We start from the raw sequence: 47642 nt of genomic DNA on the forward strand, positions 1-47642 counted from the left end.
AGCGGTCGCCGTCGGCGTCGGCCGAGCCCGGAGGACCACCCGGGATCTTGGGGCCGTGATCATAGAAGATCTCGGTGCAGGGTCCGCAGGGGCCGGTGTCGCCCATCTGCCAGAAGTTATCCTTGGTGGCGATGCGGATGAGGCGATCGTCGGGGAGGTTCGCGAGCTTCTTCCAGATGGCGTGCGCTTCGTCGTCCTCGTGATAGACGGTGACGGTCAGGCGCTTCTTGTCGAGGCCGAAGTCCTTGGTGATGAGGTTCCACGCCAGCTCGATGGCGCGCTCCTTGAAGTAGTCGCCGAACGAGAAGTTGCCGAGCATCTCGAAGAAGGTGTGATGGCGCGCGGTGTAGCCGACGTTGTCGAGATCGTTGTGCTTGCCGCCGGCGCGGACGCACTTCTGCGAGGACGCGGCGCGGACGTAGGGCCGGGTCTCCTGGCCGGTGAAGACGTTCTTGAACTGCACCATGCCGGCGTTGGTGAACATCAGCGACGGGTCGTTGCGCGGCACAAGCGGCGAAGACGCCACCACCTCGTGGCCCTCGGCCTTGAAGTACTCAAGAAACGCCCGTCTGATCTCGTTGACGCCAGTCATTCTCTGTTCCTGAAAGCCGTGCGAGCGAAAGCAAGCGCTCACGCGGGGCGCCGCACCTGTCCGTCTACGTGACGTGGATCCCGGCCTCCGCCGGGATGACGGAGTGAGGGTGCGGCAAGCAGACTTCCGCAGCGGCGGATTAAGCCATTTCGCCGCTTTTAGCGGTCTCGCCCGGGCGTTGTCCAGGAACGCGAGCGGCGCAGGCCGGGGCCATCCCCAGACTGCGCCGGATTTGCTCCGTGGCATGCGGACTTGCTCGAGCCCGTCCCTGGCGTCGACGGCTCACGCCGATCCCGCCGGGCCGACCGTCCGCACCGCGTTCCTCAGCGCTTGGCGCCGCGGCCCGCACCCTTCTTGGCGGCGACCTCCGACACGTCCGGCAGCACGCCGTCCTCGTCCGGCTGCTCGCCATCGTCGCCCGTGCCGCTCTCCGGCTCGGCCAGCATCTTGTCGACGATCAGGCCGGCACTGGCGCGGATGGCCTTCTCGATCTGGTTGGCGATCTTCGGGTTCTCCTTCAAGAACTGCTTGGTGTTCTCGCGGCCCTGGCCGATGCGCTGACCGTCGTAGGAGAACCAGGCACCGGACTTTTCGACGATATTGGCCTTGACGCCAAGATCGACCAGCTCGCCGGTCTTGGAGATGCCCTCACCGTACATGATGTCGAACTCGACCTGCTTGAAGGGCGGGGCGACCTTGTTCTTCACGACCTTGACGCGGGTCTGGTTGCCGACCGTCTCCTCGCGCTCCTTGATCTGGCCGATACGGCGGATATCGAGGCGAACGGAGGAGTAGAACTTGAGGGCGTTGCCGCCGGTCGTCGTCTCGGGGTTGCCGAACATGACGCCGATCTTCATGCGGATCTGGTTGATGAAGATCACCATGCACTTGGTCTTGGAGATCGACGCCGTCAGCTTGCGCAGTGCCTGGCTCATGAGGCGCGCCTGGGCGCCCATCGTGACCTCGCCCATCTCGCCCTCGAGCTCGGCCTTGGGCGTCAGCGCGGCGACGCTGTCAACCACGACGACATCGACCGCACCGGAGTTCACAAGCGTATTCGTAATCTCGAGCGCCTGCTCGCCTGCGTCCGGCTGGGAAACCAGCAAGTCTTCGATGCGAACGCCGAGCTTCTTGGCGTAGGTGGGGTCAAGGGCGTGCTCGGCGTCGACGAAGGCGCAGATGCCGCCCATCTTCTGAGCTTCCGCAATCACCTGCAGCGTCAGCGTCGTCTTGCCGGAGGATTCCGGACCGTAGATTTCAACCACGCGTCCCTTGGGGAGACCACCGATGCCGAGCGCAATGTCGAGGCCGAGCGAGCCGGTCGAGATCGCCTCGATGTCCATCGAGCGCTCGTTGGCGCCGAGCCGCATGATCGACCCCTTGCCGAAGTTCTTGTCGATCAGTGCCAGGGCGTGCGCCAACGCCTGGGCCTTATGCTCCTTGTCCATTCTTCCCCCTTCGACGACGTGCAGGTCCGGCTTGGTCATGTGGCACCTTATGGCATAAGTTAACCGTTGATGGGCGACTCGACGCGTGGATAAGTTGTACACGTTTTGTTCTCGTTTGTCCAGCGAGGCGCCGGTGGCGTGTGGATGCTCTTAACGGGCTCTTAGGTGGCGGTCGGCGATGGTGGAGGCTTCGCGCCTTACCGATCGGCTCGCCCGCCAATGCTGCAAGTCTTCGCCATCGCGTCCAACGCCCTCGCCGTGCAGAGCCAAAAGCTCAACGAGATCGCGGCCGCGGTCGCATCCGCCGGCGCAACGCCGGCGCCGGCGACCGAGCGTCCGACGCCGGTGCGCATCGGTGCGCTGCCCATCGGGGACTCGACCGAAGCGATGGTGTCGCTCAAAGATGTCGAACTCGCGTACAAGATGAATGCTGCGGTGATCGAGACGGCAGCGGAGATGTTCGACAGCCTGCTCGACGCCATCGATCCCGACGACCGGCGATAGGTTCGACCGAACTTGGACCTCCCTCTCCAATCGCCGCCGTCGCGCCAACGAACGGAGACGCGCCATGGAGAACGAAAGCTTCAATCTGTCCTTGCGCCGTTTCCTGAAAGAGGTCGGCATCTCCTCGCAACAGGAAATCGAGCGGATCGTCCGCGAGCGCGGGCTTGCGGGTCACGGAAAACTCAAGGTCAAGATGGTGCTGACGGCCGAGGGCACGGACCTTCGCCACGAGGTGGCGGGCAACATCGACCTCGGGTGATCACGCGGGCGTACGGGCCGCGGCTCGCAATGCGACGTCCGGCTCGCGCCCGGAACGCGGACGCGTCGCTCGCGTTTTCACAATGATGTACGCATTCGTCGTCATGGTTGTGCTCAACGGTGCGCCGCAATTCTTCATCCTGGAGCGCGGACTCACGGCGTCCGCGTGCGAGGAAATGTCGGCTCGTCCCGACAACGGACTGCGCATCGACGGAGCGCCCGTCGCTGGAGAAAGCCGTTGCATTCCCGAGGGCGACCTGCCCGAGGACGACTTGCCCTCCTAGAGCGCGATATCGCGGATGGAACGTTGTCTTGACGACGGCGTTGCTTGCCGGGGGTCACTTTCAAGGAGAAAAATTATGACAAAGCACCTTATCGGAGCCTCTGCGATTGCGATCATGGCCTTGGCATCAACCGCTTATGCCGCGGGCGGCCAAAAGCTGAGCAAGGCGGAGTGCGATTCCCTCTGGATGCAGGCCAATCCCAGCGGGGCTGCAACCATCGATGAAACGCAGGCCAAGGGCTATGTGACCGACTTCAAGGCCGCGAATCCCGATAACGACGGAACGATCGACAAGGTCGAGTTCGCGAAGGCGTGCAAGAGCGGCCTCGTGAGCGGGACCGCAAGCTCGGGCGCAGGAACCGGAGCCTCGGGCGCCGGCAGCTCGTCGCAGCAGTAAGCTTACGCACGTTCTCCCGTCGAAGGCTCCGGAGGCTCAGGTCTCCGGGGCTTTTTCACACGACGATCTCGCGCTTGAGCAGGCGCTCCAGCCAATCGGCAAAGACGCGCAGGCGGCGCGAAAGATGCTGGCGGTGCGTGTAGAGCAGCGTCACCGGCATCGGCTCCGCACGATGGCGAGGCATCACGTCCACAAGCTCGCCGGCGCGCAGGTGCCGCTCGACGTCATAGGCCGGAATTTGAATCAAGCCGAGGCCGGACAGGCAGCAGGCGATATAGGCTTCGGCACTGTTGACGGTCACACGTGCGCGTAGAGGGATGCGGCGCACCTCGCCCTCGTCGACCCACTCCCACTCCTCGACGCGACCCGTCGAGGGCGATGCGTAGTTGACTGCCCAGTGCGCTCCGAGATCACGCGGCGTTTGCGGAACGCCATGGCGCTCAAGGTAGCCGGGGCTCGCCACGTTCAACAGGCGCAACGCGCCGATGGAGCGTGCGATCAAGCCGGAATCGCCGAGCGGCCCCACCCTCAAGACCAGGTCTACGCCGTCCTCGACAAGATTTACCGCGCGGTCGGTGACGCCGAGGTCGATGTCGATCTCCGGATATTGCTCCAGGAACTCCGGCAGGGCGGGAGCGATGACCAGGCGTCCGATGCGGCCCGGAACGTCGAGCCGCAACTTGCCTGAAGGCCGTGACGCCGCCTGGCGAAACAGCGCCTCGGCTTCCTCGACGTCGGCGATCAGGCGCGTGCAGCGCTCGTAGAAAGCGAGACCATCCTGGGTCGGCGACACCTTGCGCGTGGTTCGATGGAGCAGCCGGGCGCTGAGCCGGGCTTCCAGCTCCTGCACTGCGGCCGAGACGGACGAGCGCGGCAGGCCGAGTGTGTCGGCCGCGCGCGTGAAGCTCGCGGAGTCGACGACGCGGACGAAGATGCGGAACAGGTCGATGCGATCCACGGCGATTGTTCGGCTGAACTGACAAGTCAATCCAGAATGATCGTATTTATCGTTCAATTGCAATCGATACCGTGCAGGGCATCGGCGGCTTCTCCGCGCCGCTACGTCACCCCGCGATCAAAGGACCCATGTCATGACCGATCACAGCATCCGAGGCAAAACCGCAATCGTCGCCGGCGGCGGCAAGAATCTCGGCGGGCTCATTGCGCGCGATCTGGCGGCGCAAGGTGCCAAGGCGGTGGCGGTTCACTACAACAGCGCGGCTGCGAAAGCCGAAGCGGATGCGACGGTCGCTGCCATCAAGGCGCTCGGCGCCCATGCCGTCGCCCTGCAGGCGGATCTGACAACGGCTGGCGCGGTGGAGAAGCTCTTCTCCGAGGCCACGGGCGCAGTTGGCAAGCCGGACATCGCCATCAACACCGTCGGCAAGGTGCTCAAGAAGCCGATGGCCGAGATCGGCGAAGCCGAATACGACGACATGAGCGCGGTCAACGCGAAGTCCGCCTTCTTCTTCATCAAGGAAGCGGGTAAGCATCTCAACGACAACGGCAAGATCTGCACGCTCGTGACGTCGTTGCTCGGGGCCTTCACGCCGTTCTATGCCGCGTATGCGGGAACCAAGGCGCCGGTCGAGCACTTCACGCGCGCAGCGTCGAAAGAGTTCGGTGCGCGCGGCATCTCAGTGACGGCGATCGGTCCCGGCCCGATGGATACGCCGTTCTTCTATCCAGCCGAAGGTGCGGATGCCGTCGCCTATCACAAGACAGCAGCGGCGCTCTCGCCCTTCACCCCGACCGGCCTGACCCATATCGAGGATATCGTGCCCTGGATCCGCTTCCTGGTCTCGGATGGCTGGTGGATGACGGGACAGACGATCCTCGTCAACGGCGGCTACACGACCAAGTAGCTCGCCGAGCCCTCAACACGCGCCGCGCGTCCATCGCGGCGCGACCTCTACGGCACACCGCCGCTAGGACAGCGCGCCGTCGCGCGTCCTCTCCGGTGACGACCTAGCGGGCGAGCTGCTCTTTCACCTTGGCGGCGAGCTGGGGCAGCGAGAACGGCTTCGGCAGAAAGGCGAACTGCTCGTTCTTGTCGAGGCTGGTCTCAAAGGCCTCGTGCGGATAGCCCGAGACGAAGATGATCTTGAGATCCGGGTTCTTCTTGCGCAGCTCCTTCAGGAGCGTCGGCCCGTCCATCTCCGGCATGACGACGTCGGAGACCACGATGTCGATCCTGTCCTCGAGCTCGGCCATCACCTCCAGCGCCTCGACGCCGGTCGATGCCTCGAACACCTCGTATCCCTGGCGCTTCAGAGCACGCACGGCGAACGATCGCACGACGTCCTCATCCTCGACCAGGAGCACGCGGCCGGAGCCCGTGAGGTCCTGCGGGCGCTCCTTCTTGGCGGTCTTCTGCGCGACAAGCTCGTCCTCGTTGTCGGGCATGTAGCGCGGCAGGTAGACACGGAAGGTGGTGCCACGGCCGAGCGTGCTCTCGGGATAGATGAAGCCACCCGTCTGCTTGACGATACCGTAGACGGTGGAGAGACCGAGACCGGTGCCCTTGCCCACGCCCTTGGTGGTGAAGAACGGCTCGAAGATCTTCGCCATCACCTCCGGCGGCATGCCGGACCCGGTGTCGGACACCTCGATCAGAACGTACTCGCCGACGGCCATGCCGTGCTGGCCGAGCTTCTGGCTTTCGCGCTCGGTGACATTGCGGGTGGTGATGGCGAGCGTGCCTCCCTCCGGCATGGCATCGCGGGCGTTGACGGCAAGGTTGATGACAACTTGCTCGAACTGGGTGCGGTCGGTCTTGACGTACCAGAGATCGCGGCCCGACGGCATCTTGAGGTCGATCGTCTCGCCGATGGAGCGCTTGAGGAGCGGCGCGAGATCGCCCAGCACCTCGCCGAGCTGCAGGGGCTCAGTCTGCAGCGTCTGGCGACGGGAGAACGCCAACAGCTTGGCAACGAGACCCGCGGCGCGCGTGGCGCTCGAGCGGATGTTCATGATGTCCTTGTGCGCGGGATCGGTCGGCCGGTGCGTCTGCAGAAGCAGATCCGAGAAGCCGATGATGGCCGTCAGCACGTTGTTGAAGTCGTGGGCGATGCCGCCGGCCAGCTTGCCGACCGCCTCCATCTTCGACGACTGGGCGAATTTCGCCTCGAGTGCCTTCTGCTCGGTGGCGTCGATCAGATAGAGGATGGCAGCCTCGCGGGCGTCCTTGGCCTGAGTCAGCGGCGCTGCGTAGAGGCGGCGCGAGAATTCGTTGTTGGGTCCGACCGTGATCTCGATCGGAGCCGGGCTCACGGTGCCGGTCATCACCTGGCGCAGCGCCGTCTCGACCGCGGCGCGCATCTCGGCGTCGGCAAAGCGGCAGAGAACATCGGCAGCGGCGGAGCCGATCGCGGACGACCCTTCGGGGATCATGCGCGCGAAGGCGGCGTTGGTGCTCATCAGGCGGCCGTCGGCGCCGATGGTGGCAATGCCGAACGGCGAAGACTGGAAAAAGCGGGCGAAGCGGATCTCTGCGGCGGCCGGACCATCATCGGCTGCGCTTCCCTCACGCCGGAAGGCGGCGATCAGGAGGCCGCCCTGGTTGTCCCGGCGGGCGAAGAAGCGGAGCGGCACCTGTGCGCTCTTGTCGATCGCGACGTCGAGATCGACGCCCTGGCCGGTGGTGTAGAAGGCGGCTGCGGCATTGGCGATCAGCTCAGCGCCTTCGGGGGCGACGATATCGGTGAGCTTCAGCGTGCGTTCGGACAACGTCTGCGGCTCGAGGCCAAGCCAACGCAGAAGCGTGGCGTTGAGCCGGCGCACGGCGCCGTGGCTATCGACCTCCATGAGGCCCGCCGGCACGCTGTCCATGCGCTCGAGCGTGGTCTCGAGGGTTGCGACTGCACTGACCTGGCGGGCGCGCTCGGCAGTGACGTCGGTAATGGTCCAGAGCGCCATGGGCCCGAGCTCGCGATCGTGGCCCGGAACCGAGCATGGACGCTGGGCAACGCGGAACAGTTGCGAGCGGCGTCCCTCGACGCGGATCTCGATCTCCTCACGCCATGGCTCGCGGCGCGAAGCTGCGCGCTCAAGGCGGAAGTAGGCTGCCGCCGCGCGCGGATCGCCGGCAAACAGGGTTTCGAGGGCGTTGATCTCGCCCGCTGCGGTGACGCCCACCATCTCGGCGAGCGAGCGGTTGGCATAGAGCGGGCGGCCGTCGCGGCGGGTGACGAGGAGACCGTCGTCGAGGCTGTTGGCAAAGGCGCGGACGAGGTCGTCGTCGCGAACGCGTTCTCCGATGCGCAGGTGACCGGCGGCGTAGCCGAACACGGCGAACAGGCCCAGCATGGCGAGCACCGACAGCAGCGTGAGCAGGAGCGGCTCGCCGGCCGGAGACGCGACGAGCGCAAGCACCAATGCGCCGGCGGCGACGGACGCGGCAACGATCGGAATGACGCCGGGCTCGGAGGCGCCACCGGGAAGGGCGCTCGCATTTGCCAAGCTTGGCCGGGGTTGGCGGAGGTCGCTCTCGCTCATGAAGGCGAAAGCTATCTGATTCTCTGGGGGAGCCGCCTTGGAGGCCTGCATGGGAACTCTGATACTCATACGCTTACGCTACGCCCGTGTCTTATTCCTGGTCGGGTCGGAAACCGGCCGTGTCCCGGCGGCATCCGTGCCCGCGCCTCGCCGTCCACAGTTCGATCAATAGGGTTAAATTGGCGTGAATTCCGCGCTATACGGGCAATGACACCGGATCCAGGGGACGCGCGGGGCAGCCCGCGTGCACGATTTTATGTGGGATATGCTCTACTACCTCGCGATCGTTCTGTTTCTCGCGGTCGCCATGATCGGGGGGGCGTACGCGGTGCGCCAATACCTGGGCGGGACGGCCGGGACGCTCCCATCCGTCAGTTCGCTGTTCGGGGGGCCCAAGCCCCTGCGGCGGCTCTCCATCAGCGAACAGTTCAATATCGACAACCGGCGCCGCCTCATTCTCGTGCGGCGCGACAACGTCGAGCACCTGATCATGACCGGCGGGCCGGTCGACATGCTGATCGAAACTGGAATTGGGACCCCCGTGGGCTCCGTGCAAACGGACGCGACCGCGCCGGTCGCAAATTCCCCGCAACGGGTCGATCCAACCCTCACGTGATGAGCGGCGCGGCAATCCAGTGCGCCCAATCGCGTTGAGCCCTCGGAAAGGGACGCTGGGCCGTCTGGTTTTCCACACATTTGCCGCCTGACCGGGCGGTCTCGCCCACGAGGACGATGATGGCTTCGGCAGGGATTCTGGCTTGCTTCCAAAACGCAGTTCGCCCTGCGCGCCTCGCGCTTGCCGTGCTCGCCGTAACGTCGGTTGCCGCGTGGGCCCAGACGCAACCGGCGCCGAACGCTCAGAGTGCGCCTCCGGCTCAACAGACGCAGGGCGGCGCGGCGCCGGGCGCAGAGGCTCCCGCTTCGGCGGGTCCGGCGGCGGAACCGGCGCCGCCGCCTGCGCCCGTCCTCACTGCGGCCGAGCAACAGGAAATCGCTGACATCCAGCGCCCTGTCGCCGAGCTCAAGGACACTATCGATCGCCTGTCCAAAGCCGCCGAGCGCAGCCTCGACAACGAGGAGGAGCTGCAGCGTCTCAGGGGAGATCTGATCGGCGTGTTTCAGACGGCGCGCGTGGTCCGAGACGACCTCAAGCCCAAGCTCGATGCGCTGCAGCAACAGATCGACAAGCTCGGCCCTCCGCCGGCCAAGGATGCGGCTCCGGAATCGGCCGAGGTGACGGCGGAGCGCGCACGCCTCAACGCGCTCGCGTCCGAGGTCGATGGTGCGCTGAAGAGTACCGACCTGATTTTCGTGCGCGCACGCCAGCTGCGCGACACCGTGCAGACAGCGCGGCAGAACCTTTTCGCGTCGCAGATCCTGAAACGCAGTCCATCGCCGCTCGCCCCCACGACGTGGCTCCGGATTGCCGACGACGCGCCCGGCGCGCTGCGGCAAGTGAGCGAGACGCTGTCGGGATGGCTGACGCTCGCGTCACGCAAGAGCACCCAACTCGCGGGGCTTGTCGCGGGCGTGCTGGCGCTCTTTTTCGCCCTGACCGCGCTGGTGCGCCGGTTCCTGGCCAAGCGTCTTGACCCGCGACGCGAGGCGCCGCCCAGCTTCTTCGTGCAGGCGGCCACCATCGGTTGGGTGGCGCCTCTGCTCGCGGTGCCGGCCGTGGCCGCACTCTCCGTGCTCGGGGTGGGGCTCGACTGGCTCAACCTGCTCACGCTCGAAGTCGGACAAATTGCCGATACGGCCTTTCCCGCGCTTTTCGTTTTCGTCGGAGTTGCCGCTCTGACGCGCGCCATGCTGCAGCCGCGCCGTCCGGCCTGGCGGCTCGTCGACCTTTCCACGCCGGCGGCGCGAACGGTGACGAAGATCATCACGCGCATCGCCGCCGTGTTCTCGGCGGATCTCATCCTGCAGGAGGCGGTCCGCCGCCTGTTCCTGCCGCTCTCGATCGGCGTCATGGAGATGGCGCTCGCCAGCATCGCCATCGGGCTCCTGATGCTCGCGCTCGTGCGCACGCCGTTCGAACCGAAATCGGTCACGACGGGCGTCGTGCACCACGGTGACGCCGATGCCGCAATCGCGGGCCGGCGTGGACCGATGTCACGGCTGCGCCCCTATCTGATCAAGATCCCGATTCTGATCGCCGCCGTGGCGATCCTCACCCTTTCGCTCGCGGGCTACATCGGGCTCGGCCGGTTCATCACCACGCAGGTGCTCGTCACCGGCAGCGCCATCGCCATCATCCTGGTGTTCCACCTCGCCATCAGCGCCCTGCTCGGCGCACCGGGCACGGGCATGAAACCCTTCGCTACGGTGCTTTTCGAAAAGGTGGGGCTCGATCCCAGGCAGGGCGTGCTCCTGACGCGGGTACTCTCGATCCTACTCAATGCCGCGCTGGCACTGGCTGCAATTCCGCTCATCCTGGTCACGTGGGGGTTCAGTGCCCAGGAAGCGCTTTCGGCGATGCGGTCGCTGGTGTTCGGATTCGAGATCGGAGAATTCCGCATCTCGCTCGCCCGCATTCTCATCGCCGCGGCGCTGTTCCTCGCGCTGGCTTTTGCGACGCGCCTCATCCAGCGCTGGATCGACAAGGGCGTTGCGAAGTCCCAGCGTATCGACCAGGGTATCGCCAATTCGATCCACACGGCGATCGGATACACGGGTTTCATCGTCGCGGCGCTGGCGGCGATCGCCTATGGCGGCATCGACATCACGAACTTCGCCATCGTCGCGGGCGCGCTCTCGGTCGGCATCGGCTTCGGCCTGCAGTCGATCATCAACAACTTCGTCTCGGGACTCATCCTGCTCGTGGAGCGACCAATCAAGGTCGGTGACCGCGTGTCGGTCAAGGATCAGCAAGGATTCGTGCGGCGCATCTCGGTGCGCTCGACCGAGATCGAGACCTTCGACAAGGCGAGCGTCATCGTCCCCAACTCGGACCTCATCCAGTCGGCCGTCACCAACTGGACGCACCGCAACTCGCTCGGCACGGTCACGGTGAACGTGCGCGTCGGCTACAAGTCCGATCCGGAGAACGTGCGGGATATCCTGCAGAAGGTCGGGTCCGAATGTCCGCTGCTGATGCAGCACCCGGCACCGAGCGTGGCGTTCACGGATTTCGGCGCGGACGGCCTCGAATTCTCACTCGGAGGCGTGGTGCCGGACGTCGCCAAGGGCGACGCGGCGAAAAGCGATTTGCGCTTCCGGATCTTCAAAGCGTTTCGGGACGCCGGGATCGAAATGCCCTACGCGCAACACGACGTGCACCTGCGCGATCTGGACATGGTGCGGGTGCTGCTGTCGCGGCTAGCCGAGGAGCGGGCGCAGCGTGCGGCGCACCCCGTAAGCGGCAAGCCCGTCACGGAGAAATAAGCCCCGAAGGGCTCTTTGCTAGTCTTCGCGGTAGACGCGCTCCCGGCGCTCATGGCGCTCCTGGGCCTCGAGCGAGAGGGTAGCGATGGGGCGTGCGTCGAGACGCTTGAGCCCAATCGGCTCCCCCGTCTCCTCGCAGTAGCCGTAGGTGCCGTCCTCGATGCGGGCCAACGCGGCGTCGATCTTGGCGATCAGCTTGCGCTGACGGTCGCGGGCCCGGAGCTCCAGCGCGCGGTCGGTCTCGGATGTGGCGCGATCGGCGAGGTCGGCGTGCTGTGTCGAGTCCTCGTGCAGCCCGGCCAGTGTCTCCTTGGTCTGGCGGATGATCTCCTCCTTCCAGGCCGTAAGCTTCTGGCGGAAGTACATCCGGTGCCGCTCGTTCATGAACGGCTCGTCCTCGGAGGGGCGATAGTCGGGCGAAAGAACGATGGTGGACGTGCCGGCCTTCGCGGTCAGCTTCTTGTCCTTAGCCTTGTCGATGGCCTGGGTCCTCGGTTTTGCCTGACTGGCGCTGGATTTCTGCGCGACGGCCTTCGGCGATGTCTTTGTTGCGGTCGTGGCCTTGGCCGGCTTCGCGGCGGGGCGCGCGGGCTTCGACTTTGCAGCAGCGCTTTTGGCGGCCGGCTTTGGCGCAGCCTTAGCCTTAACGGCGGCCTTCGATTTGACCGGCTTCGACGTGGCTCGCTTGCTCATATGGAGCCTCCAATAACGGGCCTGCCCAAGCGACTTTTACCGACGCATCTCACGGGGATGCGCGCGGCCCCAAGCGTTTGGCGTGGCTCTCTTGGCGGGAGCGGCTGCTTATGTCAAGAAATTCCGGCGTTTAACTCTTAAAAGCTGTGAGGGAATCGGGTCCGCAAGTGACGGATATCGCGAACGATTTGGCGGCGCCCCACGCCAAGCGGCCAAGTCAGGATTTTTTGCACCTTTGGGTTGTGCATCCCTCCGGACATCCCGGAGGCTGCGGCTACAGGCCCGTTTACCCTTCTTGCGGGCGCGAAAGCGGCCGCCTATGACGGATCAGCACGGCAAAAGCGCGAAATTCGAGAAGGAAATCCGGCTCATGACGGCATCCGGCACCGACAAGGGCATGAGCAACGGCAGCGGGCGGTTCGAGGGCACGTCCAGCTACGTTGCCACGCGCGACCTAACGGTCGCCGTCAACGCCGCCGTCGCGCTTCAGCGCCCCCTTCTCATCAAGGGAGAGCCGGGGACCGGCAAGACGGTTTTGGCGCTGGAGGTGGCCCGCGCGCTCGGGGCGCCGCTCATCGAGTGGCACATCAAATCGACGACCAAGGCCCAGCAGGGGCTTTACGAGTACGACGCGGTCTCGCGGCTGCGCGACGGGCAGCTCGGCGACGAGCGCGTGAAGGACATCCGCAACTACATCAAACGCGGCAAGCTCTGGGATGCTTTCGTCTCAGAGGTGCGGCCGGTGCTCCTCATCGACGAGATCGACAAGGCCGACATCGAGTTCCCGAACGATCTCCTACAGGAGCTCGATCGCATGGAGTTCTTCGTCTACGAGACCGGCGAGACTGTGAGCGCGCACGTCCGGCCGGTGGTCATCATCACGTCCAACAACGAGAAAGAGCTTCCGGACGCCTTCCTGCGCCGCTGCTTCTTCCATTACATCAAGTTCCCCGATCCCGAGACCATGACGCAAATCGTGGACGTGCACTTCCCCAACCTCAAGGGGCGGATGGTGTCGGAAGCGCTGCGCGTGTTCTACGATCTGCGCGAGCTGCCCGGCCTCAAGAAGAAGCCGTCGACGTCGGAGCTACTCGATTGGCTGAAGCTGCTCCTCAACGAGGACATCGACCCGGCGGTGCTGCGGGAGACGGACAGCCGCAAGATCATCCCGCCGCTGGCCGGTGCGCTGATCAAGAACGAGCAGGACATGCACCTGTTCGAACGCCTCGCCTTCATGAGCCGGCGCAAGGGCGATTAACGCATCCTCAACCCTAGTTGCAGCGAATTCGGCTCCCGGCGTGATCCTTAAGACAAGGGATAGAGGACTTGTGCCAGTGTGGCTTCCTCTCCTTCTTGTCAGCAAGGACGCGCTCATGACCTCGACGACCGCCCAGCGCCTTATGGTTTTCGCGCTCGCGCCCCTCGTGCTGATGGGCGCGCTGCGTCCGGCCGCTCAGGCCGAACCCGGCTTCTCCTCCGGCGACGTGCGGCTCGAGCTGGCGTCTCTCAAGGCGGAAGCCCGCAGCCTCGCGGTGCATATCGACGGGCCGTGAGCTGAGGCAGTAGGCAGCAGGCAGCAGGCAGCAGGCAGCAGGCAGCTAAGAAAACAGTTTTGGCCGGAGCGCGCAAAATCGTGCTCCGGCCTTTTCGTTGTCCGACGCATGGCGCAAATCCGCTCGCAGTGGAGACACCGCTCTCGTCCTAACCGGCGTTGCAAACGCCTAGGGCAATGAAACCCGCGATCAGGCGGCGGCGACTCCGGCGAGGAAGCTTTCAATGCGGGCGCTCAGCGCCTTGGTGCGGGCACTCACCTTGGCGCTCGTCTCGAGGACCTCGCGCGCGGAGTTGAAGGTCGTGGTCGCGGCCTCCGTCACGCCGGAGATGGTCTCGCTCACATGGCGCGTGTCGCCGGCGGCGTGATGCACGGAGACATTGATCTCGGAGGTGGCGGCCCCCTGCTCGGTCACCGCGGCTGCGATCGTGGTCGTGATGCTGTTCACCTGCCCCATGCGCTCGGCTATCTCGGCGATGGAGCTCACGGCCTGGTCGGTGGCGGATTGGATCTGCTCCACCTGCTTGGAGATGCTCTCGGTGGCCTGGGCCGTGCGCATGGCGAGGGTCTTGACCTCGGTGGCGACGACGGCGAAGCCACGCCCCGCCTCGCCTGCCCGCGCAGCCTCGATGGTAGCGTTGAGCGCCAAGAGATTGGTCTGGCCGGCGATCTCGCGAATGAGGGTCACCACCTCGCCGATCTGTTGCGCGGAGGACATCAGCTCGCTCATGCGGTCGTTGCTGGACATGGCCATGGCGCTCGTCGAGCTGACGTTGTTCAGGGCCTCGCTGATCTGATTGCTGATCTCGGTGATGGAGGCTGACAACTCCTCGGAGGCGGCGGCGACGGTCCCGACGTTGGCCGAGGCCTGATCGGACGCGGTCGCCACGAGCTGCGCCTTGTCGTTGGTGCCGGACGCAATGCCCTGCAAGGCTCCCGCCGTGCGTTCGAGGTCTGCCGCCATTACGGTCACGGCAGCGATCGTCTGCTCCGCATCGGCTTTGAAGCTCTCGATCAGGGTTTCGAGAGCCTTCTGGCGGGCCTCGCGCCGCTCGGCCTCACGGGCGCGCTCGGCTTCGAGCTTGGTTCTTTCGAGGGTGTTGTCGCGGAAAACGGAGACGGCGCGCGCCATCTCGCCGATCTCGTTGGTATAGGAGGTGTAGGGGATGTCGCTGTCCGAGTCGTTGCGCGCTAAGCGCGCCATGACGCCGGCGAGCGTCGGGATGGGGCGCGTCAGCATGCGCGACAAGGCGAGGCCCACCATCGTCATGACAACGAGCAGCACGCCCGAGACGAGTAGGATCTTCTTCTCGAGGGCGGCGGCAAGCTCGTAGGCGACCGATTGCCGGGCGCCGGCAAAGAGCAGGCCGATCACCTTGGAGGATTGGTCGACGATCGGGAAATAGATGGTGAAGTACGGCGTACCCAGGATGTCGGCCGCGCCGTTGTAGACTTGGCCGCTCTTCACGACCTTGTAGGCTGCGCTCTCCTTGCCGAGCCACGTGCCGATCGCACGCTTGCCGTCGGCCGTCTTGACCGTGGTGGAGGCGCGGATGAAGTCGTCCGTCTTCTCGTCATAGGCAAAGAGGGTGACCGGCTCGCCCGTCATGCGGGTCATGGAGTCGACCAGCCGGTGCTCCGTGTCGTCCGGCAGGGTCGTCACGACGATTTTCTCGACGGCGCCGGCGGGCGACCATTCCACGCGGGTTCCGGGATGCACGTTGGTCAGGAGCTCGGCGCCGATGCGGAGCGAGAGCTGCTGGTGCTCGATCGCCTTGCGCTCAGCGTCCGCATTCAATTGCAGATGCACGACCAGCATCAAGCAGGCCGTGGCAACGACGACGGCCATGATCGTAAGCAGAGAAATGAGCGTTTCCAGGCGAACGCGCTCGAACGCCATGTTTATCAGTTTCATCTGCTACCTTAATTGGATTACACAACCGCCTGACTTTGACGCATATTATTTGTCTTCGATGAATGATTTGTTTCGTTCGAAAAACAGATCTCTTCTTAATCAGCCGGTCATCTTTGCTGCGCTCCGCCGGGTTTGAGATCTCCTTCCAGAAAACGCCGTTTTGTTTTTCTCATTCCCATCGGCGCCGCACTCCAACGCGCAGATTTTCTTTCCGAGGCGCCGCGCTTGCTCCCGCGTAGCCGCAATGATGCCCAGGTGCTGTCGTCGGGTGGCGCCGATTTCAGAGAACGCCACTCAGGGGCTGCAGGTCGCAGGGTCATCATGTCAGGCATCCACACTCCGCCGCCGGCCAGCGGCTCGGATACGACTATTGCGGACGTCGGCGGACGCGGAGGGCTCATCGCGTCGGTGCTCTCGGCGGTCGCGCTCGGGTTCTCCGGGCTGTCGTTCTACGAAAGCGTGCTCAAGACGGCTTCCCTCGAGGTGTATGTGCCGCCCGTCATTCACTACGCGCGCGCCCAAGGAGGGGATGTCGAGTTGTTCGCCGTTCCGATCACCATCGTCAACTCGGGCGCCCGGACAGGAACCGCGCTCACCATGGAGCTCACGGTCGAAAACCTTCGGGCCGATGCTCCGGTCAAAACGAAGCGCTACTACAGCGCCTATATCGGCGAGCATTCACCCAAGGACGACGAGCCGAACAGGACGTTCGCGCCGTTGAGCCTCGCCGGTCGCGAAACGTTCTCGGATACGGTCCAATTCTATCCCGAGGGCAACCCTTTGCCGGCGCTGATCGACGATGCCGGCGATTTCCGCTTCACGCTCAAGCTTACGACCGCGCTGCCGGCGCACCCGGGATGGCTCGACGGGGTCCTGAGGAAGGATATCCCGGCCATCTCCTTCGATCGGACGCTGCCGTGGTTCTCGGAGCAGCAGCTGGGCATGCGGCGGATCACCATCCCCATGCACGAGAAGAACTGGAAGCCCACCACGGCGCCGGCCCCGCAGTAGCTGGCGACCGCGGGACATGAACGCTCGCTGACACCCCCTTTCAGGGGAGGTTCATTGGCCGAACAGTAATGATTTTCCCGTACCCTGCGGAGCATGCTGCCCGGCCGGGTCCGGAGTGAACCATGATCGAATTTCTGAAAAGCGCGGCGATCGTCCTCATGGGACTGACTGTCATCGGCGCCGGCGTGTTTGTCGCCTTCTACGGCTAGTCCGTCTTCGCAGACACGCCGCGCGTCTTGCGGCGAACGCGCGCGCCGCCTACGTAGGGAAGCCAATAGCGAGGTTTCCCTTTGGACGCGCGAGACCTTCCCCAATCCCTCACCGATACGTGGTCGAGCGCCAAGCACCGCCTCGCGGATTACCTGACGCCCTCGCTGCGCCTCGGCGTGACGGGCCTGGCGCGTGCCGGCAAGACCGTCTTCATCACCGCGCTGATCCGCAACCTGACGCAAGGCGGGCGCCTGCCGTTCTTTGCACCCTATGCCGAAGGACGCCTCATCTCGGCCGACCTCGAGCCTCAGCCCGACGACAACATTCCGCGGTTCGATTACGAGGCTCATGTCGCGGCGCTGGCGGCGGATCCGCCCGAATGGCCGGAGAGCACGCGACGCGTTTCGGAGTTGCGGGTCGCGTTGTCGTTCGTGCCGGAGCACCCGGTGCGGCGTGCGCTCGGCATCCGCAGGCTCAATCTCGACATCGTCGACTACCCAGGCGAGTGGCTGCTCGATCTCGCCATGCTCGGCCAGAGCTTTGCCGCCTGGTCGCGCGATGCGCTGGCTCGTGCCCGAAGCGCCGCCAACGGCACGGCTGCCGCCGACTGGCTCGCGTTCGCCGGCACCTTGGACGCGGCTCAACCCGAAGACGAGCAGACGGCGCTCGAGGGCGCGCGTCTCTTCACGGCCTATCTTCGTGCGGCGCGTGACGCCTCGAAGGTGGCGACGCTCGGACCGGGACGCTTTCTCATGCCCGGCGATCTCGAAGGCTCGCCGCTCCTCACCTTCTTTCCGCTCGATCTTGCCGACGATGCGCCGCCCCAGCGCGGCAGCCTCGCGGCCATGATGGCGCGGCGCTACGAGAGCTATCTCGCGCACGTCGTGCGGCCGTTCTTCCGCGAACACTTCAGCCGCCTCGACCGGCAGATCGTGCTCGTCGACGTGCTGGGCGCACTCAACGGCGGCGCGGATTCCGTGCTCGAGCTCGAACGGGCGCTGGCCGCGGTGCTCAGCGCATTCCGGCCCGGACCGTCGAGCTGGCTTCAGAGCCTGTTCGGGCAACGGCGCATCGACCGGCTTCTGTTCGCCGCGACCAAGGCCGACCACATCCACCACACCAGCCACGACCGGCTGGAGGCAATCCTGGCGCTGGTGACGGAACGGGCGGCATTGCGCGCGGGAGACGCCGGTGCGGAGGCGCGCGTCATGGCGCTGGCGGCGCTGCGCGCGACACGCGAAGCGCAAGCCCGCGACGGCAAGGCGATGCTGCCGTGCATCGTCGGCGTTCCGCTCCCCGGCGAGACCATCGGCGGGGAGCGCTTCGACGGCCGGAGGGAGGCCGCGATCTTTCCGGGCGACCTGCCAGAGGACGCGGCGGCCGCGCTCTCCGGGACGGTGCCCTTCACAGCTACTTTTCCCCGCTTCCGGCCGCCGCGGCTGCTTCCGGTGCAGCCTTCCGGCGAGATCCCGACCCCGCCGCACATTCGCCTCGACCGCGCGCTCGACTTCCTAATCGGAGATTGGCTGGCATGACGGACGCTCCTTCATCCGCCCCGCGGGGCCCGCGCGTGTTCGCGTCCGACGATCCGAAGATCGTCGACGACATGTCGCAAGGCGGCGACGACGATTTCACGCCCGGCGCATCGGACGGGCCGCTTGTGAATCCAAGCGCGAAGGGGGCAAGCATCGGCGGGGTCTTCATTTCCGCCGTGACCGGTCTCGTGGGACTGGCGCTGGCGGCAAGCTTTGCCGGCTTCGTGTCGACGGCGCTCGCGCGCGAGGACTGGATTGGCTGGACGGCGACCAGCCTCGCCATCGTCGCCGCTGTTACAGGCGCCGTCATCTTGCTCCGGGAGATCGTGGGGCTTTTCCGGCTCGCGCGGCTTGCGCGTCTCAAGCGGGATGCCGAGACGGCGCTTAGAACCAAGGACAAGTCTCTCGAACGCAAGACGGTGGCAGCTCTCGCCGAGACGCTCCGCGGCCGGCGCGACCTGGCGTGGAGCCTGGCGCGGTTGCGCGATCATGCGGGCGACGTGCGTGACCCCGGCGAACTTCTGCGCCTCGCCGACCGCGAGGTACTGGCGCCCCTCGACGCCGTCGCGCGGCGGCTGGTGCTGAAATCGGCCAAACGCGTATCGGTGGTGACGGCGATGAGCCCCATGGTGTGGGTGGCGATGCTCTACGTCGCGGCCGAGAACCTCCGGCTCCTGCGCGGACTGGCGACGCTCTACGGAGGCCGGCCCGGCGGTCTCGGCGCCTTCCGGATCGCACGCATGGTCGTGACGCACATCGTCGCCACCGGCGGCGTCGCCATGACGGACGACCTGGTGGGGCAATTTCTCGGGCAGGATCTGCTGCGCCGGCTCTCGCGCCGGCTCGGCGAAGGCGTGTTCAACGGCGCGCTCACCGCCCGCGTCGGCACGGCCGCTATCGAAGTGACGCGGCCGATCCCGTTCCTCGATGCAGAGCCGATCCGCGTCCGCGATCTGCTTCCGGAGCTCCTGCGGCGCGCGGGTCGCTAGGCGGCGACGCGCTCGGGGCGACGGCCCGCCTCGGCCGCATCGCCGGCAGCGGGTGCCGAGAGGCGCTCGCGCCAGATCTCGGTGTGGCGCAAGGCGCGCAGAACGATGGACGCAGGCGACCTGTCGATCGGTGTCGAGAGGACTGCCGACACGGCGGGGCCGGCCTCTTGCGCCGTGACCCAATTGATGAGACCCGAGAGCACAAGACCCAGCACCACCGGCGCCATCCAGACCAAGAGGCCCGGAGAGGTCTCCCAGCAGACGATGGTGACGACGACGCCCACGAGCATGTGGCTCCAGTGGAAGCGGATGGCGTCGGACAGCTCCAAGGTCGCGCCGTCGCGCCGCTGAGCCTTCCAGCCCGCGTCGCGGCCGAACAGGATCTGCAGGACCGAAGACGTCTGCGTCATCATCATGATCGGCGCGAGCAGCATCGAGAACACCGTCTCGGTGGCAACGCCCGCCACGGCACGCGGCAGGCCAAACACCTCTCTCGCACGGCGCGCCCGCTTCATTTCGAGCGCAAGACCCAGCGCCTTGGGCAGCAGGACGACCGCCATGGTGGCGAGGAACAACCGCATGGCGGCGCCGGGGTCGATGACGGGCCACACCGGGAACAGCGTCTTCGAGTCGGTGAAATAGCTCGGCAGGAGCTGCTGGCCCTGTAGGGCGAGGACGAGGCCGACAGCAAGGGAGCCCGCCCAGATGGCGGAGACGATATAGGACAAGGCGCCCATGAAGAGATGCAGGCGGCCCATGCCGGGAACGCCGGGCCGCGCCAGCAACGCGAGGTGCTGCAGATTACCCTGAGACCAGCGGCGATCACGCACGATGAGATCCGTCAGCGCCGGCGGCATGCTCTCGAACGAGCCCTCGATGGAGGGCGCCATGTGCACGCCCCAGCCGGCGCGCTGCAGCAGCATCGCCTCGACGAAATCGTGGCTCAAGATGTGACCACCGAAGGGCGGCGGTCCGGGAAGATTCGGCAGCCCCGCAGAACCCGCGAAAGCGGCCGTGCGGATGATGGCGTTGTGACCCCAGTAGTTGCCCTGGTCCTGGCCCCAGAACGCGATGCCGGCGGCGGCCGACGGGCCGTAGATGTTGGCCGCAAACTGCATCAGCTTCTGAAGGAGCGTCTTGCCGCCGATCAGCTTCGGCACGGTTTGGATCAAACCCGCCGATGGATTGGCCTCCATGGCGCGCGCCAAGCGGACCAGCGCCACACCCGACATGATGCTGTCGCCGTCGAAAATGACGAAGGTCTCGTAGGCGGCGCCGAAGCGCTCCACCCAGTCCTTGATATTGCCGGCCTTGCGGCCCGTGTTCTCGATGCGGCGGCGGTAGTAGATCCGGCTCTCTCCGGTCAGCTTGCGCGCCAGTGCGGCGTAAGCGGCCTCCTCGGCCGCGCCGGCGTCGGCGCCGCGCGTATCGGACAGCACGAAGATGTCGAAAGACCCCACCTTGCCGAGGGAGCCCAGTTCCTCGACGATGGCGGCGATGGTGCCGGAGATGGTCGCGGGATCCTCGTGATAGACGGGAAACAGGAGTGCGGTTCGCTGCGTCAGCGGGCCGTCGGCGGGCGGTACGTCAATGTTGTCGGCGTTCTCGCCGGCAAACAGCGGCAGGAAACCCAGCGCTGCCGAGAGCGTCCCCACCGAGATCCAGGCGAAGGTCATCGTCGACAGCACGAGAAACAGAAGCTGGATCGGCGTCATCTGCACGAAGGAGAGCACGCCGTAGAGCTCGTGCGCGAACGCCACGGTCATCAGGGCGGCGCCGAGGAAAACAGCGGTCCGTGGAATGCCCGGGCCGCGGCGGCGCGGCCAGATGCGTGCGGGACGCTCCGAGAAATCCTGCGCCGGCATGGCGAGCGGCGCCGCCGCCGGCAGCAGTGACGGGTCGCTCGCATCATGGAAGGTCGGAGACCGGGGCGCGGAATCCGGCGCAGCGGCTTTGTCCGCCGCACCGACAGAAGGGTCCTCGGCGATCATGCTTTGGTCCATCGATAGAGCCAGTTCTCTGAGATCAACTGGCCAGCCAGCTTCAGGCATAAACGCAACTCTACGAGCTCAGTTCCCGCCGCATTGAGCTCGAACTTGACGCGGTAGCCTTGCAGTTCCGGATGACGCTGCACACTGAGGTTCGATGTCGCTCCCGACGTCACGGCGAGTTCCGCCAAAGGAAGCTCGCGGGCTTCCCGAACGGCGGGACCGGCGAAATCGATCACGAATTGCGTCGAGTCAGGGTTCTTCGCCGCGCCAACCTGCGTCTTGACGACCCAGCTTCCCGACCACACGGCCGGGACCTCGTCGCCCCACGACATGCGATAGGCGTACCTGTATTTCTTGCCCGGCTGCAGCGGCTTCGAGGGCTTCCAATAGGCGACGATGTTGTCGTGGATCTCCTCGCTGATCGGAATCTCGATCAACTCGACGTAGCCGTCGCCCCAACTCGTCGAGGGTTCGATCCACACCGTGGGGCGCTTGTCATAGCGGGCTTCGATATCCTCGTAGCCGGCAAAGTTGCGATTGCGCTGAACGAAGCCGAAGCCCTTGAGGTCCTTGTCAACGAAGGCGCTCGTCTGAAGCATCTTCGGGTTCGAGAGCGGGCGCCACAGGCGCTCGCCGTGACCATTGATCACCGCGAGGCCTTCGCTGTTGTGGACCGCCGGACGGTAGTCGCGGTCGACGCGCCGTTGCGCGGGGCCGTAAAAGTACATGCTGGTGAGCGGCGCGATGCCGACGTGCGTCAGCTCGCGACGCGGGAAGAGGAGAGCATCGACCTCCATGTCGGTCGAGCGGCCGGGGCGGATGACGAAGCGGTAAGCGCCGGTGACGCTTTCGCTGTCGAGCAACCCGTGAATGACGATCTCGGTCGCCGCGGCACTCGGCTTCTCGATCCAGAATGCCCTGAAGAAGGGAAACTCCTCGCCGCCCGGGCGGGCCGTATTGATGGCGAGCGCACGCGCGGACAAGCCGTACTGCTGGCCGCGGCCAACCGCTTTAAAGTAGCTCGCACCCTGAAACGAAACGAAGTCGCTCAGGGCATCTGCCGTGTTGAGCAGGCCAGATACGCGGAACCCCGAAAACGCAAAGGGTGCCGCATCGGTCGCCTTCTCGATGGAAGGCCCGATGGAAAAGCTCGTGCTGTCGGCTTTCAGGCTGCGCGTCTTGCCGGCATCGACGATCCAGATCTCGACCGGCGTATCATAAAGCCAGCCCAACGCGAGCAGCTGCACCTCGTAGCCGAGATTCTCGCCACGCCAAACGGCGGCCTCGGGGCGAAAGCGAATATCGCGGTACTGCTCGGCGCTGAGGGCGCCGAACGGCTCCGGCAGCTCGACGCGCGGCCGCACGAACTCGCGCGCCGCCATCTCTTCGGCGAGCTTGCGGACATGATCAGCGGCAAATGTTTCGTCGGCCGGCGGGGTCGCGCTTTGCGCTGCTGCCTCCGAGAGGCCGAGCACGTGCTCTGCCAACGCCGCAACCAAGGCGTATGCGCCTGCGCCGATCAGAACCCTACGGCGATTTGGGCCACGGCCCATGCCAGGATCATCGTTCATCTGTGGTATTGTTCCGGAGACGTCGCTTCCGCCCTGCCGCGCAACCCGTGTCCGCGCCGGCTGACGCTCCTGCAGCGCCAATCCAGCAAGTTGCTCGGCTGCTCCCCCCGGGGCAAACCGGATTCCCAAGACACCAGGCTTCCACGTGCTGACCACGCAGATAAACTCCGATTGTGGCAACATTTATCGGCAATATCGCCACCTTGAAACGCAGGCATGCCGAGCGGGTGCACAACGGGAACGGCGAAGTTTGTTGCGTTGCAACATCGTATCCGAGCCGTTGAAAGGCCGCAAGGACCCGCTCCGCCATTATTTGGAGGTTCGGGATGCCCGGCGTGCGCCCATGCTGCATAAGTTATATGCACGCTCTATAAGTGATGTGCGGATGCATCGGTTGTGCGGCCGCTTATCCTCACCTCTCCCGTCAGGCCGGGCAGTTTTCCCATTTCAGTCAATATGCAGAGGCGCTCGGACCGTCGTGAAACCCGCCTGCAGCACATTTCACGCCCCTTTTACGGATTTTTAATTTTTTGTTTTTGTTCAATGAGTTATGCCCGGTGTCCAACTCGTTGCAATCACGCCACACGGGTGGGCAAATCCACCGAAAATGCGATGTTCTCCATTCCCTGGGCGACAGAGATCTGCGTAGTATCTCGGCCTGAGGCGGTGATTCGGACTGTCGTGCTGCCGCTGTCTTTCGAGCTTGTGTGCGCGTGGCGTTAAGGCGTCAAGCGCCCGTTTCGAAGTTAGTAGACGGGAGAAGGTAAATGAAAAAGCAAAGCCTATACGCACTGGCAGCAGCCGGCCTCCTCGCAGGTGGCATGTCTGTTACCAGCGCGTCCGCAGCGGACCTTGGGGGGAACTGCTGCGCTGATCTCGAGGAGCGCATTGCCGAGCTCGAGGCAACCACTGCTCGCAAGGGCAACCGTAAAGTCTCGCTCACGATCTCCGGCTGGGTTGCCGAGCAGGTCATGTGGTGGGATGACGGCGAAGAGAGCAACGTCTACGTCGGCGGTATCGGCACCACGATCGGCACGAACGTGAAGTTCACCGGTCAGGCCACCATCGTCCCCGGCTGGACCGCTGGCTACGTGATCCACATCGAAGCCGACGGCAGCGAGGGTCTGCTGGCTCAGGACGAGGACACGGACAACGGCAAGAGCGTTTACACGGGTTCGAACAACTACGTGCACACGCTGCAGTCCTACTGGTTCATCAAGAGCGAGAGCCTCGGCAAGCTGTCGGTTGGTCTGCAGTCGCAGGCTTCGGACAACACGGCCATCCTGGTTGACGGCTCGGGCTCGCTCATTCCTGCCAACTACGTGCAGTTCGATTGGGGCGCCTTCAACGTCGGCGCGTTCGCGACCTGCGCAGACTGCAACGGCGTGCCTCTGAACTCGGTTCGTTACGACACCCCGACCTTCGCCGGCTTCTCGGCTTCGGCCACCTGGGGTGAGGACGACTTCTGGGATGTGGCTCTCCGCTATGCGGGCGAGTTCGCTGGCTTCAAGCTGGCCGCCGCCGCCGCCTACTCGGAGTCGGATGACGACTGCAACGGAACCCGCGACTTCTCGGTCACCCCGTCTCTCTGCGCTGGCACCCAGGGCAGCAACGGTACCGACACGACGCAGTTCTTCCAGGTCGGCGCTTACGTGCAGCACGTTCCCACGGGTCTGTTCGTCTACGGCGCTTACGGCGACTTCGAGGAAGATCTCGCCGGCGGCGTGGAGAGCAACTTCTACTACGTGAAGGGCGGTCTGCGTCAGCGCTGGACCCCGCTCGGCCACACGGTTCTCTACGGTGAGTACGAGAACATGGACGGCGAGAGCGCCGGTACGAACCTCGACCTCTGGGGCGCAGGCGTCGTGCAGGAAATCGACAACGCTGCAATGTCTCTCTGGCTGACCTATCGCCACATCGAAGGTGACGACGATGCCGGCAACAGCGCAGAGTTCGACTACGTGAAGGCCGGCGCTCTCATCAACTTCTAATCGAAGTCGAGAGACCCGAACCAAACAGGAAGCCGCCCCTCGGGGCGGCTTCTTTGTTTTGTATAAGGCTGTGGATAAGCCCCTCTCCTGTTTCGGCGACGCTCGGGCCGGCGACTAACCGAGGCGCGACCGCTCGCGGCGCCAGACTCTCCTTTCTTTGCCTCCGGAACGGCCATCTTCCAGAGACGCTCCCGTGGGGGGTGTCATCGAATCGCTTTATGGATTTCGGCGTGCCGCCGTTCCGTGAACGGACCGGCATCGTGCAGGGCCGGCCGATATCCCCAGGCCATCCCCAGCTGCCCACAGCCGGGGTCCGGCCCGAGACTCCGCCGATCTCCCCGTGGATTCGGACTTTGAAGGCATATTCGTGGCGGCAGCGCCACAGTTGCCAATCCGTCGGGGTGAAAATGACATTGCTCGATTGTTGCGCAGGGGAGAATCGCAGAGTTTCACGCCTAGCGGCGGTTCCGAGGGAATCTTCGCGCCGTCAACATCGCAGAGCGCGGCCTAGTTTGCGTAACCGTACCGAGTGAGAGGCGTCCGCCATCTCGATTACCAACGCAGATTGGGAGAAGGTCTGATGAATAAATATAGCCTAAGCGCCCTGGCGGTGGCCGGCCTGCTCGCAGGTGGTCTCGCTACGAGCGCAAATGCAGCCGACCTTGGGGGTAACTGCTGCGCCGACCTCGAGGAGCGGATCGCCGAACTCGAAGCAACTACGGCTCGCAAGGGTAACCGCAAAGTCTCGCTGACGATCTCCGGCTGGGTAGCCGAGCAGGTCATGTGGTGGGATGACGGCGACGAGAGCAACGTCTACGTCGGCGGTATCGGCACCACGATCGGCACGAACGTGAAGTTCACCGGTCAGGCCACCATCGTTCCCGGCTGGACCGCTGGCTACGTGATCCACATCGAAGCAGACGGCAGCGAAAACCTGCTGTCGCTGAATGCTGACACGGACAACGGCAAGAGCGTCTACACGGGCACGAACAACTACGTGCACACGCTGCAGTCCTACTGGTTCATCAAGAGCGACCATTGGGGCAAGGTCGGCGTCGGCCTTCAGTCGCAGGCTTCGGACAACACGGCCATCCTGGTCGACGGTTCGGGCTCGCTCATTCCGGCCAACTACGTGCAGTTCGATTGGGGCGGCTTCGGCATCGGTGCGTTCGCAACTTGCGCGGACTGCAACGGCGTGCCTCTGAACTCGGTCCGTTACGACACCCCGACCTTCGCCGGTTTCTCGGCTTCGGCCACCTGGGGTGAAGATGACTTCTGGGATGTGGCTCTCCGCTATGCTGGTGAGCTGCACGGCTTCAAGGTCGCCTTCGCAACCGCGTACAGCGAATCCGATGACAACTGCAACGGAACCCGCGACTTCACGGTCGTTCCGTCTGCCTGCGCCGGCACTCAGGGTAGCGATGGAACGAATTCGACCGAGTTCTTCCAGATCGGCGGCTACGCTCAGCACATTGGCACGGGCCTGTTCCTCTACGCAGCCTACGGCGACTTCAATGAAGACGGCGCCGGCGGCACGGAGAGCGACTTCTTCTACATTAAGGGCGGTCTCCGTCGTAACCTGAACCATCTTGGCGCCACCGTGTTCTACGGTGAGTACGAGAACATGGACGGTGACACGGCCGGTACCGAACTCGACCTCTGGGGCCTCGGTGTTGTCCAGGAAGTCGACGCCGCTGCCATGTCTCTCTGGCTGACCTATCGCCACATCGAGGGTGACGACGATGCCGGCAACAGCGCAGAGTTCGACTACGTGAAGGCCGGCGCTCTCATCAACTTCTAATCGAAGTCGAGAGACCCGAACCAAACAGGAAGCCGCCCCTCGGGGCGGCTTCTTTGTTTTGTGTGCGGCTGCCGGTGCGGCGCGGCGCTGCCCGTCTTCCCCCTCCCCCAAATGTGGGCGGCGGGGTAGTATCCGGTGATGTTTGCCACTTTCTTCAAGGAGCTTCGGGACGCCAAGGTCCCGGTTACGCTCAAGGAATACCTCACGCTGCTGCAAGCGCTCGACGCGAACGTCGTGGGCCGCCGCGTGGAGGACTTCTATTATCTTTCACGCGCCGCGCTGGTGAAGGATGAGCGTTATATCGATCGCTTCGACCGCGTCTTCGGGCATGTCTTCAAAGGGCTCGACCTGATGAGCGAAGCCGCCACCGCCGAGATCCCGGAGGAGTGGCTGAGGGCCGTATCGCAGCTCTATCTCAGCGAGGAGGAGAAGGCGAAGATCGAAGCACTCGGCGGATGGGAAAAGATCATGGAGATGCTCGCCAAGCGTCTCGCCGAGCAGCAGGAGCGTCACCAGGGCGGCAACAAGTGGATCGGCACGGGCGGCACCTCGCCGTTTGGGGCCTACGGCTACAATCCGGCCGGCGTGCGTATCGGGCAGAAAGAAAGCCGTCACCGGCGCGCGATCAAAGTGTGGGACAAGCGCGAGTTCAAGGATCTCGCAGGCGACGTCGAACTCGGCGTTCGCAACATCAAGCTGGCGCTGCGCCGCCTCAGGCGTTTCGCCCGCGAAGGCGCGGCGGAAGAGCTCGATCTGGATCAGACCGTGCGCGGCACAGCGCGCAAGGGTTATCTCGATCTCACGCTGCGCCCCGTCCGGCGCAATGCCGTCAAAGTGCTGATGTTCTTCGACGTCGGCGGCTCGATGGACTGGCATGTGCGCACGGCCGAGGAGCTGTTCTCAGCAGCACGCAGCGAATTCAAGCATCTCGAATACTACTACTTCCACAACTGTCTCTATGAGGGCGTGTGGCGCGACAATGCGCGGCGCTTTAGCGAGACGATACCGACCTGGCAGGTCCTCAATACCTATCCGGCCGACTACAAAGTGATTTTCATCGGCGATGCGTCGATGAGCCCCTACGAGATCACGCATATCGGCGGCGCGGTCGAGCACATGAACGAGGAAGCGGGCGCCACGTGGCTGCAGCGCGTGGCAAGCATCTATACGCATGCGGTGTGGCTCAACCCGGTGCCGGAGGCACACTGGGGCTACACGCCGTCTATCGGCCTCATCCGCCGCCTGATGGAAGGGCGCATGTATCCGATGACGCTCGCCGGGCTCGATAGCGCCATCCGCGAGCTGATGCGCTGAGTGGGCATCAAGTTTACCGAGTTGTATACAATGGGGCGCAAGTGCCGTGAGTTGCTCACAGAGTCGGGTTTGCTCGGATTGACCTGACCTCAAAAAGGGCGCAAACCTGCGCTGATTTCGGGCAACTTGAGGATCACCTATGCAGCGCCCTGTCCTCCCCGTCCTTATGCTCGTCCTCGGCCTCGCCGGTTGCTCCTCAAGCAACGGCGTGTCGACGTCCTCTATCCTCGGAAACGCTCCGACGCCACCTCCCGGAGCGGCCCAGGCCGGGGCTGCGGTTCCCGTGGCGCCAGCATCGACTCCGACGGACCGCGCGTTCTTTGTCGGCAGCGTTTCGGCGCGTGCCGCCAAGTGCGGCTATAATTTCGATCCTGCCAAGCTCAAGGCCTCCTACATGGCCAACGAGATGGGGCGCGGCACCGATACTTCGCAAATCGAGAAGATCTATAACGTCGCCTACAACGGCGTGATGAAGGCTGCGGTCGAAGATCCCAACTATTGCTCGGACCGCAAGACGCAAGCCATCAAGACCGACCTCAACCGTCTGCTGGCCGGCGATTTCGAGCCGCCTCAGAAAGCTATGGTCGCACAGAAGGCCGAGGATGAAGGCGGATTCTTCGACGACTTCTTCAGCGGCAGCTCGAACGACTCCGGACCTTCATTCGGATCGGGCGACTGGTGGGAGAGCCAGGCCGAAAAGGCCGGTAAGTAGTCGCTCTCGGCGCAGCCGCATTTCGTAACCCCTCAATCTCGCGACGCCAGTCCCGTGGATCAGCTTCTCTGGCTCGAAACGCTTCTCAAGCTCGTCAGCGGCTTTGCGCTGGCCGTCGCTCCTCTCACAACCCTCCGCATCCTCGGACTGCCGTCCAGCGCGAGCGGATTCTGGCCGCGCCTGCTCGGTGCGGTGCTGATCGGCATCGGCGGCGCGACCTTCATCGAAGGCGCCTGGGAGGGATCGCGAGGCCTCGGGCTTGCGGGGCTGATCATTATCAACCTCACGGCTGCGGCCGCCGTGGCGCTCTCCGCATCGTTCGGAGGCGGCGCGATGACGCGGCGCGGAACGTTTGCGCTTTGGTCGCTCGTGGTGCTTTTGTTCGTGCTCGCTTTGGTCGAAATCGCGCACGCCTGACGGGATGGCGGTCGTGGCCTGCTCGCCCCTGTTGGATGCGACGGGACCTGACAAATCGTTATCCTTTTTGTGGGACTATTGGCCATTCGTCCGAGATCCCATTTTCGGACGGCGCTTAGCCTTGCTTTTAGAGATCGCCCCCCATGTTCCTGCCCGCGCGTAACGTCGAGCGCCAAAATTCGGTGCCTACGGAGGCTATGGCCAAGCTGCGCGCACTGCGCGACAGTCTCCCGCTTGGTGCGGCGGCTCAGCGAGCGAAGCTCGACCTGGTCACGACACGCGCCGGTTTCGATGCGCTCGAAGAGCCGTGGAACGATCTTTTTGCGCGCGCGGGCCGCGATACTCAGCTGTTCCAGTCCTTCAACTGGCTTTGGCATTGGGCCAATCACTTTCTTCCTGTTTCCGGAGAAGCCGGCCCCGAGCTCGCAATCGTCACGGCGCATGTCGACGAGCGACTGGTGATGGTATGGCCGCTGGTCCTTGAACGCGGTCGCGGCTTGAACCGCCTGACCTGGATGGGCGAACCCGTCAGCCAATACGGTGACGTCCTGATCGACGATCTGCCGGATGCACTCGACCTTCTGCGCGCGGCGTGGGGGTTCGTGACGCGCCACACGAACGCGAATGTCGTGCAAATGCGCAAAGTGCGCGCCGACGCCGCCATCGCTCCACTGCTTCCCGAAATGGGAGCGGTGATGACCGCGGAACTCAAGGCTCCCTATCTCGATCTTGCCAGCGCTCCCTCATTCGACGAATACGAGAAGCGCTATTCCGGCAGCGCCCGGCGCAACCGCAAGCGGCAGCGGCGCCGTCTCGAGGAGCGCGGCGCAACCGCCGTCTCCTGGCATACACACGGCACGGAGGCCGCAGCGCTCGTCGCCGACACGTTCCGGCTCAAGCGGGCCTGGCTCCTCCAACGCGGCATCGTCTCTCCGGCGCTCACCGACCCCAGGACGGAGCGCTTTTTCGCCGACGCGACGCGGGCGGAGACGCATCCCGCCGGTTGCCATGTCATAAAGCTTTGCAGCGACGGGCGTCCGGTCGCGGTCGAGATCGGCGTGCGCTGCAAGGGCCGCTCGGCGATCCACATCATCGCCTATGATCTCGACTTCGAGAAGACAGCGGCGGGTGCACTCCTCATGGAGGACAGCATCCGCAACGCGTGCGAAGCCGGCATGGCGTCGTTCGACCTTTTGGCACCCGGCGACGGCTACAAGCTCGAGTGGGCGGACAACGCGATCGTCGTCTGCGATTGGGCGGCGCCCATCTCGTTGCGCGGGCGCATCTACGCTACCGTCTATCTAGGTATCATCAGAACGGCGCTGAAGCGAGGCGTCGAAGCGATGCCGGTCGGAGCCCGCCGCCGGCTGATGAGCATGCTCGATTTCTGGAACAAGCCGAAGGCGCCGTCGGAGCCCGTCAGCCCGTAAGACGCGAAAGGCGCAGGGTCGCGAGCCCAAATGCGATTTCGTGCCCCGTATCGCTGAGCGTGACCGCGCGCGCGCCGATGCTTTCGCCGTCGAGGCGCGTTCCGTTCATGGAGCCCATATCGCGCAGCATCAGCGCTTCTCCCGGATTGAACATGAGCTGGGCGTGCAGCGACGACACGCTGCTGTCATCGATGACGTAGTCGGCCCGGTTCGGATCGCGCCCGAACGTCCACGTGGCAGGGACATCACGGCCGGAGGCCGGATGGGCGGCGGGACGGAGCTCGAACTGCAGCGCCCGGCCCGACGGATCGAAACCGGACAACATCCAGCCGCTGCCCGCGCCGGCGGCAGCAGCCGCCGATGCGGCAGGCGTCTTCTCGCGCACAATCGTGAACTCGAGCGCACCCAAGCGCAGCAACGTACCGGGAGAGGCCTCCGCCTCCGTGATGCGTCCGCCGTTGAGATAGGTCCCGTTCGATGAGCCGAGATCGGTGATGCGAATGCGCTGGCCGGCACGGTCGAAGGCGAGCCGTGCGTGCACCTTGGAGACCGTATCGCTCACGACGGTGATGTCGGCGCCCGGGCCGCGGCCGATGGTGGCCGGGCGGCCGGTGTCGTCAAGATGGATCGTGGTTCCGCCCGCCACCGGCCTCAGTGACAGTGTTGCGGGCGATCCGGCATCCAGGACTGCCTGAGCTCGCTGCTGGCCCTTGCCCTTTGCGCCCGCCGCTTTTGGAGCCGCGAGTTCGGCCAGCGCCTTCGGCACGGCATTTCGCAGCCAGGACGGCGCGCGGTTCGTCCGCAGCATAAAGGCCGCCGCTGCGAGCGCCAACGCGGCCGTGAGGCCCACAGCCAACGGCACGAAGCTCGACCCCCCGCCTCCGGTACATGGACGCGCCGTCGAGTCATAGGCGATCTGGACTGCGCGCAGGAAGCGTCCGACTTCGGCCGCGTGGACGGAGAAAAACAGGCCCTGCGAGTTCAATCCCTGGAGGGTATTCACGCCGACAACCACACCACAGGCGTCGAACAGCGGCCCGCCGCTGTTGCCTGGGTTAATCGCCGCGTTGTGCTGCACGGTGCGCACGCTCAGCGTCTGGCTCTCGCTGACCTTGAGGTTGGTGAAGGTCATGCGCGAGACGACGCCGCTGGTGACGGTGGAGTCGAGGTCCGTCAGGGGCACTCCCTGCGCATCGGCCCCGGGCACCAGATCCTTGTTGAGGTTGGCGGCGCCAGGAAATCCGATCGCCACCACGTCGGTCAGTTTGTCGGGCTCATACTCGCCGAGCTTCAGCGCCTCACCCGGCAGATCCTCGCGCGCTTCAAGGAGGGCGAGGTCGACGTTGGGGCGGCTGTCGACGCGCCGCGCCTCGACCAGCTTGGCCTCGCGCCCGCTGCGGAAGGCGACGTAGAAGCGCGCTCCTCCCTCGATGACGTGGAAGTTTGTCACCACGTAACGGCGCCCCGAGACCAGGAAGCCCGTACCGGAGGAGACGCTGTACTGGTCGTTTTTTTGCGGGATGAACGTGTAGATCTTGTAGACGGACGGCTCGACGCGGCCGGCGTCGAAGGCATAGGACGCCAGGGAGGACAGGCTCGCAATCAAAACGGCGGCCAACAGTGCCGTTGACCGCCTGTAAAGGCCCCAGAACATGCCTCGGTTGAAAAACGGCATAGAGACCCGGCGAACGTCACCCTCTCGGGCGATTCCTAGCGCAACGGACGATTGGCATCCAGACGGTTTCGGCACTGCAGCGGGTTGGAGCTACAGCGAAATCGGTTCCGGCGCCGCGTTGACTGTACCCTCAGATTCCCTCTCCCGGGCCAAAGCCAGTTCGGTTATCCTCCGCCCGGATCCAAAGACTATCCCCCGGGGCCAAATGTTCCGGAAACGCCAGGGCAAACCCGTTTCTGGACGCACTCCAGGGAGCCGAGATATGCTGACTCGCATTCTTTGTGTCTTTCTCGCGGCCTCAGTGGCCGTGACCAGCCTGCCGCCTCCGGCCGATGCTCAGTTCGGCATCCGCAGAACCTTCAAAAAAGTGGTCCGGGCGCCCGCCCGTGTCCTGCCCGGCGTGGCGGCGCCCGTCATCGGCGGAGCGATCCTGTTCGGCGGACCCTTCCGCTCCGCCTTCGGCGTGGTGGCGGCAGTGGCCATCGGCGTCGTAATCTTCGAGCATCTGTCGCGCCACGAGCGCCGTGAAGTCGCGCGCCGCGCCAAGGAGGTGGTCGCCAAAGACCCCGAGCAGCGCGTCTCCGATACCTACACGTCGAAGGACGGCAAGAAGCAGGTGACGATTGTCGCCGAGCCAACGCAGAAAGCGTCCGACCTCAAGAATGACCCGGCGATCCTGGTGGCAGCCGACACGGTCGTCGCGCCCGACGCCGGTAAAGGCGCTGTCCCGCCAAGCGGCCTCGCCGCCGATTCCTCCAAGGCGACCGACGCGGCGCCGCCAGCTGCTCCGCCGACGGACTCCAAGCAGGCTGCGCCGCCCGCCGCCAAGCCCGTCGTGGACGAGGAAGTGGTGCGCATCAGCGAGATCCCGCCCGATACCCAGTGCCGCAAGGTGACGACCGAGCTCGAACTTCGCAAGAAGAAGGGGCAGGAAACGCCCGACGAGAAGAACAGCAATACGGCGATCTTCTGCCAGACGGCGCCAGGCGAATGGAAACCGGCTTCGACCTAAGACAAGCGCGCTTCACGGACACGAGCGAGGGGCGGAGTTACGGCCGCCCCTCGCTTTTCGGCACGTTGCCCTCGGCGTCCCCCAGCGGTAGATTCTCGTGACGACGCAATCCACCCGGGCTGACCGATGAGCCGTCTTTGCATCCGGACCCTGTCGACGGCTGCCCTCTCGCTGCTCATCGCGACGGGCGCAGCCGCGGGTCTTGCGCGTGCCGACGATGCGGAGGAGACCGACGAGCGGGATATCATCCGCCTCCTGCCGCCCGGAAAAGGACTACCGGATACCGCCGGGCCCTCGACACCAGACCTTCCCTTTCCGCCTTCCGGCGGCGGCGTGGTGCCGGGACATGGGCTCAGCCTGAAAGGCCAGACGATCCAGGTTCCGATCCAGTTCCAACCGTGGCCAGGCAAGGAAAAGCTTGCCTACGTGGGGATCCGGCTCGACGGCGTGCACGATCCGGCCCTTGCGTCCGCACTGGGGCTCAGCAACGAGGCCGGCGTTTTCGTCGTGGACACGACTCCCGGTGCGCCGGCCGCACAGGCGGGGCTGCGTTTCGGCGACTTCGTGACGGCGCTCGACGGCACGCCGCTCGCCGAGACTTCGGATTTCGTCGAGGCCGTAAAGACCCGCGCACCCGGCACGCAGGGGACGCTCACGGTCTGGCGCGTCGGCGACGACGGCACGGGGTACCTGCAGGCGCTTCGCGAAATCGCCGATCGCGGCAGCACGCCGGCCATGATGTTTCTGGCGCGTCTCTACACGAACGGGACGGGCGTGAAGACCGACGCAGCGGAGGCCGTGTCCTGGTACAAGAAGGCCGCGCTCGCGGGGAGCACAAACGGCATGCTTCTCTACGGCGATGCTCTGGCCGCCGGCCGAGGCACCGTGACGGACATGACGGAAGCCCAGCGCTGGATTCGCAAGTCGGCGGAGGCGGGGAACGTCGCGGCGCTGTTCCGGCTCGGGCGCATGTATCGCGACGGCGAAGGCATGATCAAAGATCCGCTGGAAGCCGTGAACATGTTCAAGAAGGCGGCGGAGGCCAACTATACGCCGGCGATGGTAGCGGTCGGCCTGATGTTCGAAGGCGGCGGCGGGCTGGAAGCCGACCATCACCAGTCCGTGCAATGGTACAAGAAGGCAGCGGACGCAGGCGATGCAGAGGGCATGGCCGCGCTCGGCACCATGTATTCGACGGGTCGCGGCGTGGAACGCAACCCGGCGACCGCTGCGGCGTGGTACATCGAGGCCGCGAAACGCGGGCAGCTGCTCGCCATCCACAATCTCGCTTACCACTACGACAAAGGGATCGGCGTGGCCAAGGACCCGCAACTGGCGGCGGGCTACATCTATCAAGCCCTCGAACGACGCTATCAATTCACCTACCAGCAGATGCTCCAGAACAACCGGGCCTGGAGCCGCGAGTTCCGCAAGGCGCTGCAACAGCGTCTTGCCCAGGGCGGTTTCTATTCGGGCACCGTGGACGGCAGCTTCGGCCGCACCACGTATGACGCCATCAACGCCATGGTGCAGGCGCAATAGCCCCTAACTCCCGACCCTGGAAGGGTGAGTGGACGCTGGCCTTCGGATCCCGAAAGCCTGTATAGACGCGCAGAACATGCGCTTCCGGAGTTCCATGGCCCCTCCCCTGATCCAGCTCACCGATATCGCGCTGACGTTCGGCGGCACGAGCCTGCTCGACGGCGTCGATCTCGCGGTCGGAGCGGGCGAACGCATCTGCCTCGTCGGCCGCAACGGCTCGGGTAAATCGACCCTTCTACGTATTGCCGCCGGCCTGATCGAGCCGGATCGCGGCAGCCGCTTCGTGCAGCCGGGCGCGCTCGTGCGCTACCTGCCGCAGGAGCCCGATCTCACGGCTTACGCGACGACGCGCGCCTATGTGGAAGCCGGGCTCGCCGCGAGCGACGATCCGCACCGGGCACAGCACCTTTTGGAGGATCTCGGCCTCGACGGGATGGAAGATCCAGCGAACCTTTCCGGCGGCGAGGCCCGGCGCGCTGCCCTCGCTCACGTGCTCGCACCCGAGCCGCAGATCCTTTTGCTCGACGAGCCGACCAACCATCTCGATCTGCCGACCATCGAATGGCTGGAAGGGCGGCTTCGGCAATCGCGGGCGGCGCTGGTCATCATCAGCCACGACCGGCGCTTCCTCGAGAAGCTGTCGCGCACGACGGTGTGGCTCGACCGCGGGCAGGCACGACGCGTCGAACTGCCGTTCTCGGGCTTCGAGGACTGGCGCGACCAGCAGCTCGCCGAGGAGGAGGTGCAGCAGCACAAAATCGATCGCAAGATCGTGGCCGAGGAGCACTGGGTGCACGGTGGCGTGACCGGGCGGCGCAAGCGCAACGTGCGGCGAATGGCGGAACTCAGGAAGCTCAGGCAGCAGCGGCGCGACTATCGTGCGGTGCAGGGCAAGGCGACGCTGACCGTCGCTGAGGCCGAAACGTCGAGCAGCCTGGTCATCGAGGCCAAGGGCCTCGCGAAGTCGTTCGGGGCGCAGCCGATCGTGCGCGATCTTTCGCTGAGGCTCATGCGCGGCGACCGGCTCGGCGTCGTGGGGCCGAACGGGTCAGGTAAAACGACGCTGGTCTCGCTGCTGACCGGAGCGCTGCAAGCGGATGCGGGAGAGATACGGCGCGGCGCGAGCGTCGAGATGGCGTCTCTCGATCAGGGCCGCGAGAGCCTCGATCCGACATGGACGCTTTCGGAAGCCTTGACGCGCGGGCGCGGCGACACCGTGACGATCGGCGGGGAGAAGAAGCATGTCGTCGCCTACATGAAGGACTTCCTGTTCGCTCCCGAGCAACGGCTGACGCCGATCGGCGCGCTTTCCGGCGGTGAGCGCGGACGGCTGATGCTGGCACGGGCGCTGGCGAATCCGTCGAACCTTCTGGTGCTCGACGAGCCGACCAACGACCTCGATCTCGAAACGCTCGACGTGCTGGAAGACGTGCTCTCCGATTACAAGGGCACCGTGATCCTGATCAGCCACGACCGCGATTTTCTGGACCGGGTGGTGACGAGCGTGATCGTGCCCGAGGGCGACGGGCGGTGGACCGAGTATGCGGGCGGCTATCAGGATATGCTGGCGCAGCGCGGCGAGGAGCTCAAGCGGCGCGAGGCGGGCGCGAAGCCGGCGCCGGAGCCGAAGAAGGCCGCAGCCGAGGCACCGGCGGCCGCGGCTGGAAAACGGCGGCTCTCGTTCAAGGACAAGCATGCCCTCGAGACGCTGCCGGGCGAAATCGCGGCGCTCGAAGCCAAGCAAAAGGATCTGTCGCGCCTGCTCGAGGCGCCGGATCTCTATGCCCGCGACCGCGCTCGCTTCACCGAGCTTTCGAATGCACTCGCCAACCTGCAGGCCAAGCTCGCGGCGGCGGAGGAGCGCTGGCTGGAGCTGGAGCTGCTCCGGAGCGAGATCGAGGGCTGAGTAGGCAGTAGGGTCAAATTTGCGAGCGGCGTGCAAGGTAGGAAAGCGCGCCATTGGCAGCGGCGCGTCCGGTGGCGAATGAGGCCTGCAGAAGATAGCCGCCTGTCGGCGCCTCCCAATCCAGCATCTCGCCGGCGACGAACGTGCCGGGCCGTGCGCGCAGCATGTACGTCTCGTCGATTGCGTCGAACGACACGCCACCGGCAGTCGAGATGGCGCGCTCGATCGGCATCAACCCCGTGACCTCGACCGGAACGGATTTTATGAGGCGTGCCACGGCATCTGCCGGCATTGCGGCAAGGGGCGTCGCCGCCTTGTGCGCCGCCTCCTGCAGCAAGCCAAGTGCGGGCGCATCGAGGTGCAAAGCCTTGCGCAGGTAGGTGGCGAGCGATTGCTTGCCGCGTGGCCTCGCCAAACGGGCGACTAGATCGCTTTCGGAGGCGTCCGGGCGCAAGTCGATGGCAAGCCCTGCTCGTCCGTTTGTCGCGATGGCGTTGCGGATGAGTGGCGTGAGCGCGTAGACCGCGCCGCCTTCGATCCCTTCCGCCGTAATCATCGCCTCACCGCGCGCGCTTTCATCTCCAATTGCGAGCGCGATCCGCTTCAGTGGCGCACCGGCAAAGCGCGTGCGAAATATCTCACTCCACTGGACGCGCACCCCGCAGTTGGAGGGCGCGAGCGGCGCCACCTCGATGCCTGCGCCTTCGAAGGGTGCGACCCAACTCGCGTCCGATCCGAGCCGTGGCCAGCTCGCGCCGCCGAGCGCCAGCACCGCGCAGGCGGCGTCGATGGTGATCTCTCCCGCCGATGCCTCGAACACCAGCTGGTTTTTGGCATTCCACCCGGTCCAGCGATGCCCCAGCCGGACCTCCACGCCGAGCGCCGCCAAACGTTGCATCCACGCCCTCAGCAACGGAGAGGTCTTCATGGCCCGCGGAAACACGCGACCGCTGGTTCCGACGAACGTTTCCTGACCCAGCGCTTCGCACCATGCGCGAAGATCCGCTGGCGGAAAGGCCTCGATGGCCGCGCGCAGATGGGGGGCTGCTCCGCGGTAGCGGGAGATAAAATTCTCGATCGGCTCGCTGTGCGTGAGATTGAGGCCTCCTCGCCCGGCGAGCAGCAGCTTGCGCGCCAGGCGCGGCATGCGCTCGAACAGCACGACGCCGACACCGGCTCGAGCCAGCGTCTCGGCAGCCATCAGGCCGGCGGGGCCGCCTCCGACGACGGCGGCAATGTCAGGAAGACGTTGCAGAGGGGACCTTTATAGGACGTGCACGGCGCAAGCGTTCATCTCCGATTAATGGGCGATCCCGCAAAGAGCAACCGTGTCGCGCGTTTTTCGTCAGCGATACATTTCCGTGTGTTACGCGCGGATACTAACACGGAAGTCGCGATCGGAACCCGACCATCGGCTTCGCGTTAACACTTGCGATAACTTGGAGGTGACGACCCATGAGAAAACTTCTCGCCGGCCTCGCCGGCGCTCTTGCAATTGCGCTTTTCGCCCCGGCTCTCCAGGCTGCGCCGCTCGGTGCGGCCGGAAACGCGTCCGGTGCCCAGGTCTCGTCCGAGATCATTCAAGTGCACGGGCTTCACAGCGCTTGCCGGCGCGACCGGTTCGGCTGGCATCGCTCGCATATCTGGGGCCGTGAGCGGTGTGTGCCGCATTGGCTGAGGCACCACCATCACGGCAAGAAGTACTGGAAGAAGCGTCGCTGACCTGAGCGGCGTTGATTTCCCGATCTTGCGTTTTCCGGCCCGTCCCCACGAGGGGGCGGGCCTTTTCGTTCGACAGGGAGGGAGAGAGCGGCATCGGCCGGTAATCCGCGCGCTTCCCGGAAGTTCGCGCTGGCTGCCGGGCGCTCGCTGTCCGGCTGCTCGATCATTCGATAAGATCGGCTGATCGAACCTCGAGAGGCCCCTGCATGCGCACCTTTCTTTCCGGCCTGGTCCTGCTCTGCACATGCGCAGCGCACCCCGCCGCCGCGGACGACGCCATCGACTGCACCAACGCCAGCACCACGGTGGAAATGAATTTCTGCTCGGACAAGGACTTCAAGGCGGCCGACGCCAAGCTCAATGCCGTCTATCAAAAGGTGCTGGCGCAGATCGCCACGTCGGGCCTCGAAAAGCCGTACGATTCGCAGAGCTGGGAGGCGGCCATGCGGGAGGCGCAGCGGGCGTGGGTGGCGTTCCGCGACGCGGATTGCAAAGGTGTCGTGCCGATGGAATGGTCGGGTGGAACAGGCACCAGCTCGGCGGTGTCCGGCTGCATGACGCAAAAGACGGAAGAGCGCATCAAGGAACTCAGCGAGCGCTACGACCCAAAATAGGAGGAACTCTCTCCCCGCGCGCCGCGCAGGGAGAGAGAAAGTTCGCGTCTCAGTATTTGCAGAGATAGTAGCGGTCGAGGAAGTACTCGTTGCCGGTCTTCTTGTACTTGCGAAGCCAATGCTTGCAGCCATAGTCGGACGAGCCGATCACGATCAGGCCGTGGTGATGATGGCCGAAGTGATGATGATTGAGCTTCTTGCCATGGGCATTGGCCGCCGTCATGCCGGTGCCGAGCGCGGCAACAGCAACCGCAGCGGCGAGAGCGGCAGTCTTAGTGAACGTCATTCGTGGTCTCCTTATGCTTGCCCGGCACACACGGCGCACGGGTCGGCGTGATCGGGAGACTTTGGCGGAACGGCACGCACGGAGCTGTCCCGCGCGGGACAGAACGCAATGTCTCTGCGAAAAATACTCCGATAAAGCAAAAGCCTGGAAGCTTGTGCCTTACATTTTGCGAAAGGATTTGTAATCCGCGCGCGTGGCTGCTGCCGCCTTTTCCGCCGCAGCGACGAGCCATCCCGCCTGTCTCGCTTTCAGGTCTTTCCCGATCGCCACGCCGGCTCCCCTCGTGCCGGCGTGAATGTTCGCCAGCTCGAAACCCATTGCTTTCAGCATCCTGTGGCCATGGAGCTTCACATCGATCGTCGCCGCCTCGATCTTGCGGTTGTTGGGCGACAGCCGGCGGGCGATGATGTTGCCCACGAGCCTGTACCAGGGATCCGGCGCGCGGAATTTTCCGGCTGCAACCTCCATGATGCGAAGCGGCTCGGCCGGCGTACCGTGCGCGATGGTCCACGCGGATCTAAGTGCGGCCTTGGCCTCGCGCACGACAGGGGCCCCGCGCCAGTCGGCCACGCCAATCCAGCGCGGGCGGCCGAGACTTCCCGTCCCGGCAACGCGGCGTGCCGTATCGAAGGCAAGACGCGGCTCCGGCATCGCGGCCCGTAGGGCCTTCATAAATCGGGGCGGCGCCGGCTCGATCTTGCGTTGCTCGATCTTCTTCCAGAACTTCTGCCGCACGACATCCGGCACCACGACCTTGTCGCGCAGCCAGGCCCAATCGCGATCCAGAACCACAGGCGCGGGCGCCGCCAAGCCGGAACGGTATCCCTCCATGATCGCATCGCAGATGCTTCCGAGATCGGGCTTCGACGTTGCATCCGCGAGGGCGGCGCTGGTCGCGAGGCGCACCAAATCCAATCCGTAAGACATGGTCGCAGCCTCGTCGAAGTCGTTGATGCCCCAGACCAGGCGTCCGTCGGCATCGCGCCACGTGCCGAAGTTCTCGAGGTGGATGTCGCCAACGGCGAGCACGGACGGGCCGGAGGCGAGATCCGGCACGATCTCGAACGCGAGCTCCGCCCATCGCCAATAGGTGCCGCGCAAAAAGACAAACGTGCTCTCTTCAATCACGCGGTTCTTCTCGGCGAGGTCGGCGGCGACGAAATCGCTGCCGAGCGCCTTGCGAAGCCAGGTCTCATAGCGCTTTTTGGATAGGGAAAATTGGATCATGCCGCGAGAACCGCCTTCCGGCGCGCATTGGGCCCGGCTGTCGCCGATAATCTAGGAACCGGATGACGATGTGCCAAGTGCGGCCCGGAACCGGCTCATGCGTCCGGCTCTCCACTGCCGCGTTCCGCTCAGGTCTCGCCAGGAACAGCGCGACAGGCTATGCTGAGCTTAGGTCGATCTATTGTTGTGTGGGGTGGCGGCCGTGAACGACCTCAAGCTCTCGCTTTTCGTACTGACGGCACCGTTCGTCATTCTCGCCGCGCTGGCACAGCTCGGTGCGGATTTTGTGCGCTTCCGGCACATCACAGCCTACGGCCTGCCGGCGACGGCCGTCGTGGAGCGCATCGAGCCTTCCTCGTGGCTCGAGCGCCCGGAAGGCGGCGTGCTGCTCACTTACACCCTGGATCTCCCGGGGCCGGCGTTCATCCATGGCGCCGCGCATTTGTCCGACGCGGCGGCCGCGCGCTACGAGCCGGGCGAAGACATCGAGATCGTTTATGCGGCTAACAATCCCAAGCACCATGCCCTTTCCGTCGCGCAAGCGTGGAGCGTGCTCGTTAACGCCGTGATCGTTTTCACAGCCTACGGTGCCGTACTGGCGCTGGCGCTGGCTCTGTTACGGGTGTCGCCCTACAAGAGCTGGCGCGACGAGCCGGGTGCGATGCCGTAACACCGGCCGCCTATCTGTTTCCCGGGTCGGGAGCGCCGAGGTTCGCGACCGTGGTGCCCTTGCCCGCAAGGAAGACGCCGACGCAGTGCCCAAGCTCGGTTTGCACGAGCCAGACGTGGTCCTGGAACGTCTGCTGCGCCAATTCCCCTCCCGGGGCGACGCGTGCGTACTCCTTGCGGTCTCCAGCGTAGTCAATCCAGAAGACGACGCGGAGGCCATCGGAGGCGTTGACGAACTTCAACGTTGCCGCCGCCTCCGAGACTGGCGACTGCAGCGACGGGACATCGCCACACGGGACGGACCGGGCCGGCGTCAGGGCGCTCCCAGCGCTTTCGCCAGAAGCGGGGCCAGTCTGCCGGGCCTTGAGCTTTTGGATTTCGGCGCGGGCCACGCTGGCGTAAAAGCCACCCGGAAACTGGGCGAGAAATCCGTTCCAACTCTCGACGGTGCCGGTTGCCTTTGCGGTGTCGAATGCCCGTTGCTCGGCGGCGGGCCCCGTGCTTACGGGAGCATCCTGCGCGGCCGCCGGCGGCGGCAGAAGCGTCGACTGGGACGTGCCATTGGGCGTGCCCATGACCAGTGCAGCACAGGCCACGGCAGCGACTTTGGCGATGTCGAAAAAGACGGACATCCTGAAACCTCCGCCTGAAAATGAGTTGGATATAAAAAGGGATCATCGCTCCGTGGGCGGGCGACGGTCAAGCGACGGGCGGGAAGCCAGGGATCGCGCTCAATGCGTGACGACGTATGTGCCAACGATCTTATCGTGAAGCGCCTGCTTGCGCTGCGTCCATCCGGCCATCATGAAGCCGACGCAAATGATCGCGGCCGACAGGATTTTCAGGAGGTTGCGGGCCGCGGCAGCCGCCAGAGTGAGGCGCTGTCCTTGCGCGTCGACAACCTCGAGCCCCAGAACCCGCTTGCCGAGGCCGCCTCGATAAAGGCTGGCATCCGTGAAGATCCAATAGAGCATCAGCACGGCGAGCACGATCTCGTTGACCTCCACCGTCTCGATGGGCTGGCCGGTCGCCGGGTCGATCTGCCACGACAGGCTCGTGCGCAGGGTGACAGTGTAGACCGCGCCTTCAGTCTCGCGCGCCGTCTCTTCGATCCTGTAGCGATAGACCCACGTGTCGAGCACGGACCGCTCGATGATCTTGTCGGTTTTGATGACTTTATCGCCGTCCGCGTCCGTGGTCTCGGTGCTCCTGCTGTCTATCGTGCGTTCCACCGTGCCGATGCCGAACGGCGTGCTCAACGTCACGATGCGGCCGATGTTCGGCTCCGCGGCGGCGAGCAGCAGGTACAGGGTCGAGACGATGGTTCCGACCACGCCTACATCAATCAGGAGCGCGAGCGCTCGCTTCCAGAAGCCGGCGTCGCGCGTCACGCCGCTCGCGATGGCGTCATCGGCCACATTATCGACGTTCGCCATCGAACTCTCCAACCGGGCTGCGGCGCTTCAAGGCGCACTCGATCAGCTTCAGTGTGGGGGATGATGTCCGTCAACGATGTTCCGCCGGGAACACGATCCAGCGTCAGCTCCGAAGACCCGGAGCTTCCTGACCGGTGCGCTCGACGTATTCGGTATAGCCACCGCCGTACTGGTGAATGCCCTCCGGCGTCAGCTCCAGAACGCGGTTCGACAAGCCGGCCAGGAAGTGGCGGTCGTGCGAGACGAACAGCATGGCGCCCTCATAGAGCGCCAGCGCCTTGATCAGCATTTCCTTCGTCATCAGGTCGAGGTGGTTTGTCGGCTCGTCGAGGACGAGAAAGTTGGGCGGATCGAACAGCATCTTCGCCATCACGAGGCGCGCCTTCTCGCCGCCCGACAGCACACGGCACCGCTTCTCGACGTCGTCGCCGGAAAAGCCGAAGCAACCGGCCAGCGTGCGCAATGTGCCGGTGCCCGCCTGAGGAAACGCGTCCTCGAGCGACTGGAACACGGTGCGCTCGCCGTCGAGCAGATCCATGGCGTGCTGGGCGAAGTAACCCATCTTGACACTGGCGCCGATCGAGACCGTACCCTCGTCCGGCGCGGCCGCACCTGCCACGAGCTTCAGCAGCGTCGACTTGCCGGCGCCGTTGATACCCATCACGCACCACCGCTCCTTGCGGCGAACCTGGAAGTCGAGCCCCTCGTAGATGCTGCGGCTGCCGTAACTCTTGTGCACGCTCTTGAGCGTCGCCACGTCCTCGCCCGACCGAGGCGCCGGCGGGAAATCGAAAGCGATGGCCTGACGCCGGCGCGGCGGCTCGACGCGCTCGATCTTCTCGATCTGCTTCACACGGCTCTGCACCTGGGCCGCGTGCGAGGCGCGCGCTTTGAAGCGCTCGATGAACCGGATCTCCTTCGCCAGCATGGCCTGCTGGCGCTCGAACTGCGCCTGCTGCTGCTTCTCCTTCAGCGCGCGTTGCTGCTCGTAGAATTCGTAGTCGCCCGAATAGGAGGTCAGCGTACCGCCGTCGATCTCGACAATCTTGCCCACGATGCGGTTCATGAACTCGCGGTCGTGCGAGGTCATCATGAGCGCACCTTCGTAGCCCTTCAGGAACTCCTCGAGCCAGATCAGGCTTTCGATGTCCAGATGGTTGCTCGGCTCGTCGAGCAGCATCACGTCCGGGCGCATGAGCAGGATGCGAGCAAGGGCGACGCGCATCTTCCAGCCACCCGACAGATTGCCGACGTCGCCGTCCATCATATCCTGGCTGAAGGACAAGCCCGCCAGCACCTCGCGTGCGCGTCCGTCCAATGCATAGCCGCCCAATTCCTCGAAGCGGCCTTGCACCTCGCCGTAGCGCTCGATGAGGGCTTCCATTTCGCCGGCGCGGTCGGGATCGGCCAGGGCTGCTTCGAGATCGGCCAGCTCCGCGGCAAGCGCGCTCACGGGCCCGGCTCCGTCCATGACCTCGGACACGGCGCTGCGGCCCCCCATCTCGCCGACGTCCTGGCTGAAGTAGCCGATGGTGACGCCGCGATCGACGGAGACCTGCCCCTCGTCCGGCTGCTCCTGGCCGGTGATGAGGCGGAACAGCGTGGTTTTCCCGGCGCCGTTCGGGCCGACCAGGCCGATTTTCTCGCCGCGCAGCAGTGCCGCCGAGGCCTCGATGAAGAGGATCTGGTGGCCGTTCTGCTTACTGATGTTGTCGAGGTGAATCATAGGCGCATTTACCTGTGCGCCGGGCGATGCGGCAAGGGACTAAGGGGCGCAGGGGTGGGCCGTCGAGGCGGGCAAAGACCCTGGTGCCGCAGCGAAATAGCCGTCCTACCGCAAGCGCCCGCCGGGGCGTGCCGGTACGCCAACTTTTCCGATCGGCTGTCAGCTGGCCTTCAGGTTTCGGGACCATGTTCCGTCACATCGGGGAGGCGGGCAAGCCTCGTGCCGCAGGCGTTCCAGTGGGGGTTTCCGCGGTCCACAGGCTTTAACACGCCTGTCGTGATCGTCCCCTATCTAGGATGAAAATTGAACCTCGACCGCCCGTGCGGGGCGGCACAAAAGTGGAGCGACCATGCAGTCTCCGGTCATCGTTCTGGCGGCGCTGCTTCCTATTTCGATCGGCGCGATGGTGCTCATTTACCAGCACACGGGCGTGCGGCGGTTTGATACCCTGCTCTCCTTTTTCGGCGTCGCCCTTGTCGCCAGCGGTCTGGCGATGGCTCGTGACGGCGTCGAGGGTACGCGGCGCATCCTCTGGATGTTGCCGAGCGACGCCGCGGCCGTGACAGCCCAGGACGGAATGACGTCCGTCGCGACGGCGCCTGCATTGCGCGCGGTCGCTGTGCGCGACTAAGCGCAATCTAGCCCTTCCATACGACGGCGAAGGATCCAGGCGCAGCGCGCCTGGATCGTGCATCGCCTATTTCCTGCCGCCCGCCTGGATGGCCTTCACGTCGGCGGCTGTCATGCCCTTGCCGCCGATGCCCCAGTGGCCGCTCGCCACCTCGTGCACGCGCACCCAGGTGACAGAGCGCATGGCCTCGCCTTCGATCTCGACCATGGCGTCCGTGATCTTCCCGATCATGGCCTGCTTCTGGCGGGCGTCGAAGACGCCTTCGATCAGCTCGATGTCGATCAGTGGCATGTGTTTCCTTTCGTTTTCGCTGCTGCGGGAACCTGCTCCCGCGCGCCGAGCCAGATCGCACGGCAGGCGCGGCGGCCTCCAGTTCAGCAACTGAACCCCGGCGATACAGAAACTGAACTGGTCGCGGCTCATTCGACGGCGTAGGTTGCGCGGCGATGGGGCGCCAATCCAGGGAGCAATCCATGAGCGAAGGCAGCTACGGCCAGTTCTGCCCGGTGGCGATGGCGGCAGAGATTCTATGCTCGCGCTGGACTCTGCTTCTGCTGCGCGAGCTTGTCTCCGGCTCGACGCGTTTCAACGAGCTGCGCCGCGGCGTGCCGCGCATGTCGCCTGCGCTACTTTCCAAGCGCCTCAAGGATCTCGAGGCGGCGGGCATCGTCACGCGGCACCGCGCTGCGGACGAGCCCGGCACGATCGCATACCGTCTGACGAAAGCGGGCGAGGATCTGCGCCCCGTCATCGAAGCGGTCGGCGCGTGGGGCCAGCGGTGGATCGAGACCGATGCGTCGCTCAAGAACCTCGATCCCAACCTGCTGATGTGGGACATCCGGCGCAACATCGATCCGAAGCCGATGCCGCGCAAACGGAGCACGATCGAGGTCATCTTCAGCGATCTTCCGAAAGCGCAGCGGACCTGGTGGCTGGTGGTCGCGCCCGGACAGGAGGTCGATCTCTGCTCGTCAGATCCCGGCTTCGACGTGGATCTCTATCTCGCGACCGACCTCAGGACTCTGACCGAGATCTGGATGGGATATCTCACGGCGGCGCGGGCGAAGCGCGAGGGGCGGCTCACGATCACGGGCAGCCGGCCGCTCGAAGCAAGCCTCACGTCGTGGCTCACGCTGAGCACGTTTGCGAAGGTGGACAAGCTCGTCGCTTGACCGGGAGACAAGGATGCTCGAACTCAGACCGACGTGCGAGAACTGCAATACGGCGCTGCCGCCCGAAGCGACGGACGCGCGCATCTGCTCGTACGAGTGCACGTTCTGCGCGGACTGCGTGGAGCACGTGCTGCAGAACGTGTGCCCGAACTGCGGAGGCGGGTTCGCGCCGCGTCCCATCCGGCCGGTCACGAACTGGCGCGGCGACAACTATCTCGGCAAGGACCCGGCGAGCACGACGGTCAAGCATCAGCCGGTGGATGCGGCGGCGCATGCGGCGTTCGTTGGCGAGGTCGGGCGTCTTGCGCCGCAGCGACGGTGAGGCGGGGGCTGTTTGCCTGAGTTTCAACGGCTTGGCTCGTCCAGGTGCCAAAGGTTGCCCGCAAGATCAAAATCTCCAGGGTGAGGTGTCGGGAGCGAGGCGTGTCGAACGTCTTGATATCGACGGGCGGAACTGCCCTTGTCACTCCGCTCCACCGGCGGTCAACACAGGAGACACCCATGTCCAAGAAGCAGGAAGCGAAAATGCCGGAAACGAGCACCATTCGCCTGCACCGCGTTTTCGCCACCACGCCGGAGAAAGTCTACCGTGCGTTCCTCGATGCCGATGCCATGGCCAAATGGCTGCCCCCGTACGGCTTCACGTGCACGGTCCATCATTTCGAGGGGAAAGCCGGCGGCACCTTCAAGATGTCGTTCAAGAACTTCACGACGGAGAAGAGCCATTCCTTCGGTGGTGAGTATGTGGAGCTCGTACCCCACACGCTCATCCGCTACACGGACCGCTTCGACGATCCGAATCTTCCGGGCGTCATGTCGGTGACGGTGAAGCTCACGGCCGTGTCCTGCGGCACCGAGATCAACATCGAGCAGGCGGGCGTGCCGGCCGTCATCCCAGCGGAAGCGTGCTATCTCGGCTGGCAGCAATCGCTCGCGCAGCTCGCGAAGCTCGTCGAGCCGGACAATCCGGAGTAGGGCCGGCCTGGCCACAAGCTGGCGTGGTCGTCGATAGCCGAACCTCGGCTATCGACGAAGCATCCTCGAGCGGATCGAAGCTCTCGTCCGGTCCCGCGCTATTCTTCAATCCGCGCCGGGCAACGGGTCAGAAGCACAACCAAGCGCCCAGGCAGGCTTTGGGCTCCGACACTTTGCACGCCATCTGCGAGGCGCGACACGTCGTTGTCCCCGTGCCGTCTTCGCACTTCAGGCTGACAGGGCCTTTGCCCTCGCGGCCCTGCCCGTAGATGATGTTTTTCAGACCGTTCGTCGCAAAGAGCGCGGCGACATCGTGGCTCGCGAACTCGCCAACGGATCCCACTCTGACGCAGTCGGCATGAGCCGTCGCCGAAAGTGCGAAGATGACCGCCGTGGCAGCCAAGCCGAGTTTCAAAGATCGCATTCGCCCCTCCGAAAAAGGATCTACCTCAGTATCGATACTTAGTTGAGAGCGCGGCCCTCGACAACAAACTGGCCAGCCGCAAACAGCGTTATCCAGCAAGATACTGGAAAGCGTGCCGCTTTTGCCACGC

At 64.9% G+C, this 47642-nt stretch carries 45 protein-coding genes; 28 read left to right on the forward strand and 17 right to left on the reverse strand.

The features are described from left to right. A partial coding sequence (locus tag QZV93_RS12220) for an alanine--tRNA ligase-related protein (RefSeq protein WP_295558816.1) occupies nt 1-592 on the reverse strand: 592 nt, incomplete at its 3' end. Nucleotides 593-915: 323 nt separating this feature from the next. Continuing rightward, nucleotides 916-2079 (reverse strand): recombinase RecA, encoded by a 1164-nt coding sequence (recA, locus tag QZV93_RS12225; RefSeq protein ID WP_295558817.1) that lies wholly within the window; start codon nt 2077-2079, stop codon nt 916-918. Between the two features lie 180 nt (nt 2080-2259). Here recA and QZV93_RS12230 point away from each other — a divergent pair, with 180 nt between their 5' ends. The 4 genes from QZV93_RS12230 to QZV93_RS12245 all read left to right on the forward strand — a co-directional run bounded on the left by QZV93_RS12230 (nt 2260) and on the right by QZV93_RS12245 (nt 3482). Further along, a complete protein-coding gene (locus QZV93_RS12230) occupies nt 2260-2544 on the forward strand; it encodes a flagellar basal body rod C-terminal domain-containing protein (RefSeq protein ID WP_295558818.1) in 285 nt (94 codons plus the stop codon). A gap of 64 nt (nt 2545-2608) precedes the next feature. Next, the gene (locus QZV93_RS12235; protein WP_295558819.1) at nt 2609-2803 is read left to right on the forward strand and encodes a DUF6494 family protein; all 195 of its coding nucleotides are present in this window, start codon (nt 2609-2611) and stop codon (nt 2801-2803) included. Between the two features lie 82 nt (nt 2804-2885). Further along, nucleotides 2886-3086 (forward strand): hypothetical protein, encoded by a 201-nt coding sequence (locus QZV93_RS12240; RefSeq protein ID WP_295558821.1) that lies wholly within the window; start codon nt 2886-2888, stop codon nt 3084-3086. A 75-nt stretch (nt 3087-3161) separates the two neighbouring features. Next, nucleotides 3162-3482, forward strand: coding sequence for a hypothetical protein (locus tag QZV93_RS12245; protein ID WP_295558823.1), 321 nt, complete (start codon nt 3162-3164; stop codon nt 3480-3482). Nucleotides 3483-3537: 55 nt separating this feature from the next. On the opposite strand, the gene QZV93_RS12250 is transcribed toward QZV93_RS12245, so the two are convergent. Then, on the reverse strand, nt 3538-4440 hold the full coding sequence (locus tag QZV93_RS12250) for a LysR family transcriptional regulator (RefSeq protein WP_295558824.1): 903 nt from the start codon (nt 4438-4440) through the stop codon (nt 3538-3540). Nucleotides 4441-4573: 133 nt separating this feature from the next. On the opposite strand from QZV93_RS12250, the gene QZV93_RS12255 reads away from it, so the two are divergent. Beyond that, the gene (locus QZV93_RS12255; RefSeq protein WP_295558826.1) at nt 4574-5347 is read left to right on the forward strand and encodes an SDR family oxidoreductase; all 774 of its coding nucleotides are present in this window, start codon (nt 4574-4576) and stop codon (nt 5345-5347) included. Nucleotides 5348-5450: 103 nt separating this feature from the next. Here QZV93_RS12255 and QZV93_RS12260 read toward each other — a convergent pair whose 3' ends face one another. Continuing rightward, nucleotides 5451-7979 carry an ATP-binding protein gene (locus tag QZV93_RS12260; protein WP_295558827.1) on the reverse strand — a complete coding sequence of 843 codons (2529 nt, stop codon included), beginning with the start codon at nt 7977-7979 and terminating at the stop codon, nt 5451-5453. A gap of 244 nt (nt 7980-8223) precedes the next feature. Here QZV93_RS12260 and QZV93_RS12265 point away from each other — a divergent pair, with 244 nt between their 5' ends. Beyond that, nucleotides 8224-8595, forward strand: a complete 372-nt coding sequence (locus tag QZV93_RS12265; RefSeq protein ID WP_295558828.1) for a hypothetical protein — start codon at nt 8224-8226, stop codon at nt 8593-8595. A gap of 116 nt (nt 8596-8711) precedes the next feature. Next, a complete protein-coding gene (locus QZV93_RS12270) occupies nt 8712-11363 on the forward strand; it encodes a DUF3772 domain-containing protein (RefSeq protein WP_295558829.1) in 2652 nt (883 codons plus the stop codon). A gap of 18 nt (nt 11364-11381) precedes the next feature. On the opposite strand, the gene dksA is transcribed toward QZV93_RS12270, so the two are convergent. After that, nucleotides 11382-11747, reverse strand: a complete 366-nt coding sequence (dksA, locus tag QZV93_RS17605; RefSeq protein ID WP_363157043.1) for an RNA polymerase-binding protein DksA — start codon at nt 11745-11747, stop codon at nt 11382-11384. Nucleotides 11748-12453: 706 nt separating this feature from the next. On the opposite strand from dksA, the gene QZV93_RS12280 reads away from it, so the two are divergent. Further along, nucleotides 12454-13314, forward strand: a complete 861-nt coding sequence (locus QZV93_RS12280) for a MoxR family ATPase (RefSeq protein WP_295558871.1) — start codon at nt 12454-12456, stop codon at nt 13312-13314. A gap of 115 nt (nt 13315-13429) precedes the next feature. Further along, nucleotides 13430-13609, forward strand: a complete 180-nt coding sequence (locus tag QZV93_RS12285; protein ID WP_295558831.1) for a hypothetical protein — start codon at nt 13430-13432, stop codon at nt 13607-13609. A 189-nt stretch (nt 13610-13798) separates the two neighbouring features. Here QZV93_RS12285 and QZV93_RS12290 read toward each other — a convergent pair whose 3' ends face one another. Next, on the reverse strand, nt 13799-15523 hold the full coding sequence (locus QZV93_RS12290) for a methyl-accepting chemotaxis protein (RefSeq protein ID WP_295558832.1): 1725 nt from the start codon (nt 15521-15523) through the stop codon (nt 13799-13801). Between the two features lie 321 nt (nt 15524-15844). On the opposite strand from QZV93_RS12290, the gene QZV93_RS12295 reads away from it, so the two are divergent. From QZV93_RS12295 to QZV93_RS12305, 3 genes are all read left to right on the forward strand, one after another. Further along, nucleotides 15845-16534 carry a hypothetical protein gene (locus tag QZV93_RS12295; protein WP_295558833.1) on the forward strand — a complete coding sequence of 230 codons (690 nt, stop codon included), beginning with the start codon at nt 15845-15847 and terminating at the stop codon, nt 16532-16534. 290 nt (nt 16535-16824) lie between these two features. Continuing rightward, on the forward strand, nt 16825-18279 hold the full coding sequence (locus QZV93_RS12300) for a YcjX family protein (protein ID WP_295558834.1): 1455 nt from the start codon (nt 16825-16827) through the stop codon (nt 18277-18279). Beyond that, nucleotides 18276-19268, forward strand: coding sequence for a TIGR01620 family protein (locus QZV93_RS12305; protein WP_295558835.1), 993 nt, complete (start codon nt 18276-18278; stop codon nt 19266-19268). Before QZV93_RS12300 ends, QZV93_RS12305 begins: the two co-directional genes overlap by 4 nt. On the opposite strand, the gene mdoH is transcribed toward QZV93_RS12305, so the two are convergent. Beyond that, nucleotides 19265-21259 (reverse strand): glucans biosynthesis glucosyltransferase MdoH, encoded by a 1995-nt coding sequence (gene mdoH / locus QZV93_RS12310; protein ID WP_295558836.1) that lies wholly within the window; start codon nt 21257-21259, stop codon nt 19265-19267. The two genes, QZV93_RS12305 and mdoH, sit on opposite strands and share 4 nt — an antisense overlap. Continuing rightward, complete coding sequence (locus tag QZV93_RS12315; RefSeq protein WP_295558837.1) at nt 21256-22830, reverse strand: glucan biosynthesis protein; 1575 nt, start codon at nt 22828-22830, stop codon at nt 21256-21258. The genes mdoH and QZV93_RS12315 overlap by 4 nt, the downstream gene beginning before the upstream one ends. 767 nt (nt 22831-23597) lie before the next feature. On the opposite strand from QZV93_RS12315, the gene QZV93_RS12320 reads away from it, so the two are divergent. The 6 genes from QZV93_RS12320 to QZV93_RS12345 all read left to right on the forward strand — a co-directional run bounded on the left by QZV93_RS12320 (nt 23598) and on the right by QZV93_RS12345 (nt 30495). Beyond that, nucleotides 23598-24821 carry a porin gene (locus QZV93_RS12320; protein WP_295558838.1) on the forward strand — a complete coding sequence of 408 codons (1224 nt, stop codon included), beginning with the start codon at nt 23598-23600 and terminating at the stop codon, nt 24819-24821. Between the two features lie 580 nt (nt 24822-25401). Continuing rightward, the gene (locus QZV93_RS12325) at nt 25402-26622 is read left to right on the forward strand and encodes a porin (RefSeq protein WP_295558839.1); all 1221 of its coding nucleotides are present in this window, start codon (nt 25402-25404) and stop codon (nt 26620-26622) included. 138 nt (nt 26623-26760) lie between these two features. Then, a complete protein-coding gene (locus QZV93_RS12330) occupies nt 26761-27936 on the forward strand; it encodes a VWA domain-containing protein (protein ID WP_295558840.1) in 1176 nt (391 codons plus the stop codon). 283 nt (nt 27937-28219) lie between these two features. Next, entirely contained in the window at nt 28220-28648 is a 429-nt protein-coding gene (locus QZV93_RS12335) for a hypothetical protein (protein WP_295558841.1), read from the forward strand. Between the two features lie 54 nt (nt 28649-28702). Continuing rightward, nucleotides 28703-29065 (forward strand): ABC transporter permease, encoded by a 363-nt coding sequence (locus QZV93_RS12340; RefSeq protein WP_295558843.1) that lies wholly within the window; start codon nt 28703-28705, stop codon nt 29063-29065. 197 nt (nt 29066-29262) lie between these two features. Continuing rightward, nucleotides 29263-30495: a GNAT family N-acetyltransferase gene (locus tag QZV93_RS12345; protein ID WP_295558844.1), complete on the forward strand. Its 1233-nt coding sequence runs from the start codon at nt 29263-29265 to the stop codon at nt 30493-30495. Here the strand turns inward: QZV93_RS12345 and QZV93_RS12350 are convergent. Next, entirely contained in the window at nt 30485-32113 is a 1629-nt protein-coding gene (locus QZV93_RS12350) for an FHA domain-containing protein (RefSeq protein WP_295558845.1), read from the reverse strand. The genes QZV93_RS12345 and QZV93_RS12350 overlap by 11 nt on opposite strands. A gap of 319 nt (nt 32114-32432) precedes the next feature. Between QZV93_RS12350 and QZV93_RS12355 the strand changes: the two genes are divergently transcribed. From QZV93_RS12355 to QZV93_RS12365, 3 genes are all read left to right on the forward strand, one after another. Next, nucleotides 32433-33182, forward strand: coding sequence for a hypothetical protein (locus QZV93_RS12355; protein ID WP_295558847.1), 750 nt, complete (start codon nt 32433-32435; stop codon nt 33180-33182). Between the two features lie 126 nt (nt 33183-33308). Continuing rightward, on the forward strand, nt 33309-34724 hold the full coding sequence (locus QZV93_RS12360; protein ID WP_295558849.1) for a PDZ domain-containing protein: 1416 nt from the start codon (nt 33309-33311) through the stop codon (nt 34722-34724). A gap of 94 nt (nt 34725-34818) precedes the next feature. Continuing rightward, nucleotides 34819-36630, forward strand: a complete 1812-nt coding sequence (locus tag QZV93_RS12365; protein WP_295558851.1) for an ABC-F family ATP-binding cassette domain-containing protein — start codon at nt 34819-34821, stop codon at nt 36628-36630. A gap of 13 nt (nt 36631-36643) precedes the next feature. Here the strand turns inward: QZV93_RS12365 and QZV93_RS12370 are convergent, their stop codons facing one another. Next, entirely contained in the window at nt 36644-37885 is a 1242-nt protein-coding gene (locus QZV93_RS12370) for a TIGR03862 family flavoprotein (protein ID WP_295558873.1), read from the reverse strand. A gap of 200 nt (nt 37886-38085) precedes the next feature. Here QZV93_RS12370 and QZV93_RS12375 point away from each other — a divergent pair, with 200 nt between their 5' ends. Beyond that, a complete protein-coding gene (locus QZV93_RS12375; RefSeq protein WP_295558852.1) occupies nt 38086-38352 on the forward strand; it encodes a hypothetical protein in 267 nt (88 codons plus the stop codon). A 206-nt stretch (nt 38353-38558) separates the two neighbouring features. Beyond that, on the forward strand, nt 38559-38966 hold the full coding sequence (locus QZV93_RS12380; protein WP_295558854.1) for a lysozyme inhibitor LprI family protein: 408 nt from the start codon (nt 38559-38561) through the stop codon (nt 38964-38966). Between the two features lie 49 nt (nt 38967-39015). Here QZV93_RS12380 and QZV93_RS12385 read toward each other — a convergent pair whose 3' ends face one another. Both QZV93_RS12385 and QZV93_RS12390 read right to left on the reverse strand, forming a co-directional pair. Continuing rightward, entirely contained in the window at nt 39016-39252 is a 237-nt protein-coding gene (locus QZV93_RS12385) for a hypothetical protein (RefSeq protein ID WP_295558855.1), read from the reverse strand. 159 nt (nt 39253-39411) lie between these two features. Then, nucleotides 39412-40479 (reverse strand): DUF2252 family protein, encoded by a 1068-nt coding sequence (locus QZV93_RS12390; RefSeq protein ID WP_295558856.1) that lies wholly within the window; start codon nt 40477-40479, stop codon nt 39412-39414. Nucleotides 40480-40681: 202 nt separating this feature from the next. On the opposite strand from QZV93_RS12390, the gene QZV93_RS12395 reads away from it, so the two are divergent. Next, nucleotides 40682-41149: a DUF3592 domain-containing protein gene (locus QZV93_RS12395; RefSeq protein ID WP_295558858.1), complete on the forward strand. Its 468-nt coding sequence runs from the start codon at nt 40682-40684 to the stop codon at nt 41147-41149. Between the two features lie 10 nt (nt 41150-41159). On the opposite strand, the gene QZV93_RS12400 is transcribed toward QZV93_RS12395, so the two are convergent. The 3 genes from QZV93_RS12400 to QZV93_RS12410 form a co-directional block, all read right to left on the reverse strand. After that, the gene (locus QZV93_RS12400) at nt 41160-41780 is read right to left on the reverse strand and encodes a hypothetical protein (protein WP_295558859.1); all 621 of its coding nucleotides are present in this window, start codon (nt 41778-41780) and stop codon (nt 41160-41162) included. 99 nt (nt 41781-41879) lie between these two features. Beyond that, nucleotides 41880-42584, reverse strand: a complete 705-nt coding sequence (locus tag QZV93_RS12405) for an RDD family protein (protein WP_295558860.1) — start codon at nt 42582-42584, stop codon at nt 41880-41882. A 103-nt stretch (nt 42585-42687) separates the two neighbouring features. Then, a complete protein-coding gene (locus QZV93_RS12410) occupies nt 42688-44310 on the reverse strand; it encodes an ABC-F family ATP-binding cassette domain-containing protein (protein ID WP_295558861.1) in 1623 nt (540 codons plus the stop codon). A gap of 349 nt (nt 44311-44659) precedes the next feature. Here QZV93_RS12410 and QZV93_RS12415 point away from each other — a divergent pair, with 349 nt between their 5' ends. Beyond that, complete coding sequence (locus tag QZV93_RS12415; RefSeq protein ID WP_295558862.1) at nt 44660-44941, forward strand: hypothetical protein; 282 nt, start codon at nt 44660-44662, stop codon at nt 44939-44941. Nucleotides 44942-45007: 66 nt separating this feature from the next. Here QZV93_RS12415 and QZV93_RS12420 read toward each other — a convergent pair whose 3' ends face one another. Further along, nucleotides 45008-45232, reverse strand: coding sequence for a tautomerase family protein (locus QZV93_RS12420; protein WP_295558864.1), 225 nt, complete (start codon nt 45230-45232; stop codon nt 45008-45010). A 182-nt stretch (nt 45233-45414) separates the two neighbouring features. Between QZV93_RS12420 and QZV93_RS12425 the strand changes: the two genes are divergently transcribed. The 3 genes from QZV93_RS12425 (at nt 45415) to QZV93_RS12435 (ending at nt 47088) form a co-directional block, all read left to right on the forward strand. Continuing rightward, nucleotides 45415-46113, forward strand: a complete 699-nt coding sequence (locus QZV93_RS12425) for a winged helix-turn-helix transcriptional regulator (RefSeq protein ID WP_295558866.1) — start codon at nt 45415-45417, stop codon at nt 46111-46113. Nucleotides 46114-46126: 13 nt separating this feature from the next. Then, complete coding sequence (locus QZV93_RS12430; RefSeq protein WP_295558868.1) at nt 46127-46435, forward strand: DUF1272 domain-containing protein; 309 nt, start codon at nt 46127-46129, stop codon at nt 46433-46435. 203 nt (nt 46436-46638) lie between these two features. Next, nucleotides 46639-47088: an SRPBCC family protein gene (locus QZV93_RS12435; protein ID WP_295558876.1), complete on the forward strand. Its 450-nt coding sequence runs from the start codon at nt 46639-46641 to the stop codon at nt 47086-47088. Between the two features lie 127 nt (nt 47089-47215). Here QZV93_RS12435 and QZV93_RS12440 read toward each other — a convergent pair whose 3' ends face one another. Next, nucleotides 47216-47512: a hypothetical protein gene (locus QZV93_RS12440; protein ID WP_295558869.1), complete on the reverse strand. Its 297-nt coding sequence runs from the start codon at nt 47510-47512 to the stop codon at nt 47216-47218. Nucleotides 47513-47642: the final 130 nt, after the last annotated feature.

The organism is uncultured Hyphomicrobium sp., assembly GCF_902826555.1.
Lineage (GTDB): Bacteria > Pseudomonadota > Alphaproteobacteria > Rhizobiales > Hyphomicrobiaceae > Hyphomicrobium_C.

What these genes read in the sequence shown, in the direction of transcription:
- QZV93_RS12290 (WP_295558832.1), bottom strand. Translation starts at nt 15,523, where the DNA reads ATGAAACTGATAAACATGGCGTTCGAGCGCGTTCGCCTGGAAACGCTC.
- QZV93_RS12385 (WP_295558855.1), bottom strand. Translation starts at nt 39,252, where the DNA reads ATGACGTTCACTAAGACTGCCGCTCTCGCCGCTGCGGTTGCTGTTGCC.
- QZV93_RS12270 (WP_295558829.1), top strand. Translation starts at nt 8,712, where the DNA reads ATGATGGCTTCGGCAGGGATTCTGGCTTGCTTCCAAAACGCAGTTCGC.
- QZV93_RS12380 (WP_295558854.1), top strand. Translation starts at nt 38,559, where the DNA reads ATGCGCACCTTTCTTTCCGGCCTGGTCCTGCTCTGCACATGCGCAGCG.
- QZV93_RS12325 (WP_295558839.1), top strand. Translation starts at nt 25,402, where the DNA reads ATGAATAAATATAGCCTAAGCGCCCTGGCGGTGGCCGGCCTGCTCGCA.
- QZV93_RS12365 (WP_295558851.1), top strand. Translation starts at nt 34,819, where the DNA reads ATGGCCCCTCCCCTGATCCAGCTCACCGATATCGCGCTGACGTTCGGC.
- QZV93_RS12355 (WP_295558847.1), top strand. Translation starts at nt 32,433, where the DNA reads ATGCTGACTCGCATTCTTTGTGTCTTTCTCGCGGCCTCAGTGGCCGTG.
- QZV93_RS12245 (WP_295558823.1), top strand. Translation starts at nt 3,162, where the DNA reads ATGACAAAGCACCTTATCGGAGCCTCTGCGATTGCGATCATGGCCTTG.
- QZV93_RS12315 (WP_295558837.1), bottom strand. Translation starts at nt 22,830, where the DNA reads ATGAACGATGATCCTGGCATGGGCCGTGGCCCAAATCGCCGTAGGGTT.
- QZV93_RS12285 (WP_295558831.1), top strand. Translation starts at nt 13,430, where the DNA reads ATGACCTCGACGACCGCCCAGCGCCTTATGGTTTTCGCGCTCGCGCCC.
- QZV93_RS12345 (WP_295558844.1), top strand. Translation starts at nt 29,263, where the DNA reads ATGGCCAAGCTGCGCGCACTGCGCGACAGTCTCCCGCTTGGTGCGGCG.
- QZV93_RS12415 (WP_295558862.1), top strand. Translation starts at nt 44,660, where the DNA reads ATGCAGTCTCCGGTCATCGTTCTGGCGGCGCTGCTTCCTATTTCGATC.
- QZV93_RS12375 (WP_295558852.1), top strand. Translation starts at nt 38,086, where the DNA reads ATGAGAAAACTTCTCGCCGGCCTCGCCGGCGCTCTTGCAATTGCGCTT.
- QZV93_RS12420 (WP_295558864.1), bottom strand. Translation starts at nt 45,232, where the DNA reads ATGCCACTGATCGACATCGAGCTGATCGAAGGCGTCTTCGACGCCCGC.
- QZV93_RS12330 (WP_295558840.1), top strand. Translation starts at nt 26,761, where the DNA reads ATGTTTGCCACTTTCTTCAAGGAGCTTCGGGACGCCAAGGTCCCGGTT.
- QZV93_RS12410 (WP_295558861.1), bottom strand. Translation starts at nt 44,310, where the DNA reads ATGATTCACCTCGACAACATCAGTAAGCAGAACGGCCACCAGATCCTC.
- QZV93_RS12425 (WP_295558866.1), top strand. Translation starts at nt 45,415, where the DNA reads ATGAGCGAAGGCAGCTACGGCCAGTTCTGCCCGGTGGCGATGGCGGCA.
- QZV93_RS12405 (WP_295558860.1), bottom strand. Translation starts at nt 42,584, where the DNA reads ATGGCGAACGTCGATAATGTGGCCGATGACGCCATCGCGAGCGGCGTG.
- QZV93_RS12255 (WP_295558826.1), top strand. Translation starts at nt 4,574, where the DNA reads ATGACCGATCACAGCATCCGAGGCAAAACCGCAATCGTCGCCGGCGGC.
- QZV93_RS12360 (WP_295558849.1), top strand. Translation starts at nt 33,309, where the DNA reads ATGAGCCGTCTTTGCATCCGGACCCTGTCGACGGCTGCCCTCTCGCTG.
- QZV93_RS12305 (WP_295558835.1), top strand. Translation starts at nt 18,276, where the DNA reads ATGACGGACGCTCCTTCATCCGCCCCGCGGGGCCCGCGCGTGTTCGCG.
- QZV93_RS12390 (WP_295558856.1), bottom strand. Translation starts at nt 40,479, where the DNA reads ATGATCCAATTTTCCCTATCCAAAAAGCGCTATGAGACCTGGCTTCGC.
- QZV93_RS12400 (WP_295558859.1), bottom strand. Translation starts at nt 41,780, where the DNA reads ATGTCCGTCTTTTTCGACATCGCCAAAGTCGCTGCCGTGGCCTGTGCT.
- recA (WP_295558817.1), bottom strand. Translation starts at nt 2,079, where the DNA reads ATGACCAAGCCGGACCTGCACGTCGTCGAAGGGGGAAGAATGGACAAG.
- QZV93_RS12430 (WP_295558868.1), top strand. Translation starts at nt 46,127, where the DNA reads ATGCTCGAACTCAGACCGACGTGCGAGAACTGCAATACGGCGCTGCCG.
- QZV93_RS12440 (WP_295558869.1), bottom strand. Translation starts at nt 47,512, where the DNA reads ATGCGATCTTTGAAACTCGGCTTGGCTGCCACGGCGGTCATCTTCGCA.
- QZV93_RS12230 (WP_295558818.1), top strand. Translation starts at nt 2,260, where the DNA reads ATGCTGCAAGTCTTCGCCATCGCGTCCAACGCCCTCGCCGTGCAGAGC.
- QZV93_RS12260 (WP_295558827.1), bottom strand. Translation starts at nt 7,979, where the DNA reads ATGAGCGAGAGCGACCTCCGCCAACCCCGGCCAAGCTTGGCAAATGCG.
- QZV93_RS12435 (WP_295558876.1), top strand. Translation starts at nt 46,639, where the DNA reads ATGCCGGAAACGAGCACCATTCGCCTGCACCGCGTTTTCGCCACCACG.
- QZV93_RS12240 (WP_295558821.1), top strand. Translation starts at nt 2,886, where the DNA reads ATGATGTACGCATTCGTCGTCATGGTTGTGCTCAACGGTGCGCCGCAA.
- mdoH (WP_295558836.1), bottom strand. Translation starts at nt 21,259, where the DNA reads ATGATCGCCGAGGACCCTTCTGTCGGTGCGGCGGACAAAGCCGCTGCG.
- QZV93_RS12235 (WP_295558819.1), top strand. Translation starts at nt 2,609, where the DNA reads ATGGAGAACGAAAGCTTCAATCTGTCCTTGCGCCGTTTCCTGAAAGAG.
- dksA (WP_363157043.1), bottom strand. Translation starts at nt 11,747, where the DNA reads ATGAACGAGCGGCACCGGATGTACTTCCGCCAGAAGCTTACGGCCTGG.
- QZV93_RS12280 (WP_295558871.1), top strand. Translation starts at nt 12,454, where the DNA reads ATGAGCAACGGCAGCGGGCGGTTCGAGGGCACGTCCAGCTACGTTGCC.
- QZV93_RS12320 (WP_295558838.1), top strand. Translation starts at nt 23,598, where the DNA reads ATGAAAAAGCAAAGCCTATACGCACTGGCAGCAGCCGGCCTCCTCGCA.
- QZV93_RS12295 (WP_295558833.1), top strand. Translation starts at nt 15,845, where the DNA reads ATGTCAGGCATCCACACTCCGCCGCCGGCCAGCGGCTCGGATACGACT.